General features: G+C 44.2%; 66 protein-coding genes, 1 tRNA gene and 1 pseudogene (2 of these 68 only partly in view). 27 read left to right on the top strand and 41 right to left on the bottom strand.

Going from position 1 to position 55946, the window contains the following annotated elements; all coding sequences use genetic code 11:
• Positions 1-153, top strand: partial view of a formamidase gene (locus tag FKW31_RS02495; protein ID WP_150177500.1) — the final stretch only. It extends 855 nt beyond the left edge of the window; 153 of the gene's 1008 nt are visible here — the last part of the coding sequence; its start codon lies off the left edge, out of view; it ends in the stop codon at positions 151-153.
• Between the two features lie 48 nt (positions 154-201).
• On the opposite strand, the gene FKW31_RS02490 is transcribed toward FKW31_RS02495, so the two are convergent.
• Positions 202-1101, bottom strand: coding sequence for a DNA-binding response regulator (locus FKW31_RS02490; RefSeq protein ID WP_150177498.1), 900 nt, complete (start codon positions 1099-1101; stop codon positions 202-204).
• Positions 1098-4436 (bottom strand): ATP-binding protein, encoded by a 3339-nt coding sequence (locus tag FKW31_RS02485; protein WP_166443367.1) that lies wholly within the window; start codon positions 4434-4436, stop codon positions 1098-1100. Before FKW31_RS02485 ends, FKW31_RS02490 begins: the two co-directional genes overlap by 4 nt.
• 260 nt (positions 4437-4696) lie before the next feature.
• On the opposite strand from FKW31_RS02485, the gene urtA reads away from it, so the two are divergent.
• From urtA to urtE, 5 genes are all read left to right on the top strand, one after another.
• Positions 4697-5911: an urea ABC transporter substrate-binding protein gene (urtA, locus tag FKW31_RS02480; RefSeq protein ID WP_150177572.1), complete on the top strand. Its 1215-nt coding sequence runs from the start codon at positions 4697-4699 to the stop codon at positions 5909-5911.
• Positions 5912-5974: 63 nt separating this feature from the next.
• A complete protein-coding gene (urtB, locus tag FKW31_RS02475) occupies positions 5975-6901 on the top strand; it encodes an urea ABC transporter permease subunit UrtB (RefSeq protein ID WP_150177494.1) in 927 nt (308 codons plus the stop codon).
• An 11-nt stretch (positions 6902-6912) separates the two neighbouring features.
• Positions 6913-8028, top strand: a complete 1116-nt coding sequence (urtC, locus tag FKW31_RS02470; protein WP_063353312.1) for an urea ABC transporter permease subunit UrtC — start codon at positions 6913-6915, stop codon at positions 8026-8028.
• A gap of 13 nt (positions 8029-8041) precedes the next feature.
• Positions 8042-8794, top strand: coding sequence for an urea ABC transporter ATP-binding protein UrtD (gene urtD, locus FKW31_RS02465; RefSeq protein ID WP_150177492.1), 753 nt, complete (start codon positions 8042-8044; stop codon positions 8792-8794).
• Positions 8795-8801: 7 nt separating this feature from the next.
• Positions 8802-9521, top strand: coding sequence for an urea ABC transporter ATP-binding subunit UrtE (gene urtE / locus FKW31_RS02460; RefSeq protein ID WP_370513041.1), 720 nt, complete (start codon positions 8802-8804; stop codon positions 9519-9521).
• Positions 9522-9841: 320 nt separating this feature from the next.
• On the opposite strand, the gene FKW31_RS02455 is transcribed toward urtE, so the two are convergent.
• Positions 9842-10387 (bottom strand): DUF4142 domain-containing protein, encoded by a 546-nt coding sequence (locus FKW31_RS02455; RefSeq protein ID WP_035352481.1) that lies wholly within the window; start codon positions 10385-10387, stop codon positions 9842-9844.
• 414 nt (positions 10388-10801) lie between these two features.
• Here FKW31_RS02455 and FKW31_RS02450 point away from each other — a divergent pair, with 414 nt between their 5' ends.
• Complete coding sequence (locus FKW31_RS02450; RefSeq protein WP_063353314.1) at positions 10802-11296, top strand: hypothetical protein; 495 nt, start codon at positions 10802-10804, stop codon at positions 11294-11296.
• A 99-nt stretch (positions 11297-11395) separates the two neighbouring features.
• Here the strand turns inward: FKW31_RS02450 and FKW31_RS02445 are convergent, their stop codons facing one another.
• Positions 11396-11776 carry a hypothetical protein gene (locus FKW31_RS02445; RefSeq protein ID WP_238332723.1) on the bottom strand — a complete coding sequence of 127 codons (381 nt, stop codon included), beginning with the start codon at positions 11774-11776 and terminating at the stop codon, positions 11396-11398.
• Between the two features lie 256 nt (positions 11777-12032).
• Between FKW31_RS02445 and FKW31_RS16310 the strand changes: the two genes are divergently transcribed.
• Positions 12033-12224, top strand: coding sequence for a hypothetical protein (locus tag FKW31_RS16310; RefSeq protein ID WP_238332722.1), 192 nt, complete (start codon positions 12033-12035; stop codon positions 12222-12224).
• An 824-nt stretch (positions 12225-13048) separates the two neighbouring features.
• Here FKW31_RS16310 and FKW31_RS02435 read toward each other — a convergent pair.
• The 6 genes from FKW31_RS02435 to FKW31_RS02410 form a co-directional block, all read right to left on the bottom strand.
• On the bottom strand, positions 13049-13579 hold the full coding sequence (locus tag FKW31_RS02435) for a recombinase family protein (protein ID WP_150177490.1): 531 nt from the start codon (positions 13577-13579) through the stop codon (positions 13049-13051).
• Complete coding sequence (locus tag FKW31_RS02430) at positions 13576-14058, bottom strand: hypothetical protein (protein WP_150177488.1); 483 nt, start codon at positions 14056-14058, stop codon at positions 13576-13578. The genes FKW31_RS02435 and FKW31_RS02430 overlap by 4 nt, the downstream gene beginning before the upstream one ends.
• Positions 14059-14138: 80 nt before the next feature.
• Positions 14139-14432 carry a hypothetical protein gene (locus tag FKW31_RS02425; protein WP_150177486.1) on the bottom strand — a complete coding sequence of 98 codons (294 nt, stop codon included), beginning with the start codon at positions 14430-14432 and terminating at the stop codon, positions 14139-14141.
• A 22-nt stretch (positions 14433-14454) separates the two neighbouring features.
• On the bottom strand, positions 14455-14697 hold the full coding sequence (locus FKW31_RS02420) for a hypothetical protein (RefSeq protein ID WP_150177484.1): 243 nt from the start codon (positions 14695-14697) through the stop codon (positions 14455-14457).
• 93 nt (positions 14698-14790) lie between these two features.
• Positions 14791-15264, bottom strand: coding sequence for a hypothetical protein (locus FKW31_RS02415; protein WP_150177482.1), 474 nt, complete (start codon positions 15262-15264; stop codon positions 14791-14793).
• Complete coding sequence (locus tag FKW31_RS02410) at positions 15261-15662, bottom strand: hypothetical protein (RefSeq protein ID WP_150177480.1); 402 nt, start codon at positions 15660-15662, stop codon at positions 15261-15263. The genes FKW31_RS02415 and FKW31_RS02410 overlap by 4 nt, the downstream gene beginning before the upstream one ends.
• A gap of 441 nt (positions 15663-16103) precedes the next feature.
• Here FKW31_RS02410 and FKW31_RS02405 point away from each other — a divergent pair, with 441 nt between their 5' ends.
• Positions 16104-16559: a hypothetical protein gene (locus FKW31_RS02405; RefSeq protein WP_202878120.1), complete on the top strand. Its 456-nt coding sequence runs from the start codon at positions 16104-16106 to the stop codon at positions 16557-16559.
• Positions 16522-17058 (top strand): DUF3828 domain-containing protein, encoded by a 537-nt coding sequence (locus FKW31_RS02400; RefSeq protein ID WP_166443365.1) that lies wholly within the window; start codon positions 16522-16524, stop codon positions 17056-17058. Before FKW31_RS02405 ends, FKW31_RS02400 begins: the two co-directional genes overlap by 38 nt.
• A gap of 36 nt (positions 17059-17094) precedes the next feature.
• On the opposite strand, the gene FKW31_RS02395 is transcribed toward FKW31_RS02400, so the two are convergent.
• Positions 17095-17307, bottom strand: coding sequence for a hypothetical protein (locus tag FKW31_RS02395; RefSeq protein ID WP_089178394.1), 213 nt, complete (start codon positions 17305-17307; stop codon positions 17095-17097).
• 536 nt (positions 17308-17843) lie between these two features.
• On the opposite strand from FKW31_RS02395, the gene FKW31_RS02390 reads away from it, so the two are divergent.
• Entirely contained in the window at positions 17844-18536 is a 693-nt protein-coding gene (locus FKW31_RS02390; protein WP_150177476.1) for a hypothetical protein, read from the top strand.
• A gap of 124 nt (positions 18537-18660) precedes the next feature.
• Here the strand turns inward: FKW31_RS02390 and FKW31_RS02385 are convergent, their stop codons facing one another.
• Positions 18661-19383, bottom strand: coding sequence for a hypothetical protein (locus FKW31_RS02385; protein ID WP_150177474.1), 723 nt, complete (start codon positions 19381-19383; stop codon positions 18661-18663).
• 12 nt (positions 19384-19395) lie between these two features.
• Entirely contained in the window at positions 19396-19746 is a 351-nt protein-coding gene (locus tag FKW31_RS02380) for a hypothetical protein (RefSeq protein ID WP_150177472.1), read from the bottom strand.
• Positions 19747-20537: 791 nt separating this feature from the next.
• On the opposite strand from FKW31_RS02380, the gene FKW31_RS15960 reads away from it, so the two are divergent.
• Together FKW31_RS15960 and FKW31_RS02375 are read left to right on the top strand one after the other, a co-directional pair.
• Positions 20538-20693 (top strand): hypothetical protein, encoded by a 156-nt coding sequence (locus FKW31_RS15960; RefSeq protein ID WP_166443364.1) that lies wholly within the window; start codon positions 20538-20540, stop codon positions 20691-20693.
• Between the two features lie 7 nt (positions 20694-20700).
• Positions 20701-20892 (top strand): hypothetical protein, encoded by a 192-nt coding sequence (locus FKW31_RS02375; RefSeq protein ID WP_150177470.1) that lies wholly within the window; start codon positions 20701-20703, stop codon positions 20890-20892.
• Between the two features lie 15 nt (positions 20893-20907).
• Here FKW31_RS02375 and FKW31_RS02370 read toward each other — a convergent pair.
• Positions 20908-21096 (bottom strand): annotated as a pseudogene (locus FKW31_RS02370) (DUF4755 domain-containing protein); the annotation flags it as partial.
• A gap of 229 nt (positions 21097-21325) precedes the next feature.
• Positions 21326-21643, bottom strand: coding sequence for a hypothetical protein (locus FKW31_RS02365; protein ID WP_089178399.1), 318 nt, complete (start codon positions 21641-21643; stop codon positions 21326-21328).
• A gap of 198 nt (positions 21644-21841) precedes the next feature.
• Between FKW31_RS02365 and FKW31_RS16305 the strand changes: the two genes are divergently transcribed.
• Together FKW31_RS16305 and FKW31_RS16300 are read left to right on the top strand one after the other, a co-directional pair.
• Positions 21842-22084, top strand: a complete 243-nt coding sequence (locus FKW31_RS16305) for a recombinase family protein (RefSeq protein ID WP_238332721.1) — start codon at positions 21842-21844, stop codon at positions 22082-22084.
• On the top strand, positions 22081-22416 hold the full coding sequence (locus FKW31_RS16300) for a recombinase family protein (protein ID WP_238332720.1): 336 nt from the start codon (positions 22081-22083) through the stop codon (positions 22414-22416). The genes FKW31_RS16305 and FKW31_RS16300 overlap by 4 nt, the downstream gene beginning before the upstream one ends.
• Before the next feature lie 82 nt (positions 22417-22498).
• Here FKW31_RS16300 and FKW31_RS02355 read toward each other — a convergent pair whose 3' ends face one another.
• The 4 genes from FKW31_RS02355 to FKW31_RS02340 all read right to left on the bottom strand — a co-directional run bounded on the left by FKW31_RS02355 (position 22499) and on the right by FKW31_RS02340 (position 28240).
• Positions 22499-24178 (bottom strand): AIPR family protein, encoded by a 1680-nt coding sequence (locus FKW31_RS02355; protein WP_150177468.1) that lies wholly within the window; start codon positions 24176-24178, stop codon positions 22499-22501.
• A gap of 48 nt (positions 24179-24226) precedes the next feature.
• On the bottom strand, positions 24227-25822 hold the full coding sequence (locus FKW31_RS02350) for a DUF6538 domain-containing protein (RefSeq protein WP_150177466.1): 1596 nt from the start codon (positions 25820-25822) through the stop codon (positions 24227-24229).
• Positions 25823-26038: 216 nt separating this feature from the next.
• The gene (locus FKW31_RS02345; protein WP_150177464.1) at positions 26039-27856 is read right to left on the bottom strand and encodes a relaxase/mobilization nuclease domain-containing protein; all 1818 of its coding nucleotides are present in this window, start codon (positions 27854-27856) and stop codon (positions 26039-26041) included.
• Positions 27857-27889: 33 nt separating this feature from the next.
• Positions 27890-28240, bottom strand: a complete 351-nt coding sequence (locus FKW31_RS02340) for a MobC family plasmid mobilization relaxosome protein (RefSeq protein ID WP_238332718.1) — start codon at positions 28238-28240, stop codon at positions 27890-27892.
• A 278-nt stretch (positions 28241-28518) separates the two neighbouring features.
• Here FKW31_RS02340 and FKW31_RS02335 point away from each other — a divergent pair, with 278 nt between their 5' ends.
• The 3 genes from FKW31_RS02335 (at position 28519) to FKW31_RS02325 (ending at position 29679) form a co-directional block, all read left to right on the top strand.
• On the top strand, positions 28519-28788 hold the full coding sequence (locus FKW31_RS02335; RefSeq protein WP_150177462.1) for a hypothetical protein: 270 nt from the start codon (positions 28519-28521) through the stop codon (positions 28786-28788).
• 217 nt (positions 28789-29005) lie between these two features.
• On the top strand, positions 29006-29359 hold the full coding sequence (locus tag FKW31_RS02330) for a hypothetical protein (RefSeq protein ID WP_150177460.1): 354 nt from the start codon (positions 29006-29008) through the stop codon (positions 29357-29359).
• A 59-nt stretch (positions 29360-29418) separates the two neighbouring features.
• Positions 29419-29679, top strand: coding sequence for a hypothetical protein (locus FKW31_RS02325; RefSeq protein WP_150177458.1), 261 nt, complete (start codon positions 29419-29421; stop codon positions 29677-29679).
• Positions 29680-29713: 34 nt separating this feature from the next.
• Here FKW31_RS02325 and FKW31_RS02320 read toward each other — a convergent pair whose 3' ends face one another.
• The 12 genes from FKW31_RS02320 to FKW31_RS02270 all read right to left on the bottom strand — a co-directional run bounded on the left by FKW31_RS02320 (position 29714) and on the right by FKW31_RS02270 (position 40093).
• Complete coding sequence (locus tag FKW31_RS02320; protein WP_150177456.1) at positions 29714-30265, bottom strand: type 4 pilus major pilin; 552 nt, start codon at positions 30263-30265, stop codon at positions 29714-29716.
• Between the two features lie 17 nt (positions 30266-30282).
• Complete coding sequence (locus FKW31_RS02315; protein WP_150177454.1) at positions 30283-30654, bottom strand: hypothetical protein; 372 nt, start codon at positions 30652-30654, stop codon at positions 30283-30285.
• A 1077-nt stretch (positions 30655-31731) separates the two neighbouring features.
• Positions 31732-32199 carry a hypothetical protein gene (locus FKW31_RS02310; RefSeq protein ID WP_150177452.1) on the bottom strand — a complete coding sequence of 156 codons (468 nt, stop codon included), beginning with the start codon at positions 32197-32199 and terminating at the stop codon, positions 31732-31734.
• Positions 32159-34174 carry a replication endonuclease gene (locus FKW31_RS02305; protein WP_150177450.1) on the bottom strand — a complete coding sequence of 672 codons (2016 nt, stop codon included), beginning with the start codon at positions 34172-34174 and terminating at the stop codon, positions 32159-32161. The genes FKW31_RS02310 and FKW31_RS02305 overlap by 41 nt, the downstream gene beginning before the upstream one ends.
• A gap of 168 nt (positions 34175-34342) precedes the next feature.
• On the bottom strand, positions 34343-35959 hold the full coding sequence (locus FKW31_RS02300) for a tyrosine-type recombinase/integrase (protein ID WP_150177448.1): 1617 nt from the start codon (positions 35957-35959) through the stop codon (positions 34343-34345).
• A 98-nt stretch (positions 35960-36057) separates the two neighbouring features.
• Positions 36058-36141 (bottom strand) — tRNA-Leu (locus FKW31_RS02295).
• A 72-nt stretch (positions 36142-36213) separates the two neighbouring features.
• Complete coding sequence (locus FKW31_RS02290; protein ID WP_150177564.1) at positions 36214-36891, bottom strand: M48 family metallopeptidase; 678 nt, start codon at positions 36889-36891, stop codon at positions 36214-36216.
• 66 nt (positions 36892-36957) lie between these two features.
• Positions 36958-37413, bottom strand: coding sequence for a YcgN family cysteine cluster protein (locus tag FKW31_RS02285; RefSeq protein WP_150177446.1), 456 nt, complete (start codon positions 37411-37413; stop codon positions 36958-36960).
• Positions 37410-37847 (bottom strand): spermidine/putrescine ABC transporter permease, encoded by a 438-nt coding sequence (locus FKW31_RS02280; RefSeq protein ID WP_150177444.1) that lies wholly within the window; start codon positions 37845-37847, stop codon positions 37410-37412. The genes FKW31_RS02285 and FKW31_RS02280 overlap by 4 nt, the downstream gene beginning before the upstream one ends.
• A complete protein-coding gene (locus FKW31_RS16295) occupies positions 37829-38431 on the bottom strand; it encodes an extracellular solute-binding protein (RefSeq protein WP_238332716.1) in 603 nt (200 codons plus the stop codon). Before FKW31_RS16295 ends, FKW31_RS02280 begins: the two co-directional genes overlap by 19 nt.
• On the bottom strand, positions 38358-38942 hold the full coding sequence (locus FKW31_RS16290; protein WP_238332715.1) for a hypothetical protein: 585 nt from the start codon (positions 38940-38942) through the stop codon (positions 38358-38360). Before FKW31_RS16290 ends, FKW31_RS16295 begins: the two co-directional genes overlap by 74 nt.
• A 35-nt stretch (positions 38943-38977) precedes the next feature.
• Positions 38978-40093 (bottom strand): ATP-binding cassette domain-containing protein, encoded by a 1116-nt coding sequence (locus FKW31_RS02270; RefSeq protein ID WP_150177442.1) that lies wholly within the window; start codon positions 40091-40093, stop codon positions 38978-38980.
• 73 nt (positions 40094-40166) lie between these two features.
• Here FKW31_RS02270 and FKW31_RS02265 point away from each other — a divergent pair, with 73 nt between their 5' ends.
• The 7 genes from FKW31_RS02265 (at position 40167) to FKW31_RS02235 (ending at position 44554) form a co-directional block, all read left to right on the top strand.
• Positions 40167-40469 carry a hypothetical protein gene (locus FKW31_RS02265; protein ID WP_003625602.1) on the top strand — a complete coding sequence of 101 codons (303 nt, stop codon included), beginning with the start codon at positions 40167-40169 and terminating at the stop codon, positions 40467-40469.
• 39 nt (positions 40470-40508) lie between these two features.
• Complete coding sequence (locus tag FKW31_RS02260; protein ID WP_006116764.1) at positions 40509-40934, top strand: phage holin family protein; 426 nt, start codon at positions 40509-40511, stop codon at positions 40932-40934.
• A 133-nt stretch (positions 40935-41067) separates the two neighbouring features.
• Positions 41068-41562 carry a MarR family winged helix-turn-helix transcriptional regulator gene (locus FKW31_RS02255; protein ID WP_006116765.1) on the top strand — a complete coding sequence of 165 codons (495 nt, stop codon included), beginning with the start codon at positions 41068-41070 and terminating at the stop codon, positions 41560-41562.
• Positions 41563-41584: 22 nt separating this feature from the next.
• Entirely contained in the window at positions 41585-41779 is a 195-nt protein-coding gene (locus tag FKW31_RS02250; protein WP_019088863.1) for a DUF1656 domain-containing protein, read from the top strand.
• 26 nt (positions 41780-41805) lie between these two features.
• Positions 41806-42717 carry an HlyD family secretion protein gene (locus tag FKW31_RS02245; RefSeq protein WP_003625609.1) on the top strand — a complete coding sequence of 304 codons (912 nt, stop codon included), beginning with the start codon at positions 41806-41808 and terminating at the stop codon, positions 42715-42717.
• 9 nt (positions 42718-42726) lie between these two features.
• Positions 42727-44253, top strand: coding sequence for an efflux transporter outer membrane subunit (locus FKW31_RS02240; protein WP_089178413.1), 1527 nt, complete (start codon positions 42727-42729; stop codon positions 44251-44253).
• Positions 44231-44554, top strand: coding sequence for a hypothetical protein (locus FKW31_RS02235; RefSeq protein ID WP_238332714.1), 324 nt, complete (start codon positions 44231-44233; stop codon positions 44552-44554). Before FKW31_RS02240 ends, FKW31_RS02235 begins: the two co-directional genes overlap by 23 nt.
• A gap of 6 nt (positions 44555-44560) precedes the next feature.
• On the opposite strand, the gene FKW31_RS02230 is transcribed toward FKW31_RS02235, so the two are convergent.
• From FKW31_RS02230 to hpnA, 7 genes are all read right to left on the bottom strand, one after another.
• Positions 44561-45271, bottom strand: a complete 711-nt coding sequence (locus FKW31_RS02230; RefSeq protein WP_150177440.1) for a hypothetical protein — start codon at positions 45269-45271, stop codon at positions 44561-44563.
• A 4-nt stretch (positions 45272-45275) separates the two neighbouring features.
• Positions 45276-47246 (bottom strand): squalene--hopene cyclase, encoded by a 1971-nt coding sequence (gene shc, locus FKW31_RS02225; RefSeq protein WP_150177439.1) that lies wholly within the window; start codon positions 47244-47246, stop codon positions 45276-45278.
• 65 nt (positions 47247-47311) lie between these two features.
• Positions 47312-48610, bottom strand: coding sequence for a hydroxysqualene dehydroxylase HpnE (gene hpnE / locus FKW31_RS02220; protein ID WP_150177437.1), 1299 nt, complete (start codon positions 48608-48610; stop codon positions 47312-47314).
• A gap of 21 nt (positions 48611-48631) precedes the next feature.
• Positions 48632-49510: a presqualene diphosphate synthase HpnD gene (gene hpnD / locus FKW31_RS02215; protein ID WP_035352759.1), complete on the bottom strand. Its 879-nt coding sequence runs from the start codon at positions 49508-49510 to the stop codon at positions 48632-48634.
• 98 nt (positions 49511-49608) lie between these two features.
• Positions 49609-50469 (bottom strand): squalene synthase HpnC, encoded by an 861-nt coding sequence (hpnC, locus tag FKW31_RS02210; RefSeq protein ID WP_150177435.1) that lies wholly within the window; start codon positions 50467-50469, stop codon positions 49609-49611.
• A gap of 112 nt (positions 50470-50581) precedes the next feature.
• Entirely contained in the window at positions 50582-51778 is a 1197-nt protein-coding gene (locus FKW31_RS02205; protein ID WP_150177433.1) for a glycosyltransferase, read from the bottom strand.
• Between the two features lie 10 nt (positions 51779-51788).
• Complete coding sequence (hpnA, locus tag FKW31_RS02200) at positions 51789-52784, bottom strand: hopanoid-associated sugar epimerase (protein WP_150177431.1); 996 nt, start codon at positions 52782-52784, stop codon at positions 51789-51791.
• Between the two features lie 193 nt (positions 52785-52977).
• Here hpnA and FKW31_RS02195 point away from each other — a divergent pair, with 193 nt between their 5' ends.
• Together FKW31_RS02195 and FKW31_RS02190 are read left to right on the top strand one after the other, a co-directional pair.
• Positions 52978-54069, top strand: a complete 1092-nt coding sequence (locus FKW31_RS02195) for a lysylphosphatidylglycerol synthase domain-containing protein (protein WP_063353351.1) — start codon at positions 52978-52980, stop codon at positions 54067-54069.
• Between the two features lie 7 nt (positions 54070-54076).
• Positions 54077-54958, top strand: coding sequence for a prephenate/arogenate dehydrogenase family protein (locus FKW31_RS02190; RefSeq protein WP_193562028.1), 882 nt, complete (start codon positions 54077-54079; stop codon positions 54956-54958).
• Positions 54959-54982: 24 nt separating this feature from the next.
• Here the strand turns inward: FKW31_RS02190 and FKW31_RS02185 are convergent, their stop codons facing one another.
• From FKW31_RS02185 to FKW31_RS02175, 3 genes are all read right to left on the bottom strand, one after another.
• Positions 54983-55663, bottom strand: coding sequence for a hypothetical protein (locus FKW31_RS02185; RefSeq protein WP_150177427.1), 681 nt, complete (start codon positions 55661-55663; stop codon positions 54983-54985).
• A 4-nt stretch (positions 55664-55667) separates the two neighbouring features.
• Entirely contained in the window at positions 55668-55793 is a 126-nt protein-coding gene (gene ykgO, locus FKW31_RS02180; RefSeq protein WP_003625637.1) for a type B 50S ribosomal protein L36, read from the bottom strand.
• A gap of 111 nt (positions 55794-55904) precedes the next feature.
• Positions 55905-55946 carry the final stretch of a hydrogen peroxide-inducible genes activator gene (locus tag FKW31_RS02175; RefSeq protein ID WP_089178421.1) on the bottom strand. Its footprint extends 918 nt past the window's final position, so only the last 42 of its 960 coding nucleotides appear in the window; its start codon lies off the right edge, out of view; it ends in the stop codon at positions 55905-55907.

The following is a 55946-nucleotide window of genomic DNA, read 5'->3' as shown; positions in this document are numbered from 1 at the left end:
GGAAAACCTGGAGGAGAGAAAGAAAATTACCTTACATGGGTAAGAGATCTTGCTGCAGGAGAATATAAGCTTCCATGGGATAATAAGGTTCGTATTCGAGATGGGTGGAAATACTATCCTGATGGCGTAAAACTTGGTCCAATGCCAAAATAGCTTTTGATAATAACCACCTGTTAAATAAGGCAGGTGGTTGTTTTTTATCTACACCAGAAGGGCTTGAAGAACACGTGCGGTTGCAGATGCACGGTTTTCAACCCCTATTTTTACGTAAGCTTGTTCAAGATGTTTATTAACTGTTCTGTGGCTGATAGAAAGTATTTCTGCAATATCCCGATTGGTTTTGCCTTTTGAAATCCAGAATAGAACTTCTGCTTCTCGCGCTGTTAGATTAAGGCGTTTTTGTAATGAAGCAATCTCATTCCCTTCTTTAGAAACAGTTAGACGTATAAGAAATTCTTCCGGTTCTGGTTGTCCCATAAAAATAAGATTTACATTTATATTCTTACTTTTATTTGGATGTTTATAGCATACTTCTGCTATGGTGGGTTCTATTTGGCAATGCTGATGCCAGTGTAAGATATCTTCAGGAAGATATGAGCTCTCTGCGATGAGGGTATCGTCCAGAATCAGGGGAACTTGTGGCGTAAACCATAAGATTTTCCCTTGTTTGTTTACAGCTAGAAAATGGCGCCCGGAAAAATCAATTGCTCGGTAGATAGATCTTGTGGTGCGAGCGTTTTTAAGGTGAGTTTGAACACGAGCTAGAAGTTCAGGCGGTTGTATAGGTTTGATGATATAATCAACGCTGCCAACATCAAAAGCCTGTACAATATGTTTTTGCTCAGAAAGACCAGTCATGAATATGACAGGAATATCACATAGCTCTGGCATCTGTTTCATTTGTGTGCACATTTCAAAACCATTTGTTTCTGGCATAAGAGCATCCAAAAGCACCAGATCAACATCTACATCTAAAAGTATGGAAAGGGCATTCTTGGCAGATTGCGAAACAAGAGTAGTGAAGCCAGAATTTTCCAATATATTCATTATAAGAGAAAGATTTTCTGGGCTGTCATCTACAACAAGAACAATGCCGTTCATGATATTTCCTTATAATCTTCTAGAAATTTTTGCAATTTTTTCATTTGCGATCGGTAAGCCATATCGCGAATAAGCTGAGCATCAACGGAATCATCTATTTTATCAAGAAGACGTATGATTCCGGCAACATGTCCAATTCGAGATAAGCGACGTAATTCTGCGAGATGGTTATCTGGTAATCTATGAAGTGATGTAGACGAGGGTTTTGTTGGCTTTGGAGACGGTTTTATAGCACTGAGTGCTTGGTTTATAAGAATAAGCAGATCTGGAATTGAAACAGGTTTGGAAAGAATGCTATTGCAAAGCCCTTCTCTGTTGTTACCTAAGCGCGTTTGTTCATCAGCAGAAATAACAAAGATAGTAGAATCATGGTTTATACTGTTCCGTAAATGACGTGCTAATTCCCATCCATTCATTTCGGGCATGTTGATATCAATAAGGAAAATATCGATCCGAACATGTTTTGCAATATCAAGGCATTCTTGCGCACTTGCTGCAGAGTAAACTAAAAACCCAAAAGGCTCTAGAACATCATTTATCATTCCGCGATGAATACTATCATCATCAACAACAAAAACAGATGGGCGCTTACTACCTTCATGTATTTGAACATTATATGTAGGCGCCGGGTTTTCCTTTGATTCTGTTTGTGCGAGCATTAGCCGCACGCGGCAAGTTGTGCCCAGTCCAACCTGGCTTTTGATTGTGAGTTCACCTCCTAAAATCTGTACAAGAAGGCGAGTTATAGTTAAACCAAGTCCGGTTCCCTGAATGCTTTGTGAAGCAGGGTGAGAACTGCGCTGGAAGGGTTCGTGAATACGTTCTATGTCAGTTGCGGGTATTCCTATCCCTGTATCTTGTATCTCAAAAGTTGCAATTTCCATGTTCCATCTGACGGAAAATGACACAGATCCGCTTGGTGTAAATTTGATAGCATTGGAAAGAAGATTAATTAAAATTTGTCGGAGTCTTCTTTGATCTGTCATAACGTATTCAGGCAGATCATCTGGAATATGCTCAATAAACAGCAGTTTTTTTTGATTGACCTGAAAACGAAGCATTTCAGTAAGATGTTTTAGAAATTCTCGAAAATTAATTTTTTCGCGCAAAATATCCATACGACCCGCTTCTATTTTTGAAATATCAAATAAACCTTCAATCAGACCACTTAAATGTTCTGTGCTCCGTTGTATAACTTTTAATCCTTCATTTTGTTTTTCAGGCGTGAGCATTTTATTTTCTAGAAGGTAAGCATAACCCATGATGGAGTTGAGAGGTGTACGGATTTCGTGACTAACACCTACCATAAATCGACTTTTTGAAAGATTAGCTGATTCAGCACGTTCTTTAGCTTTTTTTAATTCCTGATCCGTGCGTTTGTGCGCATGTATTTCTCTCATAAGAAGACGTGTTTGAAATCTATTTTCATCTTCTGCGGCACGATAACTGCGTTGGCTGAGCACCAGAAACCATGCAATGACGGTTAAAGGCGCACTGAGCAAAAAGAATGTTTTCCAGAAAATAATGTAAAGCTGGTTGGGTAAAATGTGTGGAATTTTTAAAATGTTTATATAAATGCTGTATAAAATAATTCCCATGCAAAAAATAAGTATCGAAAAAATAATAAAATAACGACCTAAAATACCAGATACTTGGGCAGCAATAAATTTAGGGAATATACTGTAGGTTACTTTTTTTATTTGCCCTGAAAGATGTGCTGTTTCTGCTTTGCATGCATCGCGACAACGGGAGTCCAACGTGCAACACAACGAGCAGATAAACCCCGTATAGACAGGACAGAAGGCTATATCTTCCTGTTCAAAAGAGTTTTTGCAAATCACGCACACACAATGAACTTTGTCGCCTTGAAGAGAGAGGGGAGGGCGTGCCAGATAATAACGTCCTTCGGTCAACCATCCGATAAAAGGCGCCAGACAAAAGGAGGTTGTTAACCCGATAAATGGGGAAAAAGCTGATAATGTGTCACCAAATAACCCCGTGTAACTTGCTGCGGCTATAACAAGGCCGCCTGTCATGCTTCCCATACCTACAGGGTTGATGTCGTAAAGATAGGCGCGGCGAAATTCGATTCCTGCTGGGCTAAAACCAAGTGGTTTATTGATGGTGAGGTCTGATGTAAGTGCACCTATCCACGAGGCTGCAATTGTTGAATGGAGGAACAGCATATGCACAATGGTGCTATATACATCCATTTCCATCAAAAGTAGGCCCAGCCCGACATTGAATACCACCCACACAATGCGCCCGGGGTGGCTATGAGTCATGCGGGAAAAGAAATTGGACCATGCAATAGATCCTGCGTAAGCATTTGTAATATTAATTTTTAGCTGTGACAGCACAATGAACAGAATGGTCAATACGAGCGCAAGGCCATGAACCGATGTTACCTGCTGAAAGGCAAGGAGATACATGGTTGTAGGTTGTTGTGCTTCTACTGGGAGCACGCCATGGATAATAGCAATCCATGCTAGAAACATACCTGCAAGGATTTTCAACCCACCGGGGAATATCCAGCCCGCACCGCATGTAAGGAGTACGCCCCACCATGTCCATTTCTGGTACGTCTGTTTCGGCACGGGAAGAAAGCGCAGAAAATCTACTTGTTCACCTATTTGGGTAATCACAGAAAATATGATCGACAGAGCTCCTCCAATTCCGGCCAATTCCAAAACAGGAAGTTCACGCGTGCCTGCGTAATGTATCCAATTTGTTATAGGTACAGGTTGCTTCCAGGCCATAACCAAGAAAGGGAGTAGCTGAAGAATAAGCCATGGTGCAACAGTCCATCTCTGAAAGCGGCTTATAAGAGTAAAACCTTTTGCAACTATTGGAATGATAACGAGTGCTGAAAATATGTAACCTAGCCAAAGGGGGATATCGAGGCACATTTTGAGTATGTCGGAGAGTATCGCGCCTTCTATGGCAAAAAATATAAAAGTGAATGACGCATAGATAAGAGAGGTAAGAGTTGAACCAATGTAACCGAAGCCAGCACCACGTGTAAGTAGATCAAGATCTATGCCATAGCGTGAGGAATAGTAGCTGATAGGGAGGCTTAATAGGAAAATCAGCGCAATACCCAACAGCAGTGCTAGGCAGGCGTTTGGAAAGCCATATTTTAAAAAAACGATACCTCCAATCATTTCGAGGGCAAGAAAAGAAACACCCCCAAAGGCTGTATTCGCGACACTTAAAGGAGACCATCGCCGTGCTGCTTCGGGCGTGAAGCGCAAGGCATAATCTTCCATTGTTTCATCCGCGACCCAGCGGTTGTAGGTGCGGCGTGATCTGATGATTCGCTGATGTGGGAACATGCGTCTCCCCACGACACTATGAGGGCTTCTGCTAGAGTGTGGACCAAAAATCTGTCGAATGTATAGTAAATAACGATTCCGAAATGAAAAGAGTCTTTTAGACCCATTGTTGTACGTTAATCGACGTATGGCGAACGCGTGCCTACTTTCCGACAGTCAGGTTGTTGTCACGGAGTGTATCGACACTCGCAGCCAAGGTGGTAGGTCTTATGCCTGACAAGAAAATTGATCTTTTGAAGCAACAAGCCAGCCGTCGTCAGATGCTTGCTGGTCTTTCAGCTCTTTCACTCACTCCTCTTCTATCTCGTCTTGCATATGCAGATGTTCCATCGACTGCCGCAGTGAATACGACGGGGCTAGCCGTTACCGATGATACTGTCACAGTTGGAATTCTACATTCTATCACAGGCACCATGGCGCTGAGCGAGATCGGGTCTGTTGAAGCAGAGAAGTTGGCCATTGCGCAGATTAATGAAAGTGGCGGCGTTCTCGGCCGGAAAATCAACTTCATTCAGGAAGACGGTGCCAGTGACTGGCCAACGTTTGCCGAAAAAGCGCGTAAACTTCTTGAAAATGACAAATGTGCATCTGTCTTTGGGTGTTGGACATCTGCATCACGCAAAGCTGTGTTACCTGTATTCGAACAGTACAATGGGCTGCTTTATTACCCGACATTTTATGAAGGACTCGAGCAGTCACGTAACGTGATCTATACCGGACAGGAGGCTACACAGCAAATTCTTGCTGGCCTTGACTGGATCAGTAAGGAGAAGAACGCGAAAACATACTATCTTCTTGGGTCCGATTATATTTGGCCCCGAACAGCGAATAAAATAGCGCGCAAGCATATTGAGAATCACCTTAAGGGATCCCGTGTGGTGGGCGAAGAATACTTTCCGCTGGGGGACTCTCAATTTAACTCCGTCATCAATAAAATTAAGCTCATAAAGCCAGATGTGATCTATGCGATCATTGTCGGTGGTTCAAATGTGGCCTTTTACAAGCAACTTAAGGCCGCTGGGCTAGATCTATCCAAGCACAATCTGATGACCATTTCTGTTACAGAAGATGAAATACTTGGTATTGGGGGCGAAAATATAGCAGGCGCTTACGCATGCATGAAGTACTTCCAGAGCATTGATACTCCTGACAACAAAAAATTTGTTGCGGCTTTCAAAAAAATGTGGGGTGAAAAAAGTGTAATTGGGGATGTTACACAAGCAGCTTATCTGGGGCCATGGCTATGGAAACTTACAGTAGAAAAGGCCGGAACTTTCGATATCAGTAAGGTGATTGATGCATCTCCGGGTATTGAATTCAAAAATGCTCCCGAAGGTTATGTGCGGATTCATAAAAATCATCATCTGTGGAGTAAAACACTGGTTGGTCGTGCCCGTACAGATGGTCAGTTCGATGTGATTTATGAAACACCAGAACTCATGGAGCCAAATCCGTTCCCCGTTGGATATCAATAAACTACGTGGGCACTGACCGTTCATTCGGTTTTTCTTTCTCCCCTCATCAGGAGATACTTGATTATGCTTTCGGGATATTCATTTAATGACCTGGCATCCATTTTTGTTATGCAAAGTTTTGCTGGGCTTATCTTGTTTTCAGTTTTTCTCCTGATGGCATTGGGTCTGGCCATCGTTTTTGGTCAGATGGGTGTGATCAATATGGCTCATGGGGAATTCATGATCCTCGGGGCTTATACAACTTACGTCTGTTCCTATATTTTTGCGCAATGGGCGCCAGCGCTGTTTGGGCTATATTTTTTTGTTGCCGTGGTTCTCGCATTTATTGTTGCTGGTATATCCGGGATGTTTCTGGAATGGTCATTAATACGTTTTCTTTATAAAAGACCGCTGGATACACTTCTTGCTACATGGGGCGTTAGTTTGATTTTGCAGCAAATCTTTCGGTCAACATTTGGTGCCCGTGAAGTAGGGGTAACGCTTCCTGACTGGATGATGGGGTCATGGAATCTCAGTGATACTATTCAGATTCCTATCAATGGTATGATTGTCATTGCGATTACATTTCTAATTACCGGCGCAATCTATGCTCTGCTTTATAAATCAGGCTGGGGTAAGCAGGTACGTGCAGTCATGCAAAATCGAACAATGGCTGGTAATGTCGGCATTAATACCGAACGGGTTGATCGTTTTACTTTCGGTTTAGGTTGTGGAGTTGCTGGTGTTGCGGGTTCGGCTTTTACCATGATTGGATCCACAAGCCCTACGGCAGGCCAGCAATATATTGTGGATACATTTTTGGTTGTTGCATTTGGAGGTACTGAAAGTCTGGGGGGGACAATTGCGTCTTCATTCAGTATTTCTCAAGCACGTTCTATCCTTGAGTTTTTCCTTAATGGTTCCATGGCGCAAGTGTTTGTTCTGCTTACTGTCATAGGCATTCTCATGTTGCGTCCACAGGGTCTATTTGCCCTTAAAGTCCGTCGTTAGGAGAAGGGAATATGTTTTCGCTTCAAAGCCGCAAAGATATCTTATTCCTTTCAATTCTGTCTGTCATCCTCCTGATTGTATTGCCTTTGGGATTAGATGCATTTCGCCTTAATCTTGTCGGCAAATATCTTACGTATACTTTTGTAACCATTGGGCTGGTTGCATGCTGGGGAGATTCAGGAATTCTTAGTCTTGGTCAGGGAATATTTTTTGGGCTTGGTGGATATTGTATGGCCATGTTTCTAAAGCTCCAGGCCTCCACTTTGGAGGCTACGAAAAGCCAGTCTACTCCAGGTATTCCCGATTTTATGGATTGGAACCAGATTACGGCCTTACCTTGGTTCTGGAAGCCGTTCCATAGCCTTTCTTTTTCACTCGTGGCAATTATAGCCGTGCCAGTGCTTCTTGCGATGGTGATCGGTGCAGCGATGTTTAAACGCCGTGTTGGAGGAACATATTTTGCAATTATTACACAGGCTATAGCATCTGTTTTGACCATTCTTATCATAGGTCAGCAGGGATATACCGGTGGAGTCAATGGTATTACAGATCTTCGTACGCTTGATGGTTGGGATATTCGTACTGATCATGCCAAACTTGTTCTTTACTACGCAGGTGTTTTTTTACTTTTGGCTTGTTTGCTTCTGGTGCGTTTTGTGCGGCAAAGCAAGCTCGGCCGTATTTTGCGTGCGATGCGGGATCAGGAAGATAGAGTAAGATTTTCTGGTTATAATGTTGCAAATTTTAAAATATTCATTTTTGCTTTGGCGGCAGCTATGGCTGGTGTTGGTGGTGCTCTCTTTACATTAGAAGTGGGGTTTATGTCTCCCACATTTGTTGGGATTGTACCTTCTATTGAAATGGTAATTTACTGTGCGGTAGGTGGACGTAATTCATTGGTTGGGGCCGTGTATGGCACGCTTTTGGTAAACTGGGCTCGCACGAGCTTTTCGGAATCGCTCCCGGAGCTTTGGACTTTTGCTATGGGTGGCTTGTTTATTGGTATTGTTGTTTTTTTACCTGGAGGCCTTGCCAGTCTTTATGAGAATTATATTGACCCATATGTCCTTCGTATTCTTGGCGGAAACCGCAGTCAGACCTCACATGCTGTAGATGAAACAGCATAAGAAAGAAAGCAAGATGAAAATGCAAAATGAAACATTGCTTTCTGTTGAAAACCTTAGTGTATCTTTCGGTGGGTTTAAAGCGGTTGATAACTTATCGTTTCAGCTTGCAAAAGGGGAAATTCGGGTAATAATTGGGCCTAATGGTGCGGGTAAAACAACGGTTCTAGACCTCATTTGTGGGCGTACAAAAGCCACATCAGGCTCTATTCAGTTCGAAGGGCGGGAGCTCACTCGGCTTAAGGAGTATGATATTGTTCGGGCCGGGGTAGGGCGTAAGTTTCAGACGCCATCTGTCTATGAAGATCTAACGGTTTTTGAAAATTTGGAAATATCATACCCATCCGGAAGAAGTGTTTTTGAGGCACTTTTTTTTAGAAAAGATAAGAAAATTATAAATCGTATAAAAGAAATTTCGGAAATGATTTTTCTTTATAACCATCTTGATCGTAAAGCTGCTGATCTTAGCCATGGCCAGAAACAGTGGCTGGAAATAGGAATGTTGCTTATCCAGAACCCAGCACTTTTGATGCTGGATGAACCTGTCGCAGGTATGACAGTTAATGAACGCGTACGTACAGCAGAGCTACTTCAGCGTATTATACAGTCACGTTCAGTTCTTGTAATTGAGCATGATATGGGGTTTGTAGAAAAAATTGCCCACCGGGTTACTGTTCTTCATCAGGGGCGTATTATTTCAGATGGTTCGATGGAACATGTGAAAAACGACCCAAAAGTTGTGGAGGTGTATCTTGGACACTCAATATAACAATAAAATTACGAATGTTGCTGCGTTGGATAAATCGCTGTTGGATGTTCGAAACTTACATGTGGCTTATGGTGCTAGTGAAGTTCTGCACGGCGTTGATTTACAAGTTGGACATGGTGAAATTGTCGTTCTCATGGGGCGTAATGGTATGGGAAAAACGACGCTTATGAAATCTCTTATTGGCAATTTACCTCTTCGCTCAGGAAGTATCGGGCTTGATGGTAAAGATATTACAAAGTTGCCAGCTTATAAGCGTGTTGAATCTGGTCTGGCCTATGTTCCTCAAGGGCGTATGATATTCCCTGCCATGACAGTAACCGAAAATATTGAGACTGGTTTATTTGTAAGGAATGAAAAGTATGTTCCAGAAGATCTCTATAAAATTTTTCCGGTTTTGCGAGAAATGGGATCACGAAGAGGAGGTAATTTATCTGGCGGACAGCAACAGCAGCTTGCAATAGCACGTGCTTTGGCAACACGTCCTAAAGTTCTTTTGTTGGACGAACCTACAGAAGGAATACAACCATCTATTATATTTGAGATGGCGCAGACGTTGAAACAAATCCGTGATAATAGTGGTTTAAGTATTATGGTGTCTGAACAGGTGCTCAGTTTTGCTTTGGATATTGCAGACCGTATTCTGGTGATTGAAGGGGGCAATATTGTGTATCAGACAACAAAAGAAGATGTTGATGTTGAGAAACTTACACGTTTTCTATCTGTTTAAATTATTTTAAAAATATTTTTGAAATAAAAATAAAATCAGAAATTTTTTCTAAGAATTTTATGAAATTAGGTTGTGTTGAGTATGCATGATAGAAAAGTAATCAACCAAAGATCATTTATCATAATGTTGGACGTCTGAAACAATAGGGTTGTAAGTATATATTGGATAGACGTCTAGGTATGTGGGGTTGGTGTAATGGCTGGGGCACGAATAAATCGCTTTCACAGAAGGTTCCATTTTGACGGTACCTTCTGTGAAGGGCGATTAAAAAATATATATTCTATATAAATATATTTTCGTAATTATATAGAGTAAAATTTTTATTTGATTTGCGACTGATAAGTTTTGATCTTGGTCATGATATCGGTAGCAATTTTGATCAGATCTGTATTTTTGGATGTAGTAATTTCTGTCGTAAGAACTAATTTCATTTTGGCTGTGCTGCTCATGAAATAACGGGAGTAGCTTCGGTCAAACGCTGAGCCATATAAATGTTGCAACCGATCAATAATTTTTTGGTTTTGAGCAGAGGGTTTTGCGGGCAGCGTTAAAGTATGAGTTGTTGCTAATTTGGTGAGTGTGTTATGGTTTTCTGTTAGATCTTTTACGATAGTCGGGCTGAGAAGAGCGATATCGTTGCGAGCCGAATGGGTTTTGGCAAGGTTTGCTAACGCAATATGGGTGAGATCCATTTCATTCAGTTGTTGGACAAAATTTGCGTCAGCAGACGTAAATGGTGCAGCTTGTGCCAAGGCAGGCAAAGGAGGTGCAGGTGGCTGACCGGGGCTGATACAGGCGCTCAGCGCAAAAAGGCCAATAAGAAGTGGCGAATAGGTAAGCGCTTTACAACGAGACAGGGCCAGCATGATCAGAAAATTCTCCTTTGGCCGCACTGGCCGTTTTGTATGACGTTTTTAAATTGTCATACACTGCTTGGGAAAGTCTATGATGATAGGAAGAGATCAAGGAAGCAAGATAGTATTTTCTAACTAGTATTATAAAATAAAGTGACAATAAGAAATATATATTGATAATATTTGTGATTTAATTTATCAAAAAAGAAATGTTCACACTTTATTTAACATCGTGCATTGTATGGAGGAGAGCACAGTAAATTAAAATGGCTACGCTTCTCTGTGGAAGTGTTTAGGTAAAGTGTGAGGATAGTCAAAGAAATGAAGTGTCGTATTGCGGGTTTGTTCGCGGTTGCCTCACTCTCTGTGAGTCTGAGTGGGTGCGGGTATTTTGATTCACGGGCTGCGCATAAAGCACAAATCACAATGATTGGGATGACCTCTTATGATCTGCAAGCCTGTGCGGGTCTGCCAACAGCAACTAAACAGATTAATGATACAACTCAGATTTTTGTTTACACAGGAACGCAGCCACAGCCGAGTTATGGTGGTTCCACCCTTATTCCGATAGGTGATATTGCAACAACAATTGCACAGCTTGGTGGCGGGGGTGGAACGAGTTGTTCTGCGGTGATCCGTCTGGATCATGACCGTGTCTCGGATGTGCATTATACAGGCAATAATGACGAAATGGTTGGAACAGATGGTATCTGTTCCATTATTACACGTGGCTGCGCCCGCCAGCCTGAAGGCACAATGCAAAAATCTGCTGGCGGCATTTGGGGCCCGGTTTCAGCTTTCCATCCGCCGCGTACGCCCCAGCAATCCACAACAGCAACGTACTCTACGCAATCTGGCGGTGTTGTCTTGAATTCTAATAAAAAGTCATCAGATCCAATTATTGTTCCTAGAACACAATAAGGCGCAGGTTTAAAAAGTATTTCTGTTGTATTTTTAGAGGAAGCATATTTTTGTAAATGCTTCCTCTTTATTTTGTTATTTCCGTAATATTATAATATTTTATGGATTTATAGATAATATATTTTGGGAGGCTTGATAATAAGCTTTCGTGGTTACCCAGTGGAGAGCTGTTTCGCCTTCCTTTACGGTCAAAATGCCCTCATCAATTTCCTGCCCTACACTCAAGGATGCCAAGTCTACCTGCAAAAGAAGGTTATAATGCTCCCCCATAGCAACAGGCCCGTATTGAGAATGTGCCTGATAGATGCAGCTAAAGCGTTTGTAGGTTGTGCCTTTTGCAAGTGGATATTTTGAAAAACACCTTGAAACAGAAGCATGCATTGCTCCTTTACCGTGGTCATCTGCACATCCTGATAAGAACATACAGATAAAAGCAACGATAAGGAAATACTTCGGTGTTATGTTTGTGAAAATTTTCATGTTCCAGATAAAGATTTTGTAGAAAATTTTTAAACCACATGGAATGTAACATAAAAATCTAGAGAAATAACTTGTCAAATATTTGTTTGGCTTGAAAATTAATCCTCTCATCTTTGGTCTTGCTACAAGAAACGGTGCGCACATCGTAGTTTTGAAGTGGTAATCTTGAGGAAAGAAGACACCCTTGGCTGATCTTCCTCTTGTGCCGGAAGACGTTCCGAACTTTTGCGTCTGATTGGTGCAGTAATGAGAAGTGATGCCTGCACGTAAACCGTATTCCTCTGGCGTATCAAACGAAGAATGGTCTCTGCTTGTTCCATATCTGCTCCTGATACGCGAGGATGAGGAACTGCGACATCACGCATTGAGCGAACTGTTTAACGGAGTACGTTATGTGATCCGCTACGGAATTACCTATTGCGCCATGCCGAATGATCCTCCACCGTGATCAGCAGTCTACTAGCAATCTGGTCGCTGGATGGAGTCAGGCTGTTTCAAAGCGTTGGTGTCTGATCTGCGAGCTATGCTGCGTATCGCCTTTGGTCGCAGGGCGGAGTTAATGGCTGCTGTTCTCGATAGCTGGGGTTGCGTTCGATATCGGCGAGAAACCTACTGGGGCAGCATGAACCTAGAGAATTGTCCTTGAGGTTGTCAGGTTGCCCGAGGACAAACGTGATTTCGTTCTGCTGCCGCGCTGGGAGCCTCGAATGATTTTTCGCATGCGCTACACGATATGGCAGAGTCGTCAAGAATTATGAGTGTCACTCTTCAACACTCGCAAGTCAGCATACTCAGGAGTGCTGTTATATTTGTTCAAAGTATATAAAACATTCCCTAGCGCGTATCGGGAATGATCTATTGCATCATGCAGGATCATCAGTCATGGCGCATTTTACGCATAAGGAAGAGCTGAAATGTCAGTCCATAGATGAGGGAAGTGCGTGTCTTGGCAAGTTGACGGTCTGTTGTGGCGAGGGAATGCTGGATTTCATTTTTGCTTAGAACAGGGCGCGGGAATGTCGTGCCGGAAATGATAGCCAGAAGGAAGGTAAATAACACGAAAGGCCTCTGACTGAAGACGCGCCTTGGAGTAGGTGCGAGACTCTGGGGGCATCAAAACCCACAAGAATCTTTGTTTGCAATGATGTGTCTGTGGTGCGAACTGCGGGATTCGAAAGTCAAGAATCCCGCAGTCTCCTAAATAAAATACTGATATTAAAGACTTTTATAATCCTAACGTGAAGGGAATTGTAGAAAATCAAGACCTTTCTGTCAGGGGGCTTCCTGCTTCAACGCCTCAAAAATACTGGTCTGGCGTGTGAACTGGTTCTTCTGTTGCATGGCCTGAACACGTCTGACCAATGTGGCTAAAGACACACTCGCAATGGAAGACGCATGTCTGTAGCTTTTTCCAGATGCTAAAAGGTCAAGAGCATGTTGCACCTTTGCAGAACTGGCTTTGGGTCTGCCTATGGGACGACCTGTTTTCGTTCCATATTTCTGAGTATGGTCTATGCCACTTCTAATGCGCTCATTAATGGTCTCACGTTCATTCTGGGCAATAACAGACATCAACAGATAACTGACACGGCTGGACCTGTCTGACATATCCACCTCCTCTGTCAGAACATCCTCCTTGTTGAACAGAGACAGCAAACTGTTTAACTGTGGCCGGTCTTCTGTTGCACCAGAAATGACATCCATAAAAATTCTTTCTTTTGGAATCCCGGCTTCCACCAATCGACTGACCTTCATATCAGTAGACTGGTCTCTGGTGCTGACACGTGCATATCCATAAATCATTGCACACCGCCAAAGACATGCAGGGCTGTCACTCTGTCCGCAAGGAAATAGCGGGCCAGATAATCTCCCAATGCATAATCATCAGGCAAGAAGCTCTTCAGGACTGAAGCACAGCTACAATCAAGGTCACGATTGAAATAGGACAGGCGATTTTTGCTATCCCCCTTTATGATTTCAATGTCCCTTAAAACACCTTCCAGAAAAGCCACTATGAAAACGGATAACTGGTCATCGCTCATCATGTTCCATGTTGCATCACTGATGGGAGCCGGAAGCCCAAAATTCATGGCAATGGGATAAGGCTTGTTTCTGATGGTCACAGACCCACCAAAAAACAGGCTCAGGAACAGTTCCACCAGCAAAAGCAGAATGTTGCTGTCAATGCTGTTGTTCCATTGGTCAAGCCAGTATTGCTGGTCTTTAAAGTTCTGATAAGCCCTGCGATAAAGATACCAGTCTTCCTGTTTTGCCTGTTTCAATCGTGCTTTTATGTCCCTGATATAATCCGGAGTAATCAGAACACTATGAGACAGGCTGATAACGTGGATGATGCCTCTGTTCAGCTTTCCAGTGCAGACAATCTTTTTAATATCTGGCTTTGTGCTGACAGGATTTGAACCTGTTGCTGTGCGATGGTTTCGAGCAACTGCTGTATCTGGTCGATGGGTGAGGGTTTGTCTCCTGTCTGGTTGCTCATCAGGTCGAGTATGTCCTGTGTGTTTCTGTTTGCTCCACAAGCTTCCTGATAGGTCTGCTGGTATAAAGTAATCCTCTTGTCCTGTTCAGAGTTCTGGAATGGTTCTGTCGTTGGTTTTTTCTTTCTTTTGAATATTTGCATAAAATGGGAGGTCATACCCCCTGACATATTCCACAGCTTATTTTGCTGTGATTTTTAGGGGTTTTCCCTCTGCCTTGGAAGCCATGTTGACCAGCCTGTTCAACGCATGAACATTGCCCGTCTGGTCTATGACAACCGGCCCCTTATTCCCCATAGCCAGAGAACAGCCATGAGCCTTTAACTGCTCTCTCAGACTATCTGGATTGTAGCTTTTCCAGCCCTTGAGAACGATGAAAGCCAGTCCAGCCTTATCAATATGGGTGCGTTCCTGTTTGAGCACGTTCCTGGGGTTTTAATCGGGCTTGAGGCTTCTGAATTTCCCAAAGACCTGCATCTCTTAAACGTTGGGCTTGGGCTGTTTTACCGTCTGCTTCTAAAGCCTTGATGACAGCACGATTATGAGCACCTGGTGTGATGGTTTCCCCTGTGCGAAGTTCAGCCAGTCTGTTAATTTTCTAACGTCTGGCATGGTCATGGTCCATGCGAAGACAGGAACCGGATGGAAGGAGCAGGGAATAAACCCTGTGCCTGTGTTCCCTGCCATGTTTGACATGGATTCAGAGAAGGGCTGTTTCTGGAGAGAAAATTCTTTCTCGTAATCCTGCCAGTAGGCTTCCCATTCCTGAGCCGTCCAGTCCTTCGCAGGGTCAGCGTGAACATGGTAGAGAGGCTTGGAGTGGCTGGCATAGCGTCCAATGCTGGTAAGTTCTTTAATCTGGTCTGTAATGCCTTGCTGAACCAGACCACGTGACGCACCGGCAAGGGTGGTATCATTCTGCTTTTTGTCATCGCGGAGATGACGCCAGAGGTTATACCCTCCCTTGCCTCGGGTGGCTCCTTCGATCATCCATGTCTCTCAAGCTTTCTGCGTAGGGTATCGAGATTGAGCACAGCCTGACGCACATCAGGAATAAGCTTCTCGGCCTCATCATGCGCCATGACATGACCATCCTGACGGGTTTTTATGGCATACTGAACCAATGCCCCACACAGTTCAGCCGTGCTTTCTCTGAGCCTGTAGAGTTCCTTGATGTATTCCGGTTTGGGTGGTGTGCGTGGACTATAGGCTTTGACTGTCTTGATCCTCTGATATGTATCAGAGGGAGAAAGAGCACCAGCCAGGCACTCGCGCACAAGACTGTTGGCAGTGATGTCACGCTGTCTGGCATAGTTTATGATGCACGCATATTGCTCATCATCTAGACGAACCAGTAGCGATTTTTTCAGTTTTCTTTTTTCACTCATGCAATGGGTCTCCTGCTTAAGTGGGGGTCAACGGGGGAAAAGCATTTTCCTCCTTGCCAGCTACCAGAAGACGCGAAGCGGATACTCGGTATGCCTGGCTATATTCAAAAGATAACAAAGGGGATGGCAAACAAGATAAGAAAACAGAAAATAAGGAAAAAAGGTATTTTACAGGTATAATGCAGGTGCTTTTTATAAAATGTGTTTCTTGTCTGGAAACTTAAACAGCATTTTGTGTTGATGAAACATTATAAAAATAGGGAAACAGTCAACATAAAACCCTGTTGACTATGCTAGATGTTATAGCTTGACAGTGAGCGCGGTGAAAGCTTTGTATAAGTTACATTGGTTCCATTGTATCCAGTGATGGCCTGATTATATCAGATCACTGATCCTCAGAGACAGAAGCACAATTACCAGAACGTATTGTGCGCCATTTTCATGTCACCCGTCAGAAATCATTCTGACGGGTTTTTGTTGTTTGATGATCCATCAACAGATTTTCTCAAAAAACCAATTATGGAGAAAAATATGCCGTGGGATGTCAATAGGGCAATCCATTACCTTCGAGCGAAGGTTCAGCCAATAAGCCAAGGTTTATGTGCAACTTATACTCGTCAGGCCATCGAAGCTGGAGGTATTCGTTTACTACACACACGTCATGCAAAGGATTATGGATCGTCTCTCAGAGCATCGGGTTTTCGTGAGGTTTCATCAACGGGGCCATTCCGAGCAGGAGATGTTGCTGTTATCCAACCTATCACAGGGCACCCAGATGGACATATGTGCATGTTCGATGGTAATACTTGGATATCAGATTTCAAGCAGAGAACCTTATATCCTGGTCCAGCATATCGCAATGAGAAACCAATCTATAAAATTTACCGGCATCCGTAACGGATATAAAATATTAACCCTCTGTATTTTTACCTTTTTCCCACTCTGGGCATATGCCCAGAGTACAACACCAGCACAGGAAGTTCTGGAATTTTATCAAAAATACATGATAAATTGCGATCATATGTTTAGTAATGGTGTGGAAAAAAACCGTGATGGTTTATTTTGCAACATGAATATTGGAAAATATATTACAAAAGAATTGCACAACAAAATAATTTCGGCTTATAATTCTGGAACTTACAGTAATTTGACTGGAGATAGGAATTATTTCACCCATACTCAGGATTTCGATGCACGATGGGCCTCTTTTATGTCCGTCACAGAAATAAAGGCAGATAGAAATAATTCAGTTATTCGACTTCTTATGAATTTTCCAAAAGGGGCCGGTGAACCGCTTGCAGTGTGCGTCAGGCTACACCGTGAAAGTAGTGTTTGGAAGATTTACCAGGTAGACCCATCTCTGTATACTGACCTGCCTGATTGTAGGGATAACTGAGTAATTTATTGATAGTATAGATTATTTTTTATGTAATTAAGATGTGAGTTTCTCTTCTAGAAATGCGGCGGTTTCCTGATTTTTCTGTTGGTGTGACTTCCTGTGAACAACCTTGCTGACAGCATCCTTGAACGCATAGGCATGTTTTTTGAGTTCTGCGAGGTCTTCAAAATTGTCTTGGATAACGTCCAGCAGGGTTTCAAGATCTTTGAAGATAAGCAGGAAGCTTTGTGACCTGACTTCTGACACACTCTCTGTTCACGGCTTCACTGGTGACACGCCACCATTCCAGCACCTTGGCCTTTTCCTGCGAGGTGTATTTATCCAGAATGGAATGGTGAACTATGGAATAGTAGCAGGGGAAAGAACCAAGGGTTTCCTTGATGGCTCGTTTCTTTTCAGGGTTGTATGTCCAACGGCTGATTTCCCATTTGGGCCTTGCTTTATTGTCTAATAATCGAAATTAGATAATAAAATTCTCCTTATAAAATAAATAGTCAACATATTATAAATGTGACGTTCAAATATAATTATAGATATTAATTTATGCGTTACGCAAATAAGTTATGCAAAAATGTTTTGACGATGAAGGTTGCATAATGTGTTATTATTATAACAAAACTCTTTGAGGAAAACTCACGGAAAATTTTTTATTTGACGTCTTTCTCAAAAATAAAATCAAAGAAATTATCTCTAGGAAAAATTCTTGTATTGCATCGGCTTTTCTTGGCTTTGGTTCCGAAAAAAATATACCTGATTCATCAAGGGTAATTTGCGATATCGGGATGGGTGGAACAAACGCTAATAGTCTTATTGAGATTAGGAAGAAATTGGGGAATGATTTGCGCTGGATATCCGCATTTCATCCAAAGGTGTATCTATCTGATTTGGGATGTATCATTTGCTCTGCAAACCTTTCCAATAATGGAGTAGGCTTTCTGGGACAAAATGGTCTCATCGAAGTTGGTGTATTTCATGAATATGGTTCATCTGTTTATACACAAGCTAAAGATTGGTTTGATAAATGTTTCCATCAAGCATTGCCAGTATCTGATGTTGAAATAGATATTGCTTGCAGGACATGGAGTGCTGATAGGAAAGGAATGCCCGATAGTGATGGTACATTGAAAGGATGGAACGTTATATTGACGTATGAAGAAATTGATGAAAAACTAAAAGATGATGCGAATATTTTTTTAGAAAACAATCATAGTAAATATAGTATTGATATTAATAATGTTGATTTCTTTCAGGACTTGCCGGAGTCACGCATTCTAAGCGGATACTATATAAACGTACATGTTGGCAGTAGAGGAAAAATATATATTACTGCTCTTAGATTTTTGTTTTCAAAAAATTTTGAAACTACCGATGGAAAATCTATAATTTCTTATTTCGAAGCCCTGAAATGGAAAGGACTTCTCTTAAAAAACCTGATGCGAAAATTCTTTCAAAAAATAGTTCAGTTAGGGAAATGATAATTGATAAAGAAGATGAGTGGAGTGAAGCAATTATTACTTTAGAAGATTTTGTAAAAGTAATTGGGAATATATTCTCCTAGAGACATCTGGAAATTTACAGGAGTATTTGAGAAAACTGTTGTCAGCGGTGCGCCGGAAAGGGAATAACCTGAACCGGTTCATCGGTGGTTTTTTCATACTCTGCCACCAGTTTCCCGGCTAACTCGCCGCCAATACAGGTAGCAGAGTTCAGGAACAGCTTCATGTCTTCCCACTGACAGGTTTCCATCCAAGCCGTATCAAGATTAAAGGCTCTACAGCTACTTTTGATCATATAGCTGTCAAAATCCACCCTGTAAGCCCTGATGGTTCTTCCTTCAAGCAGACTGACAATCTCAGGGTAAATCTCCGGCCATGTGGAGACCTTGTTATTATCCATACTCGCACCATACTGGAGCACGTCTTTGGTCATGTGATGGTAGTTGCTGGCTCCTTCTGCAATCGCCACAGAAGGCTTGCAGAAACGATTGAGCATCAGTTGCCCCTTATGGTCTGTAATCGTAATCTGAAGCATCTGGTCATGGGGCCCCTGACCTGTTGTTTCCACGTTCAGCACCAGATGCGTTTTTGCCTGAATTTTCTTCTTTTTTGACATGGGACACTGAGCCAGTTTTCCGGGTCTTTCGATCTGTCTCAACAGGGCTTTTAACGCTTTGTCAGTGTCCAGACTGGTCATGAGACGGGAAAAATCATTGTTCCACCACAGCATGGAAATCTCTGCGGGTTTCAACCCTTCCCATATGTCTCTCAGGATGGTTTTCTGAGCCTGTGAAAATGATTTACGACAATCACCCAATGCGGGCATCAGCATCCTCTCCTAGGTAAAATCCATGCCTTTCTTGGCGATGAAAGGCTGAAGATAAGGTTCAACCAGTTTTTCCAGTAATGTGCGTCTGTAGGCAGTTCTATCTTGAACTGTATCAGGAACCTTTATGAACTCAGGAAACATCCAAAGAATGTCACGCCCCAACTTTACCAGTTTATCAGCAACAGCCGTTCTTGTAGCATTCACCATGACAAAATCACGAATGTAGAAACTGCGACTATATCCGACTTCACGCGTAGAAGAAAAACAACGCAGGTAACGTCCAGCCAAGGGACAGGAACGATTATCCGGGATTCTGATGCCTTCAGAGAGCAGGGAAAAGAAAGTGCTGTAATTTATCATAGTATTACTCTATTCAATAAATCCTTAAATATATCAAATAGTTATAATATTAATGGAAATAATCAATAGGTTTGTTTGTTGTTTCATTTGTATGTTTTGCATAAAATGGTCAACAGGGCTTTCTGTTGACTGGTAAGAGAAAAAACACAGCAAGGTTCAACAGGAAACCTGTGCGACTATGTGTTGAAAAAATCAGACACAGACGAAATGCCCCGGATATCATTTGGGAACAGGTTTTCTGGAATAACCCGTAGGGCAAAGCATCGGACATGCTGTTTCAATGCGAAATAAGCTACGTCAAAAACGGTTTCGTATTCCGAGATATGGTAAGGTTTATCCCACCATGTTCTGCCTTTTGCATCAGGCTGTTTTAATTTCATGACCCATGATGAAAAACAGATTGGCATTGTAAGGCATGAACCTTTTCATCCTCCAATCGTATGGATATCGGTCGAGTGCTACTTCAGGTTTTTTAAATGCTAATCCCATAAAATTCTTCTCCTTTAATCAGGATGAAGAAAAATTACGATAACTACATTTTTTATTTGACTAATTCATTTAAATACTACATAATTAATTTATAAAAACAGTGCTTTTTTGCTCTCGGTGGTTTCGTCTCCATCGCATTTGTTAAAGTCAGATGTTTCTCGCATCTGGCTTTTTTGTTGTCCGGATTTCAGGGCGTCCTTTGTCAAACTAGTTGTTGAGTCATTCCTGGCACCGTTCAGTCTTCCTTGCCTGTGTTCCTGTCATACTGGTTGGACAGGTCTGTTCAACAGGGAAGGAAACATATGGAAGACACTACGAAAACATGGAGCATCAGGGGGATTTCTGCTGATGTCAGGCAAGCTGTCATCACTCAGAGCCAGAAGCAGGGCATGAAAGCCGGAGAGTGGCTGACACTGGCTATTCTGGAAAAAATCAAACAGGACAGAAATGCAAGGTAAAGTCCTAATGGCTTCTACTGGAAAACCTGCTGTAAGTGCAGAGGATGCTTCTGCTGTTCTCGCTTTGCTGGAACGTCTTCAGGGTATGGGAATTGAACCTCCTGAGCACATGAAGAAGCAAGCCATCATGCTGGTCAGGAAGTGCATATCCTCTGTCAGAAAGGGCACATCAGCCAGACAGGAAACTGGAAGTGTCTGACTGATGTGAATTCATTCAGGCCTGGAGTTTCAGGGTGCCATCGTTGACCTGACGGAAGATTTCCATCCATTTGTTTTGGAGAGCTTCATCTGTAGTCGTGAACTGCCAGTTTGGACGATTCACATCTTTGACGGTCACAAAGAAACCACTCACCTTAGCGTTTTCGCGATTTTGTTGAATATTGTGCATACTAACTGAAAAATCTAGATTCGAACCGACAAACTTACTACCAGTTTGTGTTCCATTGCTTCACTGTTGGACATCTTCCTAGTTAAGCTTGACCATTTGTCCCTGTCTGTTGGTCATGAAAAAATCACAGCTATTGAAAGTGATAAAAGTGGGATAAATTACCGCTTTTGACCAACTGAGAGAAACCGCTTGCGTAATTGCATTTGAAAAATAAAAATATATTAAAGGTTTTTATAGGTATCAATTAAATATTTTTGATAGTGGGAATCTCTGCACGTAATAACTTGTCGCACTTCCGTCCGAGTACAAAGCCTTGAAATGTCACTACATATAGCGAATAAAAAATGAAAAATATGGGTATACTAAGCAAAGCAAGGAAAATAGAACCTAAAATAGCATAGACTATGTCACCGATGCTACGCTCCTTCAAAGCTTCCAAAATGCCAACCAAACTGTAAAGCCGAAGAACGGCAAGAGGTGGCTTCACGCAAAGATTTAGAATTAAATCACGTTTACTACCTTTTACAGGAACTCCGTCAAAAGGCTTGTTAATAACAATCATGACAAAACTCCCATGTCAGAGGACAGGGAACAGCACATTTTTCTGGACCTATTAAGCGTCACGCAAGTATACATAATGTAAAAAATTCTTTCAATATAGTATACTGGAAATAAATATTTATTATATTGCAGAATAAGTGAATTTTTATTTATGAAACTTCTGTATCACCAATAGCGTAATTATTGATGGAGAAATAACATGGATTATGGCTATGCCCGCGTATCAACTGATGACCAGACCAATGACCCACAAATCAAGGAACTGGCGCGTTATGGTCTGACTTCCCACACAATCAGGACAGAGAAAATTTCAGGGAGTGTGCTGGCGAACCGGAGACCTGTGCTCTCAGGACTGCTCAAGGCTCTGAGGAAGGTGGATACGCTGACAGTGGTGAAGCTGGACAGGCTTTTGGTCGCAATGCAGTGGATGTCCTGTCTTTGATTGATACGCTTCATGAAAAAGCCATAAGCGTGCGTATTCTCAATCTTGGGGTTGATACGGCCAAACCATCGGGAAGGCTGTTTCTGACCCTTCTGGCTGGCTTTGCGGAGTTTGAGAGGGAGATTATCAGGGAACGCTGTATAGCTGGTCTGGAATCAGCCAGGGCCAATGGTGTGCATCTTGGGAGAAAGAGTTCCCTGACCAAACATCAGAGAACACACGCCCAGAGGCTCAGGGAGGAAGGGAAGTCTGTCAGTGAGGTAGCCCGTATCCTGAACACCTCACGCATGACAGCATGGAGAGCCATGAACCCCGTTCAGGCTGTATCATAAACCGCAGTTCTGATATGAAACCAAGACATGACAGCCAGAGCTTTTCTGCCATGTCCCGGAAACGTGAGGTTTTGATATAATGTTAACTAAAATGTCCCTTGATTACTGTTACTAATTCAGGTCCTTTTGCTACAGTATCGTTACCTCCGAGTTCTAAATATTTTTCAAGGACAAAATTGAAAGTGTTAAAAAACATATTATAATCAATTAAATTTAGATCAATATTGGATATGGTGTCTGTTAGAGTATCGATGGAATTATCTTTTTTATATTTCATGGTTACTGACATTGCTGTGTGATATAGTAGATTGTTGAAATCTTTCCTCTCCAAAGTAACGATATTTTTCATGAGATTTTCTACATGTTTTACAATACGATAACAGTTTAAATACAAGTTCATAGGATAATTTTTATCAAAAATCATTTCGTAACGTTTGTGATCATTAATTAAAGTCGATGGTCTAGCTCTTGCATTGTCCGGTTGTAAAAGAAGTGTCGAAATTACACATTGAGCTAAATAAGAGATGGATATAATTTTTGATACAGGTTTCCCTTCGTTGCGATAGAAATTTTTTCGCCTATCATAAAAAAGACCATTAATTTTGAAATAATCTTCAATATCTCTATGTATACTGTCTGCACTTCTAAGGGATGCAGGTGGGATACTAGTTTGGCTATTTGTTGCTCGAATGATTTTATCTCGAGCATCTTCTTTCTCTTCACATATTACTCTAACTAAAATATTTCTTTTTTCATTTTTTTGATTATCGGTTGTTGAAAAAAAATTATATATTTCATGAGATGTTTGAAGGCCATTAACAATTTGGGGGTTTTCTATGGTTAGAGTTTTTCCTGATAACGTTGCTTTAGAAGATATTACTGTAACCCCATTATTCAGAAACCAAAACTCTTGATCTGCATTCCGTAATGTTTTTTGTATTGCATCATTTACTATGACGGATCCATTATAATCTCGGACATTGGATTCAAATATGCTTCTAGATAAATCGTTTTTATCTGAAATGAAATCATAATATTTTTCTAAATTGACCAAGCATAGATAGCTTCCTGATGATGTTGCTATCGGTGATTCTGATAATTCCATGGAACGTGTTGTATTTTTCACTTTCCTACTTAGTTCGAGTAAATCTGTTGCACTGACAAACTCAAAATTAAATTCTGAACCGGTAAATAATTTTTTTACAGTTGTTTCTAGAACTTGTTTTTTTCCTCTGACTTTTGGATGAACACCTTCTCCTAGCGTTGAATAATAATAATTAAATCTTACTTCTGGGAACGACTGCATGAGATTTAAATATAAATCCTTAAATATAGAAATCTTTTTAATTAAATCAATATTATATCTTAATTTTATTTCTTTATTGGTTTTTATGTCTTGAGATATATTAAATAGATCTCGAGTTGATTCGTTTAAATTAACTACAGCAGATTCTGAGAATTTTTTCGATGTTTTTGATTGTATAATAAATACTTCAATAAGGTTGTTTTTTGAAGTTTTTGAGTAATCTGTATCTTCCTTTATTAACTCTCCGTTGAGGAAGGTAAAAAATGTATCAATGCCACCGTCTCCTCCATTGCCAACACGGCTATATTCTGCGTCTGAGTAACTTATATCTTTATCTTTTAGTATTTGCATTGATGAGTATGTTTCAAAATAATCTTCATATTTTATTTCAGAAGCTTCTGATTGCCGTTTAATTATTGTTTCCATAATTATTTGAGAGTTTGTTAAATCTGACATTTCTGTGCTTTCTGATATAATGTGGATTTATAAACAATAGACAAAAATCTATAATTTTCTAGAGAATATGTCTTCAATATTCCAAAAATCAGGATATTTCACACTTTCCGCAACCCTCTTAAGGTTCACAATATCCACATCATCGAAATAGACTGTGCTTCCGACTGACTTATCGTGGCTTTCACGGCCCAGAAAGTCATCAATCCAGGATTCACGTAACCCACCCTCGCCATGCTCATGAATGTTCCTGAGTTTGGTAGACACGTTATGCCGAAACGAATGGAACACCACGCTCCTGCCAATACCAAGGCGTGATTTGAACTTGCTGAAATCTCTCTGGAAGTGAGCAGAACGCTTGTTGTCTTGCCCCTTAAAATCAATGTCATGGAACAGATAGTGACGTTTCTGGTTCATGGCTCTTTGGGCAAGGTCAAGCAAACCAGCTTGCTGTAAGGCTGTGCAGATGGGAACGACACGCTTCCCGGCTTCTGTCTTCGCACTCCATTCCGTCCAAGGTTTTCCTTTCAGGGCAGGGTGATCCTGCACCAGAATGCAGGGAATACCTTGAATCTCCTGAATGTCCTGCGGTCTTAAACGACAGATTTCTTCCAGTCGCATCCCTGTGTAAGAGGCAATTCCCACAATCATGGACGCTGTCTTGTGGCTGATGGTGCCAAACTGCCAGGGCTGACCCGCAATGGCTTTTAAGTCGTTATCACTCCAGCGCACACGATTGGTTTTGGACTTTGTGTCAAACTGCCAGCCACCTGTGAAAACATTGCGATCCACAAGGTCACGCAGAAGGAAATGCTTCCAAAGTCCCGAAAGCTTGGTGAAATGGTTTTTGACTGATTTCCCGGAAATACGGGCCAGCTTGCGTTTCTTCGCATCGGCCACAAATTCCTGAACTGTCCGGGTGTCGTTACGCTGTTTACCATAACTTTCCGGTAGCTGTTCCATCAGGGCTTTGAAATGCCCAACATCTGCCCCGGTATAATCCCGCATGGGTTTATCCCCACAGACTTCCAGAAAGCGTTTGAAGGTGCGTTCGTAGGATTTGACCACAGTGGATTTGACTGTGGTGTCCTTGCTTTCCAGGAAAATTTTAATTGCTTCTGAAAACAGGGGAGAAGGTTTCTCCTTTGGAGCCAGAAAGGCTTTCATGTCCTTGATCTGGCTTTGAATATCAGTCAGGGCTGGAAGGCTGGCTTTGGTCTTTTTCAGGTCTGTGACAGTGCGTTCCAACAGATGCACACCTCTGCCAGTCAGATTTCTGGCTTTCTCCAGCTTTTCCACCTGTTCCAGACTTTCCATGGAATGTCTGAGTCTCTGATGGTCATATTGCGTCTGTAAGGATGCAATCCTGTGCTGGTAATCCTGAATAAGCAGGTCAAAGAGCTCCTGCACATCTTCAGGCAGTTCATTCCTGATAAAATTTTCGTCTTCGCTGAGTTCTGTTTTGAGGTGCATTACGGAACGGAACAACCTTTCGGTCTCTGCGAAAACTGCACACGCATATGGTTTGGCAACCTCGCGTTTGTTAGTGCCAAGGGAGAGCCATAGCTCCTTTTTGCCCACAATATCACAGATATGTGAAGGAACGGCTCTGCGGAAATGATACCCGGATTGGAGACGAATCAACATACAGACGGCTCATTTTGTAGAAGCCGATTGTAGAAGGTTCGGCTTTTATGGTTATGGAAAGACCATAAAAGTCAATTAAATCAATATGTTATGAGTGGTGCGAACTGCGGGACTCGAAACCACAGTAACACCTATAAAATCTTGTAAACTATTGTTTTATATAGTTTTTACGTCCGTTTCTTCTACAGTAAACTGTAGAAAGTCGCTGTAGAAAAATCAACCAAATTTAGGAGTAAGATTCATGTTTTTCGGCTTATTTTGAACCGCTTGAACATGCTGGTTTAAGCCATTTTCTGGTTCGTCCTGGATGCTCTGTATATACTCCTCCTTCTCTCTCTGATTAGACGCTGTAACAGCTTCTATTGCGGAATACGGGTCACTTGCTTCTTTAGCTTTCATAAATTCTTTGACGCCTTGTTTGTCTAGATCGTCTAAATCCTGATCCAATAAATTCCCTAGACGGTTGTATATACGTCTGGCCTCTTTAGCCTCTGGTCTATCCTGCCATTCCTTGATTTTATCCGTCTTCTCCATAGCTACACGGTTCGCTATAGTATCTATGCCTTCTTCTCGTGTTTTCTCATTCTTCAGCATTTTTTGAGCAAGTTGATTTTCATGATATTGAATAAGTAATTGTTCACGTTCGGATTGCGTTAATAAGTCAACAGATTCAACTCCTTCACATAATCCCAAATAGTGACCAATATTTTTAACAACACAAACAGCTAATAAAAATGCTTTTTCAATAGATTCTTTTAATTCATTTTCTTCTAATTCTTTTGCAGTTTTCTTATTATTATTAAAGAAACTAGAAGTATCTTTTAAATCTTTAATTTTATTTCTAAGTTTAAAGACCTCTTCTTTATTTTCTTTTAATTCATTGAACTGATTTTTAAATTCGTGTTTGATTCTCTGTTTAATAGACATAGAAGACTCCTCTATTAAATCGGGATGTGATGCATTTATTATAGTTAATAATTTTTCTTGTTCTTCTTTAATGACATCTTCAAAACTTTTTTTAGATTCTGGCATGTTTGAACGGTTCTTAGCGGAATCCTGAGAGTCATTTTTATCATCTTTTTCTAACAGAGAACCTAAAACGCCATTATTAACAGCTTCTAAAACATCAACGGGAGCAGATTCAGGCATGTCGGAAAGGTGCAATTTAATAACACTATTTTCTTTTTGCTCAATAATATCTGTTATCTCTTTTTGATTCATTTTTAATATAGAAGCAACAGAACCTATAATAAATTTACTATCCAACGTAGAAATAACTGGTGTTAATTTTCCATCTTTCCTTTTATATTGCCCGTCTATTATTTGCATATTCAAAGGTAATAATTTCTCTTGTAACTCTTGATAATCTGTTATTCCTTCGCATGAGTTTTTAGCTATTCTACATAGCTTTTTAATATCTATGTCCTGCCTTTTTGCTTCCTGCAAAGCCTTATGAGTGTATTTTTGTTTAGGTAATGGCTCTTGTGCCAGCTTACTAGCAATAGCAGAGACTTCGGGATTTAAGTCAGCCGTTGCATATGCAACAGCTTTATTATGTTTTCCGATAACATGACTAAATCCAAACTCATTTTCTAAAGTTCTAGATAATTTCTCATGTCTTTGATAATTCTTTTTATCTGATAAGACTTTACCGTTTTCTAAAATTTCTGGAACAGTAATGTGATAATGCTGATTTGATATGTCTTTATCGTCTGTATCCTTTTCTTTTGTATGACGAACAACAACAGCATCATCAATATTAAATGCAAATTCATCAGCAAGTGCCTGAAGTGTCCTTTTAAATTGCTGATCTGTCATTTTTTCAGTGCTGTTAATAATCCAATGTCTGAGAGCATACTTTGACGGCTTGCCAGCTTTATGACGTGCAGAATCAAACGCATCAACCATGTCTGCGCGGTTCCCTTTGATTAATTCAATAGCTTCATTATCTTCGACTTTATCGAGTAAATGCCTCGTAATATTGGTAGGTCCAGATTTTGTTTTAATGCGTGTTGATTTAATAATTATACTCATTGTTTTAATTCCTTATTTAAATTTTTATAAAAATTATCTCCAAACTTTTTTTAAAGTTTTTCTGAGTTCTTCACGCATGTCCGAAAGGTTCCTATCTATATTATCAATAGTTCCAATTTCACCCGTAGAATTCGCGTGTTTTGCAATTTGATTAAGATTATTGCCAATTGCAGAAAGTTGCCTTTTAATTTCCATCAATTCAGTAGCAATAGTGCTACCGCCGTGCATGATTTCATATAATGCGTTTCTCATTAAATGAGACATTTTAATATTATTCTTCTTACAATACTGTTTAACTTCATCATGATATTGATGAGGTAAACGTATTTTTAACTGTCTCCATAAATTTGGGTGACTGTTATTTTTCTGTTCTAAATCTGACATTTTTAATACTCCCATGTGTTAAAATTCAATGTCTCAAATCTGCCAAAAAATAAGCGGAAGCCTTATTTTTCCAGCGTCTAGATGGTTCGCAAGAACCGTCTAGGCATGGCTGGCTTCGTCAACATTTGTTGGCATGGCTATTATAGCATGAAAGAACACACATAATAATTAGATCACGAAAACCCTTATAAAATAAGAAGAAAAAGGAACCGCGTCTTTTATGTAAAAAGAACCGTTATAATAACTCTAGAACTCATAATAAAAAAGGAGATTGAGTTATGAATGAATATGAAGAATACGATTTAATCGCTCGCAAAGTTCGAAATCAGAATGAATATATACTATTCGTAGAACAAGAAGACTTTTCTGAAGATGTATTTTTAAAACAAGAGAGAAAAACATCTTATTTTGTGTGTGTGTCATCAACTAAACACTTTAATGTTAAAAATGTTATTGAAGTGATTGAGAAAACACGACTAACGAAAGATGTAAAAAAAATATTAGAAGATTATCAAGAAACAAAAATATTATTTGATAGTATGATATAATAGATATTGAGTATTTTTTACTCATTGTTTTTACATAATTTTCCTAAAATTGAATGTCTCTATATCTAAAAAAGGTATAGAGATTTTTTTTATGGTAACGTTTTTCCTTATATTTATTGATAATAAAATTTTTTTATATTTTTTTATATCTAGCTATATTTTGTGATATTATATAAGTATCCCAGAAAATAAGGGATATACAAAAGGAATTTGAACAATGAGTAACATAAAAAAATACATAGTAGTTTTTGATTCAGAAGGTTTTAACGCTGGTATCAAAAATTTGGAGTGTAAAGAAGAAAATCTTAAATCATCTATCAAAGATTTATCTAATGAAGTGAAACAGGATTTAATATCTTCAACTGATGTCGAGTTAAGTGATTTTCATATAGAGTCAGGAATATCACAAGGTGAAGCTGATGAAAATTTTGTAAAATCCATCCTGGATGAAACAAACATTTATATAATTGATACTGAACAATATGATGTTGAAGATTTTGATTATGATACATTAATAGATTTAATTTTTGAGAATGATATTAAAGTATATTCAAAATTTACAGACATCTAAAAATTATAAGTTTTTCTAGATTTCTTTAAAAAATCTGGATTTTACAAGGAATATAAATAATGGAAAAAATATTAGAAAATGGAAATAAGTTAGTTTTATCAGAAAATCAAAGGTTTGGTGGTTCTCCAAAATGGGGGAGGCGTTATGGTATATACGTTGCAGAGATTAAGCCAGAATCTTATTTTTATAGAAGAAATGGTAAGAATGTTATTAAAATTCATTCTGAAAAATCGGCTGTGAAATGGATGGGATCGAATTCAAGCCCGGAATATCGTTATTCTATTTCAGAATCTGAAAGAATTTTTAACTCTATACATTGATAATAAAAAAGCCAGTATTTAACTGGCTTTCTCTTTAATGCTGAATCCTAATGTTTACATAGTTATTATTGCCATTATCGCAATTTTTAATAACTTGAATAGGCGTAAATCCTTCAGTATGATCTTCTTGCATTCCTGTTACTGTTACGCTCTGAGCCACATTTTTATAATCTAATAAACCTAAGCGTTCGCAAGCCGATTGCGGTAAATATAGGAAATTAAAGGCAAGGTAGATATTATCGCCTTGATGGTCTTTTTGATAATTAAACGGTATTACCTCAATATTTCCACCGAATGGCGTTACTATTAATCCGTTTTTTATAAATTTATTCGGTATTAATCCAGATTTCGCAAGTGTTTTTGCATCTATGTTTTTATATGATGATTGAGAATTTGTTAAGCTGTTGCAAGCCTCTATTAATAGGCTAACTTCAGTTATTAACTGCTGTGTTTTTTGCTTTTCAGAAGCCATACTTAATAAAACCATGACTAAGCCAATCAGAATAGCCATTATTCCTAAAACAAATAACGCCTCAATTAATGTTAATCCTTTTCTATACGTCTTTAACTCATTGTTTTTATTCATTTTTCCATATCCTTATTTTAAATTTCTAATGTATTTTTAGGCTTTATTTTTTGTTTTTGATCTTGTGCTAATTTTTCAGATCGTCGTGCTTGATTGTTCTCAAAAATAGCTAAACAACCAGCAAAATATTCCCTCACGTTACTAATTTTAGTATCCAAAAAATGGCGGTTTTCCGCCGTTAAATGCGGATTAGCACGCTCTGCGATACGGCATATAGATGCTGTTGTAGATGGTAGAGTGTCAATTTCATCTTTCAGCGGTAATGTCTTATTATCAACGATAGAAAATAAAACATCTGCACATATCATAGAACTAATGAAATTGCCGTTAATGGCTTCATCTGCTAAAACATTAAAACACTCGTCAACAATATTAATTAAGTCAAACATTTGTAATACTCCTTTTGTATATCTATGATTATTATAATACAAATTTATAAATATTAGGAATTTTGGAAAATCGAAAATGTATATACAGAGATACTCCAAAATAATACTATTTTTTACAGTGAAATTGCGCGGGTTTTTGGTCGATTTTATGAAAAATTGCGCGGGTGAAATTGCAAACACAAAACAGAACTAACGGGAAACCTACCAGGTGTAAGCCTCTCAAGAATGGCGGTTTTCTGCCGTTTTTCGGGTGCTTCTTTGCTGATTTCTGGAATTCTGCAACACTATTGTATGATATTTTTTTTATACAAAGCTGTTACACCTGCGCGGGTTTTTGCTCAAAAATCCCCAAAATTGCGCGGGTAACTTGCACATAGGAGCCGTTTCAGAGGGGTTAAATTTTCTCATGTGCTAATATACAGCACCCCCTTTTAGGATGCTGAAAACGGCTTAAAATAAGTGTATATACAAAATGTTCCCTCAATAGGCAGATGGTAAAATTTCATTTTTCAGGTGATTTATATATACAAAAACATTAAAAAACCGCTGTTTTTACATAAAATCACTCAAAAATTCTAATATCTCACCACAACCTGCTCCAAAAAGTGCAGGTGCGACGAACATCCAAAAAATGAATTTTATGGGGCTGACATCTTTATATTCTTCTTTCATTGTTTTTTATCCTTTTTTTCTGTTTTCATTTTGAAAACCCTTATATTATATCACAAGAAAACAAATAATATGACTGCGGGACACAGTGCGAAAATCTAACGGAAAATAGCTGTGCTCCCTAGCCAAGCGGCAATGAGCGGGCCTAGCGGCCTGAGTGATTTTGATAGGCCGGGCAGGCCGTTAACGGTGTCCATATATTAACTATAGTCTAAAATCTCCATATATCGCCGTATATACGGCTCCATATATCAGCCAGCTACCACCCTACTACGTATATACAGACATCACTGTAACGGCTTTAAAATGGGAAATACAGCTATACCAGATATAGGGGTATGAGTTGACACAAGTGTATTCTGTGAGATTCCTGTTGAAATTGATTTTTTGTATATTTTGGTAATTTTTCTAGCCTGTAAACTGTCTAAGTGCCTGTAATGACAGTAAACTTTGTATATACTCTATAGGAATTTGGTCATCATCATCTAATTCAAAGTCAAGCCTTGGCTTGACTCTTGGATAATTAGAAATAAGTGAAACCAAATTATTATATGTAGTATTTTCTACAACATAATTAATGTCTGTAATGCAATGTTTATAAATATCATCTAGTTTATTTGTATATATGTTTTGAATTTTTAAAGAATCTATAAAATTGAATTCGTCAATAACGTTAAATAATCTTTCGGTTATCTCTTTTCTCATACGATTTTTACGTATTCCTGTCCTATCAATTTCAGGTTTATTAATTTTCACTCTAATATATTTTTCTTCATTATCATCACTAGAATCTACGTTATTAGCTGTTGATAATGGTCTATTATATTGATATTTCTCAATTTTTATAATTTTTTGATTCAATATCGTTTTTTTCATCTATTCCTTTTTTCCAAAAATCTTTGCTGAGTTGTAAATTTTCATAGATATTAAGCCATAAAATCGGCAGTTTACTGCCGTTTTTAGGGTGCATGTTGTATAATCTATCACATATAGATTTAACAGAACGACTTCCCCAAAAGCTGTATCCGCGTAATCCGAAAGCTGATAACTGCGATTTATGTCTTACTGCTTCATCGTCATAAGTCATTTCATCTGCATCGGTAACTTCTAAAGATTTTTTGATATAAGTCATAATGTAGCTTGCTGGTGATGCAGTTTCATCATCATCTTCATTTTTCTCAATTAATTTTAAGTCGTAACGGTGGTTTATTGCATCTTCACCATTTTTGTTAACAGTATCATCTGTCCCATTTGTTAAACGATTTAATATTTTTGAGACAACATCATAAGAATCAATCATTTTAAGATTTTTACGGTCGTGAATTTGTGGGGGAAGAAAAAATAAAAAGTGAGTGTGTGGGCATCCATCTTCATGAAATTCAATAACTTTAAAACCAAACATTCCTTTAAATTCTTTAACTTTTTTCAAGTTGGCTCTAAAAAGACTAATTAAATCAGATAGGTAGTGCTTGGTTTTTTCTGCACTGTTATTCTGATGCTTGTATTGCTTATTTTTTCGGCTTCCATGAGATTTGGGGGCCGGATGAAATTCAGGGGGTAGTGTAATAGTGCCGAAAAACGCTGATAATCCTGCATTTTCTGCTTCTGCTACATATGCAGATGTTATCGCGTAAATGCTTGATAATCTTGCGTTTTTCTTCTTTTTAGTAATGTCATATAAGCTAATTTCTTCACCAGATTCGACGATACGAACCACAGCAGATTGTGCCCAATGCTTTGCTTTTTTCTCATCCTGAATTTTTAAACGTGTGGTATTTCTATGACTGATAGAACCTCTTTTTTCACTCACAAGTCCCAAGGCACTAGCTAAATCTGCCATTCCGCGTCGTCCAACTTTTCTTAAATTTCTGCTTATATTAGAACGACTTACAGCACGTAATCCTGCCTGGATTTCTAATTTATCTATATTTTCACAAATGTTTTTTAAAGGTGATCTGGAATTTCGTTCTATCCATTTTTCTTCTTCAACTCTAACATCTGTTACTTCTTGAATAGTCCTTTCATCACCTGTTATAATTTCTAATGTCCCCAATTTTTGATGTTCTTCTATAATGGGTAAAATTGTATTTTTCGTTTCATCAGCAAAGATTTTGACTGTTCTAAAAGATTTTTGTAAATCGTGAAAACCTTCATTTAAAAAGAATTTATAGGCGTTCAACTGACTAAAGGAACGGCCATATTTTTCATGAGATTTAGGGTAGGGTTTTAAATTCATATTACTGATAAGTTTAGAAAATTTATCAGTCTGAGATTTTACGAAATTATAATTAACACCGCAAAGATTAGCAATTTCATCACCTACCCAGCTTGGTAATTTATTAACTGAATTGATAATATTTATTTCTGATGATTCGCTGATTGCATTAATTTTTTCTAGAATCTCATTAATTTCAAATTCTATGTCTTGTTTAACAATGTTTTTAAATTCTGAAATTGAATCACATAAAACTGTATCTAATTTTAGAAGAACAGCAAACGCAGGCCATTTTGTATATTCAAACGCTGTTAAATTTGGAAAATTGTTTTTTAATTTCCAAGCCCTGGCAGTCAGATTATCAGGATTTTTTTCTAATTTTTCTCTTAAAATTAGAAGATTCCCTTTTTCATCTGAAAGAAAATTATGAATGATTTCAAGAGATTGATAGTCATATAGAGAAATATCAAAATATTCTAAAATTTGAGATAATTTTTCACCGCAGGAATTTGCCAAAAAATCAATAAACGAAAACATGCTAACAGCGTCATTATAAAGAAGATGAAAATCTTCTTTATTAACCCCATACCTTTTTTCTAATTCGTCTTTTTGATAATATTTTACATAATTTTCCATTTTTTTAATCTTTTTTCTTGTAATATCGGAAAATCATGCTATAATATGGTTATCAAGACAATTATGTGATGATCTTCTGATATCCATATATTATAACATAGAATCTTACAGAATACAATACTCTGTAAGATTTTTTTTATGTCATATCAAGAAAATGGCGGTTTTCTGCTATTTTGCTAATTTTCTTATGTCAAAAAATTCGGGATAAGTCATAGAATCCGCAACTTTTTTTAAATTTTCCATCTCAATCTCATCTAGATAACTTTTTACACCGACACTTTTAATGTTTCCTTCGTGTCCCATAAAATCGTTAATCCAAACTTCTGTTATCTTTTTTTCCGCATATTCGGGTAAATTTCTGAGTTTTGTAGATACGTTATGGCGAAAACTATGAAAATCTACGCCTCTTGGAATTTTCTTACGTAGTTTAAAACGTGAAAATGCCTGCTGGAAGGCATCAGAGCGTTTTTTATCTTTTCCAGAAAATCTTAAATCTGAGAATAAATAATATTGTTTTCTAGATTTTTGTGAATTGATGAACTTTAAGAATCCGCAATTAATCAATGTTTCACAAATCGGAACTGCTCTCTCACCAGCTTCTGTTTTAGGATTCCAATATTCCCAGGGTCTATTTTTTCTAGCTTCATGTTCTTGAATGAGTATAACGTGAATTCCTCGAATTTCTACTATATCTTCTATTCTGATGCGACAAATTTCCTCTAATCGCATACCTGTATATGCACCTATCCCGACGATAAACATAAAATACTTACGGGAAATGGTAGGGCTATTCCATTCCGCATTTAACAATATTTCTAATTGTTTGTTATCCCACTTAACTCTTTTAATTTTTTTCTTGCTAGTAAACTGCCAATCACCAGCAAATATATTACGGTCTACTAACTCACGAGACAGATAATAACGCCAGACTGTTGATAATCTTGCAAAATGATTTTTAATAGTTTTGTCAGAAATTCTAACAAGTTTTTGTTTATCAGCTAATTCTGTTAATTCGTAAATAGTTCTTTGATCGTTCCTGTTTTTTCCGTAGTTTTCTGGCATTTTTGCCATTAATTCCCTAAAATTACCTGCATCTTCACCGTTATATTTTCTAATTTCTTTATCGCCATTACATTCTAAAAATCTTCTAAAAGTATTAAGATAGCCTCTTTTATCTGAGTCTTTTAATCTATCTTCACTTTTTTCTAAGTAAACATTTAATGCTGTAGATAATAGTGGAGATTTCTTAAGTTCAGGTGGCTTAGTCCAGCTTTCTGCATTAGTAAACCTGTTGTTGATTTCCTGAATTGCTTTATATGCATCGAAATTTTTATTATCTTTAAGATAGTCTAATACATAATCAAGTTTCGGTTTTGATTCTTCTATAGTTTCTTTTAATTTATTATATCTTTCATAATCTTGCATACGTGTTAACAGAGCCTCGGCTTCTGATATGCGTTGTTGTGCTTTTAATTCTTTAACAAGATTCTCATACGTTTCTATAATTTTAGACAGAATTATTTTGTCGTGATCTGTGTCGAGATTATCAATTAATGATGTTGTTTTATCATAGATATAAGAATTTTCTTTAAGCATAATTCTGTGCCTGACAACTGTAAAAAACTGACTTGTCAAGCCAAAAATAGCACATCCACGAATTTTTGCTATTTCTTTATCGTGAGTTTCTAAAGTGTGCCAAATCTCATTTTTTCCCAAGATTCTACGTAAATCTAAGGGAACCCATCTCCTGAGTTGATACCCCGAGTTTAATTTAATCAGCTTCATCAGCTTACCCAACTGTAGAAAGCCACTGTAGAAGATCAGGGGCTTTGGTTGTGGATAACTTCAGAAAAAACTAATTAAAACAATAATTTAAGATGATATGCGAACTGCGGGACTCGAACCCGCACGCCTTTTACAGGCTGGAGATTTTAAGTCTCCTGCGTCTACCATTCCGCCAAGTTCGCGCAGATGCAATGATGCATCTCTGATGATTGAAAGCGTTTTAGCATGGTCGGAGAGAACTGCAACAGTATGTTTTATCGAGCCGCGTGTAAAATTGGTCCAAAGTGTTGTAGCCAATTTTCGGCTTGCTGTCTGTGAGGGGTGAATGTGTCAACCATTTTCCAGAACTGGGCACTATGGTTCATATGTTGCAGATGGCTTAATTCATGGGCAATCAAATAATGGCGTACAAAAAATGGTGCCATTATTAAACGCCATGACAACATTATACGTCCAGAAGATGAACAACTTCCCCAACGGCTCGATGTGTCACGAATATCTAACCGTGTAGGACGTAATCCAACAGCTTGGGCCACGCAGTGCATTTCTTGAGTAAGAATTTTGGTTGCATGTTGCTTAAGAAAGTCTTCCACGCGTCGCGCAAGAAAAGACGGATCTCCGCTTACAAAAAGGCAATCATTTTCTAGCCACGCACCACCTTTGCGATGAAGGGCATGGCAAATTGTGTAGTATTTATCTTGAATAGGAATATGGGAACCAATAGCAAAATGTGGTGTTTGCACTAATTTTTCAAGGCGTATTGTAATCCATTGCGCTTGTTTATGTACAAAAGCCAAGGCCTGTGTGTAAGGGAACTCTTTAGGCAAAGTAACAAGAATAGCCTGTTCTTTTGCAGAAATTCGTAAGATACAGCGTTTGGCTTTTGTTGAAACGCGCCAAATTATTTTTGCAGAACCATATCCTTGCAGCATAACATGCTCTGGCCAAGATGAATGTTCTTTGCAATTCAAGAAAACATCTTTCCGGGTAAAGGTTTTTTAGAGAGATTCCTCAGCAGGAAGGCCGGGCCAACGAACAATGTAATCTTCCAGTGCCCCTGCGCGTCTTTCACTTATACAGCGTCCTGCAGCAGATTCACCCGCGGTGATAACAGATTGGGCAGTATGCGTTAGCAATGGGTGCCACTGTGGTAGGCCACGCCCTTCCGAAAGACGGCGATATGCACAATCAGGCGGTAACCAATCAAGTTCAGGAATCATCTCTGGTGTTAGAGTAATGCAGTCTTGCACTTTGCGATGGCGTTGCGCGTAATCTGTGCATTGGCATGTTTTAACATCCAAAAGACGGCACGCAACAGATGTGTAATGCAGTTCTTCCGTGTCATCATCACGCAGTTTGTGCAAGCAGCAGCGTCCGCATCCATCACACAGGCTTTCCCATTGCTCTGTGGTCATTTCTGTAAGTGGGGTTGTTTCCCAAAAAGGTGCCGTCATTGTGCAATGCCAAAAAAGAGGGAGAGGAAGAAGCTTACGATTAAAGGTTTCTTAAGAAGAGGCCAGATGATGAGCTGTAGGCATGCGCTTTGGTTTGCCCCCAGTTCACGTGCTGTAGGTCCCCATGCTTCTGGTAGGGTTTCAAGTTTGGCAAGCGGCCATAGTGCAAGCAAAGGTAAGCTTAAGGCACCCTGTAAAAAAGGAGTATAAGGTGTGTTGATGACAACAGGCAAAAAAATACTAAGAACCGATGCTGGAATAAACAACATAAAGAATGAAATATAAAAAATGCGCCCAGCATGTATGGCAAATGCCAGCATGAGCAGAACAAACACAAGAAATATGCTTGTTATACTTATGCAGACAAATCCCCATAAAAAAGAATAAGGCAATGGGATTTGCATCAGAGAAGGAATCACTTGCGGAGTGCCCATTGTTCAAAGTGTTCTGCAATGATGTTTAAATGATTTATCCAGAAGATATCATCAACAACAAGGGGCGCAGCCAAGTGGCGTAAGGTGGTATCCACGGCCATATCTCTCATGGATGGTAGAGATGGCCATGCGTTAGAAAATGCTTGCTGCTGCTGTGCCTGATCAAGCCATGATACAAAACTGAGCGCGGTAGCAGTGGTGGCAGAACTATGTGGCACTCCCCAGCCGTAACGCACCTGTAAGCGTTGTTGCCAACAGATGCCAAAACGCTTGGTATCTCCATCGGCTGTGTTCAGCATTTCCCCGGTAGGCGCAAGCCCCATAAGGGCGCCACCGCTTTTTAAAATCTGCCCGGCTTCTTCCGGGGTGGACCACCAGACAATATAAGGCCGTAGCTGATCCAGTTTCCGGAAGGCCCGTATTAACCCATCTTGAGTGTTGAGTGTGCGGTAAACCATTTCGGATGGTACGCCATCAGCCAGTAGGGCAATTTCTAGCGTGGTGCGTGGGTCACGCCGTAGGCTGCGCCGTCCCGGATGGCGGGCAACGTCCCAAAAGTCCGCCCAGTTGGGGGGGGGTGTCAAAACGTGAGCTATCCCACGCAATAGCGTAATCAATGCTGGTGGAATAATTGGGTTGTGCTGCATCTTCAGGCAAAGGGGCAAGCAGGCCTGCGCTGCCTCCTATCGCCAGACTGCTATTTTCCATCATGACCGCAGCCCAATGTTTGGGGCTGTTTTTTTCCTGTTGTTGGAGAGCGATTAGAGATCCGTCCCATCCAGAGGTGATGATGCGGTGATGTGTCTGACGTGTGTATCCGGCAAAAAGGATTTTTTTCTGTATGTCACAAATCCTGCCCGAGAATGTCAGAACCCGTAAGGCGGCGTCTGCATGCGCAATTGTGTGTTTATGCGCAGGACGCGCCTGAACCATTTGAGGGGCAAGAGAGATTACGCCGCCGCCCAACCCAGCCAGCAGGGCTTTCCGTCGGGAAATGATCCCGGCAGAAGGCGCTTGTTTCTGAGGGTGGGGTGACGGTGTCCCGCTGGAGCGACCGTGCAGGAAAGAAAAAGAAAACAGGGTGACCTCGCGCATATAGTGCCGCCAAATGAAGGCAGATGAGTTTAGCCTTATTTTGCATCCATCGGAAAGGCGATAGCGTTCTGTGGTTGCCAAGCCAATATGGCCTTGTTGCCGGGGCGGAGTTCACGCGGCAAATGGACCAGGGGGCGGTGAGCTATAATTTCCGTGCCATCCAAGGTGCGAAACCGCATGGCAATGGCGTGGCCAATGTGATGGGCGGAAACAAGAGTGCAGGCAATATCTGTTTTATCTTCTATCTCCATGCCACCGGAGCGAGGAAACAGAACGGAAAGGCGGTCAGGCAGAATGCAAATGCTGGCCAGATCATTTTCTTCTAGATTGTAATCGGCCACAGCTTCCACTGTCTCGCCCGATGGCAGGCGCAATTCGGCAATATCATCCTCTATAAGTAATACCTTGCTGCTGATAACATTGGCATCCCCAAACTGTGCTGCCACGCTTAGGCAAGCAGGGCGGTTTAGTAGGGTGGCAACATCTCCTATCTGTAACAGGGTGCCATTTTGCATAACGCCAATCTGATCTGCCGCTATCATACAGTCCTGCTTCTGGCGTGAAAGCAGCAGAATGCTCAGTCCTATGGCATGGCGTAACCGATCCAAAAATGTGATTGCACGCCGGATGGTGGGGTGGTCCATGTTTTCGAAAGGCTGATTCAGAACCACAACATCGGGCTGCATGATCAGGGCGCGCGCTAGCTGCGTCCGAAATATCTGTTCTGCATTGAGTATGCGGGCCGGTTGGGCACGCAGGGCTTCCAAGCCAGTCAGGGCCAGTATTTCAGCCCCGCGATGTGCGATTTCAGACTTGTGAAACGTGCTACTGGCGCGCAGGGGCAGGAGAATATTGTCCAGAACGGAAATGTGCGGAAACAAGGGCGCGTGCGGGCCTATTGTTGCCAGTTTTTTATGGTCAGATGTGTTTAAGTTATATGGTGTGCCGTTAATTTCTATCTGCCCAACCGTAAAGGGGCGTCTGCCAGCCAATGTTTCTGCCAAACAGGTTAGATCCGCATTGTCTTGCCCGATTCCCAGTATGGCTGTGCAACTTCCCGCCGGTAGAGAAAGCGTGAGGGGTTCTGCGTTGTGAAAGAACGCTAGATTGTGAACCGCCAGTGCTGTGGATGAGCCATGCGTGGTATGCATGCAACTATGTCCCTTTCCGTGGGTTAGAAGTAAAGTGCACTATATTTCAGGCAGGTAAACGGAGGTTTCTTTCATGTCTTCAGATAAAATCAAAGAAGTAAAAGCAGCAGGTGAAGCCGCAGCCGACACGGCGCGGGACGAATTGGAAGCCGTAAAAGCGCATCTTGAACGCCTTGTGACCCAGCATCTGGTGCCAGCGCTGGGCCGTGCAGGGGATAAAGCCGGCACGCTGAAGGAGCAGGCGGTTGCCAATGCGCGCGAACTGGCCGATCATGCACAAAGCGATCTTGCTAAGCGTAATCGTGGTCAGTCTTCCTGGTTGTCCATTGCCATTTCCGGCGTGGTGGGCTTTATCCTTGGGCGTCTGTCACGCTGACGCTTGTGCGTCATCTGAACAAAGGTAGCCTCGGAGCCCATGCGTATCTTTGATCTTGGTAAATCCGCCCTGAATGCTCAGTCTAACCTGATGCAACAGATGGCCATACGATACGGCAAGCAAGCCGTATTGTTGGCAATGGCGGCAGTATTTGGACTATTTGCCCTGATTACAGGGCATGGGCTCCTTTGGGTGCTTCTGGTTTTTGTCGGGCATTTTGGCCCGGTAGGTGCGGCGTTTACAGTATTCGGGCTGGATGTGTTTGTGGCTCTGGTTTGTGTGCTGTTTGGCCGTCGTTCTTACCTGACAGTGCAGGAAGTGGAAGCCCGCATTGCCCGTGACCGCAATATCACCATGATGCGCGACTCCATGACCATGGCAGCCGTAACGGCAACCGTTGCAACAGCCATGGGCCGTGGTGGATCTCGCAAAGTGTGGGACGTTGTGCGGCGGAAAAAGGACTGAAATCGTCCAGTCTGGACGAAACCATAGGTTCCATTCCAAATTTGCATTGGCGCGCAGGATTTTTTCTGTAAATGATGGCGCTGTCTTTCGTGAGTGTGCAAATTGTTTGCACGCTCACTAGTGTGGGTAGGGAATGGAACCGAATCATCATCCCGTTATGGCCAATGAGCCCCGCCGTTTCTTTGGATATCGGCTGGCGCGTCTTGCTGCTGTGTGGCGGCGGGAGATTGATGCCGATCTGCGGGCCTTCGGCCTGACAGACGCCACATGGCGGCCCATTTATTATCTCAACTTCTCCAAAACACCCATGCGCCAGACAGATCTGGCCCGCTCCCTCTCCTTGGAAGCCCCTTCACTGGTGCGGCTTTTGGATGTGCTGGAAAAGCGTGGCTACGTGGTGCGTGAAACGGATGAAGAAGATCGCCGCTCCAAACTGGTAAGTATTACGGAAGAAGGGCGCAGTGTTGCTGCTCTTGTTAGCCGTGTGGCGGATGAAGTGACAGCCCGCCTAACGGAAGATGTTTCCACCACGGAGCTGGAAGAATGCTGCGGCGTTCTTGACCGGGTTGAGCAAGCCGCCCAAAACCACCGGGATACCATTGGTGGTGATAAAAGAGGCATGCGGTAATGCCAGTTTCCAGAACAGTGTCATGCTAGCTGAATTCAATATATTTGGTGTTTTTATTGCACCTATTGTCGTGTACGCCCTGGCGGCGCTGCCGATTACAATGTTTGTTCGCTTCGTGTTGTGGTGGAGCGGCCTTCTGGGCTGGTTCTGGCATATCGCGTTGTTCGAAGTATCGTTATACGTCAGTATTCTTTGCCTGCTGATCCTCTACGTCTGACCCGAAAAGGCTTTTGAGTCTCCGCAATGCCCCTTCTGCGCACCCTGATACGAGTTGTTCTGACCCTTGCGGTCGTCTCACTGGCCATCGTTCTGGGGATTACCCTGTGGAACGTGTATATGATTGCACCCTGGACCCGCGATGGCCGTGTGCGTGTTTACGTTGTGGACGTGGCCCCCGAAGTTTCTGGCACAGTGGTGCAGATTCCCATCGTGGATAACCAGTTTGTGCATAAGGGTGACCCGCTGTTTGTGCTTGATCCGGTGCGTTTCCGTCTTGCTATTCGTGAGGCACAGGCCCGGCTTGATGGCGCATTGGAAGATTTGAAGCTGAAACGCAATGATGCCCGCCGTCGTATGGGCTTGGGTGGCATTGTGTCGGCCGAAGAACAGGAGGTCTTTAACTCCAATGTGGCCACACAGATTGCATCTGTGGATGCAGCGCGTGCCGCTTTGGATGTGGCCAAACTGAACCTGCAGCGTTCGGTTCTGTATTCTCCGGTAAATGGTTACATCACCAACCTGAACCTGCGGGTGGGCGATTACGCCTCTGCCGGGCAGGCACGTATGGCCGTTATCGATTCCGACTCCTACTGGGTTTACGGGTATTTCGAAGAAACAAAGATGTGGGGCGTACACGTGGGTGATGAAGCCCGCGTTAAGCTGATGGGCTATAAGCCTATCCTTACAGGCCATGTTGTCAGCATTGCGCGCGGTATTAACGATACCAACGGCACACCAGATAAGCTGGGGCTGCAGGATGTGAACCCAATCTTTACCTGGGTGCGTCTGGCACAGCGTATTCCTGTTCGTATTCACATTGACCACGTGCCCGATAGTGTCACGCTGGCAGCAGGTATGACGGCAACTGTGAGCGTAGGCCCTGAACCCAGAGGCCGCCGCGGAAAGTTGACGACCTGGCTGCAAGATCATCTGTAAGCGCAGGACATGAGACAGAACATGAAGGGTCGTCGTCGCCTTGGGCTGTTTCTGGCAACATCCATGTTGTTGTCAGCCTGTACCGTAGGGCCAAATTATCAGCCAGACCGCATGAAGGTTCCGGCAGCGTTCAAGGAGACGGAGGAAGAGCATCCGGCTACGCCTGAAGAGATCGAACGCACCAACAAGGAAATGACAGAGTGGTGGTCTTTGTTCAAAGATCCCATTCTCACGCGCTTGGTGGATGATGCCATTAAGGGCAACTACGATCTGCAGATTGCCGGACAGCGTATTCTGGCCGAACGGGCCATTCGTGATCGGTCTGCCGCACAGTGGTATCCACAAATGGATGCTAATATGGGCGGTGGTGATGTGCGCTATTCCATCAACATCGATAACTGGCCACTGCGTCCGGGTAATCCGGCTAACCGCCCAGAAGCTTCTATGTTGACATATGGTGTGATGGCATCGTGGGAGCTGGATATGTTCGGGCGTATCCGCCGTGATGTGGAAGCGCATGAACATCAGGTTGAAGCCAATATTGAAGGCCGCCGCGCGTTGCTGATGGGTCTGCTATCCGAGCTTGCGTCCGACTATATGTTGCTGCGCGTTACGCAGCTTCAGATCAAGATCGCCACGGATAACATTCGCGTTGCTAAGGATGCGCTGGACCTAACCAACAAGCTGTATCTGGAAGGTGTGGGTAACACCTTGCAGATTGCACAGGCACAGGCCGAAATGGATGCGCAGATTGCTGCGCGTGAACCGCTAAAAACACGTGTTTCGCAGGTAACACACGCCATTGCCGTGCTGCTGGGTAAAATGCCGGGTGAACTGGAAGAGGAATTGAAGATTCCGCGGCCTCTGCCAATTGTTCCGGAATTTCCTGCTACACTGCCGTCTATCGTTATTGCCAACCGCCCGGATATCCGTATGGCAGAGCGGCAATATGCTGTAGCCACGGCTCAGATTGGTGTGGCTGTTGCCAATCTCTATCCACACTTTGTGGTGCCGCTTACATTCAACCCGAATGCATCGGCCATGTATCAGGCGTTTCAGGCAAATGCCATGAGCTGGCAGTTCCTGCTGATGGCCAGCATGCCATTGATGCACGGCGGCAAGATGACGGCAGAAGTTCGTGCAGCACAGGCTGCGGCAGAAGCTGCGCGTCTCACGTATCGTCAGACTGTTTTGCAGGGCTTCAAGGAAGTAGAAGATGCCATGGCGGCATGGCATGATGATATTGAATATGCCGAACAGCTGCATAAAGCCGCAGAAGATAGCGCAACTGCCAGTGAGCGTGCGCGTAAGCTCTACGGTGCTGGTTTGGTAGGGTTTCTGGAAGTGCTGACAACCGAACGCACCACCTTGAATGCCCAGAACATGGAGGCTCTTGCTAAGTTGGAGCGTCTGCGTGATGCGGTAAATCTATACACGGCTCTGGGTGCCGGGTGGAAAGGTGTTGCTCTTACCAACACCACTTTGCCCGTTTCTCTTGAAACGCAGAACTTCCTTGCCCGCGCCTTCAAACAATAAGTCGCAGCAGGGCGGGTTAGCATCGCCTTACGTCAAGCGTATTCTGCTGGTTGCCCTATTGATGACCGGTGGCTTTACGCTGATGTGTTTTACGGGGTGGTGGGCTGTGGCGTACAGCCATCCGCAAGATAGCTGGGGTATGCTGGTTTTTCGGTGGTTGTTTCCTGTTATAGGTGCAGCGATGGTTGGAGGTAGCTTTGTGCTTCTCAACCGTCCTGTAGGCAATGTATGGGAAGAATTTGCAGCATCCTCAGATGATGAGGATGCAGATGGAATCGTATCCAATATGGATGGGCGCTAGGCAGAATTAGTTGCCTGCAAGTCGTTTAAAGGCAGGGGTTTGCGCTTGTGTCGTTAGAAACGAGATCATGGCTTTACGTGCCAAAGCTGCATCTTGCCCAAGGTGAATAAGCCCACCAATCTGCGTTGGGTGGCGCACGATATCACACATTAACTTACCGATTTGCAGGCCCCCTTCAGGGGAAAGAACAGAGCCTGCAATGGGGGGCAGGGAACGGTTTGCCGGATCGCAGACAACCCGTAGTACAGCAAAAGGCAGCCCGGCTTCTTCTGCTGCTTTTGCAAGAAAACCGCTTTCCATATCTAATGCAGGGCAATGAGACTGTGCAAAAAGCTGCGCCTTATGAGCTGCATCCATTACCACGGTATCACTATGCAGCAGCGTTCCGCCCTGCACACCCGCCTGATCTCCACCTAAAATATGGCGTAAAGTGGCATCGCATACGGCGTTTGTGCCCCAGCAGGAAACCTTTTCTGGAATAACAATGCTGCCAGCAGATAATGCCGGGTTCAGCCCCGCAGCCAAGCCAAAGGAGAGCAGACAATCAGCCCCGCTGGCAACCAATCTGGCAGCTTCGCGCTTTGCTCCGGTATGTGTCGCGCCACTAGCGGCAATGGCAGCATGCGGGAAAATAGAGCGGATAAGGCGTGCTTCCGCTTTTAACCCCACCAGAATGCCGGGGCGAGAGGGCGAAGGCTGGGCAGAGGCTGATGTCATTGATTTAGAACCCAAAGGAAACGCGGCGGGTATTGCTGCTTTCAAGATTGCGATAGCGGGCTAATGCCATAAGCGGGAAGAACTGCTTGTAGCCGTGGTAACGCAGGTAAAATACCTTGGGGAAGCCAACAGCATTATAGGGGTCTTCATGCCATTCCCCGTTCGCATCCTGCTGGTCGGCCAGCCATGCAATGCCGCGCGTTACGGCTGGATCATCCCGCCGACCTGCGGCCATCAGGCCCAGAACAGCCCATGCTGTTTGTGATGGCAGGCTTTCACCATACGTGCCGTGTGGGCCGCCTTCATAAGATTCGCAACCCTCGCCCCAGCCGCCATCTGTTTGCTGGACAGAGCGGAGCCATTCCACAGCTTTCACCACGGCTGGGTCATCGTGGGAAATGCCAGCAGCATTTAAGGCGCACAGCGCAGACCATGTGCCGTAAATGTAGTTTGTGCCCCACCGCCCAAACCAGGAACCGTCTTTTTCCTGCTCCTTGCGCAGATATTCCAGTCCACGCTTGATAACGGGCTCATCTTCTGGGTTTTTCAATTGGGCCAGAAAGGAAATACAGCGTGCGGTGACATCTGCTGTGGGTGGGTCGAGCAATGCACCATGATCGGCAAAAGGAATGTGGTTGAGAACATTCTTGTTGTTGTCGATATCAAAAGCACCCCAGCCACCATCTGTGCTTTGCATGCCCACAATCCATGCGCGTGCACGCGCAATGGCTTCAGCATTTGCCGGGTCGCCCTCACGGTGCAACAGCATACCCACTACGGCTGTATCATCCACATCGGGGTAATAGTCGTTCCCGTATTGGAAAGCCCAGCCACCGGGGGCCAGATCGGGGTTACGAACGGCCCAATCCCCCTTTACATTCAGGATCTGCTTACTGCGGAGCCATGCAGAGGTTTTTTTCAACTCGCCAAGCGTTTTTTCTGGCGCAACTCCATTGGGGCCAGAGGCTGCCTCAATCATGGCATGGCCAGAAAGCCCGGTGTCCCAAATAGGGGAAACGCAGGGCTGACAGTAGGCTTCATCGTCTTTTTCAACGATAAGGGCCTGCACGGCTTCCCATGCCGTTTTTGCACGCGGGTCTTTATCCGGTACGCCCATGGCCCGATACATCATCACCACGTTGGCCATGGCAGGGTAAATAGCCCCCAAGCCATCTTTGCCATTTAAGCGAGGTTCGATAAAATCAAGGGCGGCTTGAATGGCTTTTTTGTGCGTTTTTTCGGGAATAAACGGTACGATGGGCCGCAAAACGCTATCCAGCCCTTTAAAAACATATCCCCATGCCGAGCGATAAGGGCTTCGAATCCAGTCCTGCACTTTTTCTGGCGGAGTAACAAACAACTCACGCACATGGATCTGGCGTGGATTTGCCGCCACAGGGCGGAGGGCTGCCAGCACCAGAAGCGGCGCAATAACTGTGCGGGACCAGTAAGACATGTTCCACACGGAAAAGAATGCCTTGGCAGGCAGCAGCATCAACTCTACGGGCATAATCGGAGTTGCACGCCACGGCACTTCACCAAACAAAGCAAGCTGGGAGCGTGTAAACACGTTTGAGCGTTCCGCCCCACCATGATCCAGAATGGCTTCTCGTGCACGCTGCATATGGGGGGCATTTATATCATCCCCCACGGCTTTGAGCGCAAAGTAAGCTTTTACAGTGGCGGAAAGGTCAAACTTGCCATTGTGGTAAAGGGGCCAGCCCCCGTGCTCTTCACTTTGGATACGGCGCAGGTAGATGGCAATTTTCTGCTCCAGCGCATCGTCAATCCTGTCCATGAAGTGTTCGAGCAGGATATATTCGGCAGGAATGGTGGCATCGGCTTCCAGCTCATAAACCCAATGCCCATCATTTTGCTGGGCCTGACTGAGAGCGGTATGCGCACTTAGAACCGCACGATCCAGAACATCTGAAGAAAGGCGTGATTCGGAAAGAGCACTCCCATCGGCGGCCATGTCAGAAAATCCTTTCTGCTTGCAAGCGTAAAGCTGTTTAGAGCGCAGTGCGTTTTACGGGGATATTACCGAGGGTGCTTGAGGCCCAAAGTATGAACAGCTTGCACGCCAGACCGCATGGCCCCCTCAAGGGTTGCGGGCAAGCCGGTGTTTGTCCAGTCTCCGGCCAGAGCCAGATTTACCAAAGGTGTAGCAGGGCCACAGCGTAGGCGGTTTTGTTCAGGTGTGGCTGCAAAGGTTGCGCGTTTTTCCCACACAACACGTTGGGCCGCCGGTGTGGCCGGAAGAGGTTGCTCCAGCACGGCATCACAAGCCTGGCAGACTTCCTGCCAGATGGTGCGGGCCAGATCATCCTGATTCTGGTCTGCATAGCGGTTGGCGGCGCTTACGGTAACAGACAGAATGTTTTCGCGCAGGAAAACCCATTCCGTTACGCCGCCAATAACGCCCATAAACCCACATTGCGCAAAAGAGCCTTGTGGAATGGGGCGTTCATCCAGCTTGAAATGCAGGTTTAGAATGCTTTCAAATTCCGTTGGGGCGGTTATGCCAGCAATCTTGTTGGCTAAGAGACTCTGCGCCACAGGAGCAGGTACAGCCATGATGATGGAATCATCAGGCCCCAAGGTAATGTCTTCTTCGGGTGTATGCAGGGTTGTAATGCGGCCGCGCGCTTCTTCCACACCGGTAATACGGCTTTGGGTGCGCACTTCTACATTCATGTCCTGCAAATGCTTCAGGGCCGGATCCACCAAGGTTTCGGAAAGGCCAACCTTGGCAAACCACGGCATACAGGCCGTCCCCCCCAAGGAAAGAGATTCGCGAATAACAGCACCCAGCAATGCGGCGCTTCCGGTATCGGTAAGCGTATTAAGGGCGGAAATAGCAAACGGCTCTAAAAGCCGCCGGGCGAAGGCACCGGGCAATAGGCAATCTGCAACTGTTTCGTTTTCACCTGCGTTCATCAAGCGGTACAGGCTGCGCAAATCAGGCAGGCGCATATCCGGCACACGCCGATGTGGCTGAAATACCCACCACGGCATACGCCCGCGGGAAAGGTTTAATGTCCAGCGCGCATCTTCGGCCAGATCTACAAAGGGGAAAAGTGGCGCGTGGGGGCCGGTTAAGGTGTCCAGCGCGCCGGTAAGCCCCAGATAACGGAAAACAGTTTTGTTGGCAGAAAGCAGCAGATGGTTACCGTTATCAATGCGGCAACCAAGCTGACGATCCATATAAGAGCGCGCCCGTCCGCCACAGGCGCGGCCTGCTTCGTGCACGATAATGCGTGGGCGAGAGCCCGCCGCTTCTACCGCAGCGGCCAAACCGGCCATGCCCGCACCAATAATATGCAAAGTGCCTGTCATCACCGTTTCCTTATCGTGCGATCAGGGAAGATAAGAGCAGGCGAGCGCGTAAACCTTGCCTACGGTGGAGCTTTCGGGCCGCTGGCGCAGTACATCAGGCCCCCATCCACGTTTGCGCAGGTTTTTCAGCACCGTTTCATAGCTGGCACCCATAATGCGGGCTGGCAGCATGGTGCGGGGGCGGCAAAGCTTCATGGTGGCAAATGCCGTTGTGAAGTGATCCTGCGCACGAGCAGCTATAATTTTGGTAACTTCCTGTAAGCCGGGGGCGGTAAGTGCCTTTACCGGATCATGAGGCACGTTAAACCGATCTAGCAGATCGGATGGCAGATACAGGCGGCCACGTGCGGCATCTTCGGGCAGATCACGCAGGATGTTGGTTAACTGCAGGGCGCGGCCCAGATGATAGGCAACCTTATTGCCTTCATCAGAGCACTCACCAAAGATACGCACAGACAAACGGCCAACGGCTGCGGCTACGCGATCACAGTAAAGATCCAGCGTTTTTTCATCCGGCGCTACAATCGGGGTGGCGGTATCCATCAGCATGCCATCAATGATGGCATCAAAATCTGCCTGTTGCAGCGCAAAGAACGGAATGGCGGCTAGCAGAACGCGTTCCAGCGGTTCGTGCGGGGTTTCAAGCCTGTCCTGATACAGGTGGGCAATCTTTTTGTGCCATTCCTCCAATGCCTGTGTGCGTTCTGCCAACGGGGCCAGGCCATCGGCAATATCGTCCACCACACGGCAGAAAGCGTAAATGGCATACATGCCGTAGCGGCGCATGGGGGGCAGGATACGCATGCCAGCGGCAAAGGAAGTTCCCGCCTGTTTGACCGTACTTTCCACCCAGGCAAGATCAGCAGGATCACACCCAAGGGGGGTCGGCTCGTCATGCATCTGGATGTCTGGGGTTGTCACGCGCTTCTCACTTGTTGTTCGATTGTCAAAGTTATTTGGTCAGGCTCTTTTTACAGAAGTTCTGCCATTCGGAAAGGTCATGCCCATGCCCGCAGGGCCGCAATGGCTGCATGCATGCCGTCTGCCCGACGCAAGGCCACACGCCTTGCCAGTGGGTCTTCACGCCGCAGGCGGCGGGTAAGGCAGTGTGCCAGTTCTACAATAGCAGCACATTCCATACGGAATCGGCGGTCACGGATATGGGCAGCTAAGGCGGAAGCCTGCTGGTTGAGGGCATCTACCCCGTCCAGCATGGTGTTGAAAACACGCCGCAGAGCAGGAGAGGTGCTACCAGCCAGCAGATCCTGCTGCGATGTGCCGCAACGTTGCATCATATCTGCGGGGATGTAGCAGCGCTTCAGGCGCTTGAGATCACCAGAGCAATCCTGAAGGTGGTTTAGAATCTGTAGTGATGTGCACAGTGCATCGGAGGGCGCAAAGGCGGCGGAAGATTCTTCGTGCAGGCCAATCAGATAACGGCCCACAGGGTTGGCGGAATACCGGCAGTATTGCAGCAGATCATCCCATGTCTGATAGACATGCCCGCGCGAATCGTTGCGGAAGGCAATCAGCAGATCCGTTGCCGTTTCAAACGGAACATGCGTTTGCAGAAGAGACCGGCGCAACGTTGCTGCACTTTGGGCATCGGGCCGGTTGATCGGGTCCCGCTTGCCGAGCAAAACCTCTTCCATTGCATTCAGGCGTGTAATCTTGTCATCGGGGGCAAGGGTTTCACTATCTGCAATGTCATCAATAACACGCGCGTAATCGTAGTAGGCATGCACGTGCGGGCGCAGCTTTTTGCTGATTAGTAGGGAACCGACGGGAAAGTTTTCATCCGAAGCTCCCTTGCCGGATGAAACGTCTGCTGTTCCCCATACGCTGGTTGTGTTGGTCATGCCTGGCTCAATATGATTGCGCGATAAGGGCAGCCCCGTGATTTACATGAGGCTGCCGGGAATGCCTATCCCTTAACTGCGGCCCTGCCCAGAGGGAGGCTTCAGATATATTTCAGGCGCGCCGGCTTTTTTGTTCTAGCGTGCGCCCATCATTGGGTATGGCTTCGGTATAGGCGCGGTCTTTCCAGACCACACCTTTACCCCGGTGGTGGTTAAGGGCGGACCCGATAGTGGCGGCTGTATAAAACAGCGCAATAAACGGCAACGCCAATGCCCATAAAGGCGAAAGGCGAAAGCGCCGCAGCGTAGGTATAAAGGAGCAGAGAGAGATGGCAAACGTGGCTGCTCCAACCCATTGTGCAGGCCCATGCGCCAGAAAAGCAAGTGCAGCAGGGGCAAGCCACACCAAAATCATGGCTAATACGGTTAACACCAATAGCGCGGGTGAAAAGCGTAACTGCACGTAAGCCGTGCGCGCAATCATACGCCAGATATCGCCAGCCGTTGGATAGGGACGAACAGATTTGGCCAAGCAGGAATGGCCTAGATACAAGTGGCCGCCAGCTTGTTTGACGCAGCTTGCCAGTGTGCAATCATCTATCAGGGCGCCACGCAGGGCTTCAATGCCGCCAATCTGGCGGAGCATATCGCGGCGCAGTAAAATGGTGCCCCCAGCGGCTCCGGCCGTTTTATCTTTGGGGTTATTCACCTTGGCGAACGGATAAAGCAGGGCAAAAAAGAATACAAAAGCTGGCACCAAAGCGCGCTCAGCAAGGCTTTCGCACTGAAGTTCCACCATTTCGGAAACCATGTGCAAACGGTCTGTTTGCGCCTTGGCCACCAAGGTAGAAACATGTGCTGGAGCATGCAGAATATCTGCATCTGTAAACAGTATGTAACCGCTGCCATCTGCACATTGGCGCTCCGCCTCTGCCACCCCTTGGGCAACGGCCCATAATTTACCGCTCCAGCCAGCAGAAGGCTCAGCCCCATCTACAACGGTCAGGCGGTTGAGAGGGTCGGGCAAAGTCCGTGCGAGATCCCCTGTGCTATCCGTACTGCGATCATTTACCAAAATAACGGAAAGGCGGCCCATGTAATCCTGCGCCAGCAAAGAAGAGAGGGCTGGCTGAATGGATTCAGCTTCATCCCGAGCAGGTACAACCACCGTAACATCCGGCGCAATATCCATGCGCGTCCGGCCTGCGTCTGCGGGTTGCAGAATGGGGCCAGCCTGCCAGAACTTTCCATGAAAAAATATCAGCCCAATCCAGATAATGGCGCATAAGATAGCCAGAGCCAGTATCACTGCTGCTCTCCTATTTCAGCATGCCATTATTGCGGAACCAGGTAATGGCATCTTCCACCGCCTTGCGTGCCGGACGCGGGTTATACCCTAGTGCATGCTTGGCTTTATCGGATGAGAAGAACATTTTTTTGCGGGACATGGCCAACATCTCACGCGTTACACGTGGGTTGATGCCAAAGGAGCGGGAAAGCCATTCGGACACAATTGCCACAGGCCAGATGACTTCCTGCGGCAGCCTGATTTTTGGCGGCGGCACGTGGGCAATTTCTGAAACCATAGCGAACAGATCGCCCAGCAGGTAGTTTTCTCCGCCCAGAATATATTTTTCGCCAACGGTGCCACGTTCCAGCGCTAGCGCATGGCCTTCAGCCACGTCATCTACATGTACAATATTCACGCCTGTATCTACATAGGCGGGCATGCGGCCTGCGGCACAATCCAGAATCATCTGCCCGGTGGGGGTGGGTTTGATGTCTCGCGGGCCAACGGGTGTGGAAGGGTTTACGATAACCGCCGGTAGCCCCTGATCACGCACTAATTGCAGCACTTCCTGCTCGGCCCGGTATTTAGAGCGCTTGTAAATGCCAATAACGGCATGTTCCTGTACGGGGGTGTTTTCATCGGCAATGGAACCATCACCAATCAGGCCCAATGCCGCAACAGAGGAACAATACACAATTTTTTCAACACCAGCCGCTTTTGCGGCCAGCATAAGCTGGCGGGTGCCCTCTACGTTTGCTGTCATCATAGGGGCAGGGTCTGGCACCCATAGCCGGTAATCGGCAGCAACGTGGAATACGTAGCGGCACCCTTCTACCGCACGCGCAAAGGTTTCTGGGCGAGAAAGATCACCGTCCACCAAATCGGCAGGAATATCCGCAATATTGCGTCTATCGCTGCCTTCGCGCACCATTAGCCGCAGGGAATGCCCCCGTTCCAGCAAAGTGCGGGCTACGGCGGAACCAACAAAGCCTGTTGCGCCGGTTACGAGGGTATGGGCAGTCATGAGAATATACGCTCCCCCAGAGGTACGATACGTAAATAAAAGTGGTAAGGACGTTAATCCCGAACGGCAGGTCTGTTTCTTTATCCTGCTGTCCGAGGTGGCGCCAGACCCCGTGGTGGTGTAAGGGGACGAACCAATCACACACACACACTGATGCGCCGTTTGCTTTTTACCACATGGCAAAGGGCCTTGGGTGTGCTGGACAAACAGAGCTGGGGCCTTGAAGAAGCTTACGGTTTTTCTTACTTTTCTCGGGCTTGTGGCCGTTACGGCAGCAATGGCATGGAGCGGTTTCGATTCCGTTTTGCATGCCGTTATGCGTATAGGTCTGGGCGGCTTTCTTGTAATGGTATGCTGCCAGTTGCTGGTAGATGGCGTTCTGGGGCTGGCTTGGCATGCCGCTTTTCCCGAACTGGGCTATTTTAGGCTGCTATCCGCCCGCATGGTGCGCGATGCCGCAGCAACGTGCCTGCCTTTTTCCCAGCTCGGTGGCATTGTTATCGGGATTCGGGCCACATGCTCGTCGCATGGCTTTTATAAAGGCGATAAGCGGGAAGTGGCGTTGCCAGAGGCAGCTTGCGCCAATCTGGTAGATATCACCACGGAAGTGATGGGGCAGGTAGCGTTTGTGCTGCTGGCCGTTGCTTTTTTGGTGGCGCATCAGCGTTCCAGCCCGTTTGTTGTGCCCGTAGTGTGCGGTGCGGTGTTCCTGATTGCAGGCACAGCCGGGTTTATCTGGACCCAGCGGCATGGTGGTAATCTATTCCGCAAATTTGGTGGAACATTTACCCGCAGCCTTGCCTCCCAATGGCACGAAAACCTGACTCAAGGCGCTGATGATCTGCAAGAGCAGATGGAAGCGGCATGGAGCCGCCCGTGGCATATCTGCCGCTCTGCGCTGTACCATTTTATAGGGTGGCTGGGCAGCGCAGCTATGCTTTGGCTAACGGCGCGTTTTCTGGGTGCACATCTTTCCTTCCCCAATGCCGTTGCTGTGGAAGGTGTAACCTGCGCCATTATGTCTTTAGGATTTCTGGTGCCCGGTAGTTTGGGTGTGCAGGAAGGCGCCTATATGGCGCTGGGCCATGCTTTTGGTATCGATCCTTCTGTCTCACTTGGGCTTTCTTTGCTGCGGCGTGGGCGTGAGATCATCATCGGTATTCCTGTTCTGTTGGCATGGCAGTTCATGGAAATGCACGGTTTACGGAACAATAATAAAACTGATGAGGACAAGGCAGCGTATCCTCCCGCTTCTTCAGTGGTGAAGGATACTCACCTTGGCTGAGGATACTGTGCCTGTTTTTGATACGCTGGCTGTTATTGGGCCAGGGCTTATCGGATCTTCCGTGTTGCGGCGTGCGCAGGCGGAGGGAAATCTGGTTCGCAAACTTATAGCAGTGGATCAGAGCCCGGATGTGTGTGCCCGTGTGGCAGAGCTAGGTATTGCGGATGAGGTGACAACAGATGCCGCAGCCGCAGCCGCGCAGGCTGATTGCGTGATGCTGTGTGTGCCAGTAGGCGCTATGGGCGCAGTAGCTGCACAGGTTGTTCCGGCCATGAAGCCCGGCGCAATATTGACAGATGTGGGCTCTACCAAGGTGTCTGTGATTGAGGCTATCAGGCCTTCACTACGGGCAGATGTGCCATATGTGCCCACGCATCCTATGGCAGGCACAGAGTTTTCTGGCCCAGATGCCGGGCTGGCAGATTTATTTGAGAATCGCTGGTGCCTGATGACGCCGTTAGACTGCACTACGGCAGAGGCGTTGGAAAAAATGCGCACCTTGTGGGAACGCTGCGGTGCCCGCTTGCGGGAAATTACACCCGCGCATCATGATCGTGTTTGCGCCATTGTTAGCCATTTGCCGCATTTGCTGGCCTTTACCATTTGCGGCACGGCAGATGATCTGGCGAGTGAAACCCGGTCTGAGGTGTTGGATTTTGCTGCATCCGGCTTCCGGGATTTTACACGTATTGCAGCTTCAGACCCCATTATGTGGCGGGATATTTTTCTTTCCAACCGTGAAGCTCTGCTGGAAATGCTGGGTCGGTTTATGGAAGATGCGCAGGCTATGGCGCGCGCTATCCGATGGGAAGATTCCGATTACATTGTGGATCGGATTGAACGGGGCCGCAAAATTCGCAAAAGTCTGATCGAGAACAAACAGGCCTAAAGGCCAGACCTGCGTGCTTAAAAATCAGGTCGGCTGCCCGTAGGCCTTGATGTGTAGCGCATCCAGCCGTTTGTGGTTGCGGTCTGTCATGGGGCTGAGTTCTAGCACTTTCTGCCAGGCTTTCAGGGCGGCTATGCCATCATTACGGTGTTCTTCAACACTGGTCAGAAGGCTCCAGCTTTCCGCATCTAGCGGATCGCGCTGCAAGGCTTCGCCTATATCAGCGATGGCTCCTTTAAGATCTCCCGCCACAAGGCGCATTTGGGCGCGTGTGCGCCACAGAATGGCTTGGTCGGGCTGTAGGGCCAGTGCATCGCCTATGTCTTCCACCGCATCATCTGGTTTATCGGTTGTCAGATCTTTTTCTGCCCGACGAACCAACAGTTGTGTGGTGGGGGAAAGCTTGGCCGAACGGAGGGCCTCCAGTTGTTCTTGCAGGGTGTGCGCTTCCTCTGGTGTTTTAGCGTGAGCCAATGCCGTGGAAAGCTGCTTTATTTGTTCTGCAATGCTGCTGGAATGCTGTGATGCGGCATGTGCTGGTGGGGTGGCTGGTGGTGTGGTGGTTTGCGTCCATCCTGTAGCCGGAAGGCCCATATGCATTGCGCAGATGCTGGCAAACAAAAACCCGCTCCTCCGACAAGCGGAAGAACGGGTTTTACGCATGACATGCGTGTTCAACCAGCCAAAAAGGGCCGGATGATGCATGAGATTAGCCCTGACGAGCTTTCATGCGAGGGTTCTTCTTGTTGATAACATAAACCCGGCCGCGACGACGCACTACACGGCAGTCTTTATCGCGCACTTTGGCCGACTTCAGGCTGTTTCTGATTTTCATGGCCCGTTTTCTCCGCCGATGCTGATGGACGTACAAAATAAGTTGGCTCGGCACATACCGGGTGCGTGCGTGAGAGTCAATATTTCTCGCATTTCTGGGCGCATTTTCTCATCATTCAGGTGGATTTTCTGCTTTGCGCGAGGGTGTTGCAGG

This window comes from Acetobacter sp. DmW_136, assembly GCF_008690365.1.
Taxonomy (GTDB): Bacteria; Pseudomonadota; Alphaproteobacteria; order Acetobacterales; family Acetobacteraceae; genus Acetobacter; species Acetobacter oryzifermentans.
This window is presented reverse-complemented; position numbering and strand designations above follow the sequence as displayed.

Coding starts and splice junctions, on each gene's coding strand:
- urtD (WP_150177492.1), top strand. CDS start 8,042: ATGAAAATGCAAAATGAAACATTGCTTTCTGTTGAAAACCTTAGTGTA.
- FKW31_RS16310 (WP_238332722.1), top strand. CDS start 12,033: ATGCCTGCACGTAAACCGTATTCCTCTGGCGTATCAAACGAAGAATGG.
- urtC (WP_063353312.1), top strand. CDS start 6,913: ATGTTTTCGCTTCAAAGCCGCAAAGATATCTTATTCCTTTCAATTCTG.
- FKW31_RS02455 (WP_035352481.1), bottom strand. CDS start 10,387: ATGCTGGCCCTGTCTCGTTGTAAAGCGCTTACCTATTCGCCACTTCTT.
- FKW31_RS02410 (WP_150177480.1), bottom strand. CDS start 15,662: ATGAGTGAAAAAAGAAAACTGAAAAAATCGCTACTGGTTCGTCTAGAT.
- hpnC (WP_150177435.1), bottom strand. CDS start 50,469: ATGACCAACACAACCAGCGTATGGGGAACAGCAGACGTTTCATCCGGC.
- shc (WP_150177439.1), bottom strand. CDS start 47,246: ATGGCCGCCGATGGGAGTGCTCTTTCCGAATCACGCCTTTCTTCAGAT.
- FKW31_RS02265 (WP_003625602.1), top strand. CDS start 40,167: ATGTCTTCAGATAAAATCAAAGAAGTAAAAGCAGCAGGTGAAGCCGCA.
- FKW31_RS02390 (WP_150177476.1), top strand. CDS start 17,844: ATGGGTGGAACAAACGCTAATAGTCTTATTGAGATTAGGAAGAAATTG.
- FKW31_RS02185 (WP_150177427.1), bottom strand. CDS start 55,663: ATGCATCATCCGGCCCTTTTTGGCTGGTTGAACACGCATGTCATGCGT.
- FKW31_RS02270 (WP_150177442.1), bottom strand. CDS start 40,093: ATGCATACCACGCATGGCTCATCCACAGCACTGGCGGTTCACAATCTA.
- FKW31_RS16305 (WP_238332721.1), top strand. CDS start 21,842: ATGGATTATGGCTATGCCCGCGTATCAACTGATGACCAGACCAATGAC.
- FKW31_RS02310 (WP_150177452.1), bottom strand. CDS start 32,199: ATGAAAAAAACGATATTGAATCAAAAAATTATAAAAATTGAGAAATAT.
- hpnA (WP_150177431.1), bottom strand. CDS start 52,784: ATGACTGCCCATACCCTCGTAACCGGCGCAACAGGCTTTGTTGGTTCC.
- ykgO (WP_003625637.1), bottom strand. CDS start 55,793: ATGAAAATCAGAAACAGCCTGAAGTCGGCCAAAGTGCGCGATAAAGAC.
- FKW31_RS02260 (WP_006116764.1), top strand. CDS start 40,509: ATGCGTATCTTTGATCTTGGTAAATCCGCCCTGAATGCTCAGTCTAAC.
- FKW31_RS02345 (WP_150177464.1), bottom strand. CDS start 27,856: ATGAGTATAATTATTAAATCAACACGCATTAAAACAAAATCTGGACCT.
- FKW31_RS02300 (WP_150177448.1), bottom strand. CDS start 35,959: ATGAAGCTGATTAAATTAAACTCGGGGTATCAACTCAGGAGATGGGTT.
- FKW31_RS02405 (WP_202878120.1), top strand. CDS start 16,104: ATGTCACCCGTCAGAAATCATTCTGACGGGTTTTTGTTGTTTGATGAT.
- FKW31_RS02305 (WP_150177450.1), bottom strand. CDS start 34,174: ATGGAAAATTATGTAAAATATTATCAAAAAGACGAATTAGAAAAAAGG.
- FKW31_RS02250 (WP_019088863.1), top strand. CDS start 41,585: ATGCTAGCTGAATTCAATATATTTGGTGTTTTTATTGCACCTATTGTC.
- FKW31_RS16290 (WP_238332715.1), bottom strand. CDS start 38,942: ATGCGCGAGGTCACCCTGTTTTCTTTTTCTTTCCTGCACGGTCGCTCC.
- FKW31_RS02280 (WP_150177444.1), bottom strand. CDS start 37,847: ATGGGCACTCCGCAAGTGATTCCTTCTCTGATGCAAATCCCATTGCCT.
- FKW31_RS02350 (WP_150177466.1), bottom strand. CDS start 25,822: ATGTTGATTCGTCTCCAATCCGGGTATCATTTCCGCAGAGCCGTTCCT.
- FKW31_RS02415 (WP_150177482.1), bottom strand. CDS start 15,264: ATGATCGAAGGAGCCACCCGAGGCAAGGGAGGGTATAACCTCTGGCGT.
- FKW31_RS02290 (WP_150177564.1), bottom strand. CDS start 36,891: ATGCTGCAAGGATATGGTTCTGCAAAAATAATTTGGCGCGTTTCAACA.
- FKW31_RS02230 (WP_150177440.1), bottom strand. CDS start 45,271: ATGACATCAGCCTCTGCCCAGCCTTCGCCCTCTCGCCCCGGCATTCTG.
- FKW31_RS02450 (WP_063353314.1), top strand. CDS start 10,802: ATGATTGGGATGACCTCTTATGATCTGCAAGCCTGTGCGGGTCTGCCA.
- FKW31_RS02490 (WP_150177498.1), bottom strand. CDS start 1,101: ATGAACGGCATTGTTCTTGTTGTAGATGACAGCCCAGAAAATCTTTCT.
- FKW31_RS02375 (WP_150177470.1), top strand. CDS start 20,701: ATGGCTTCTACTGGAAAACCTGCTGTAAGTGCAGAGGATGCTTCTGCT.
- FKW31_RS02330 (WP_150177460.1), top strand. CDS start 29,006: ATGAGTAACATAAAAAAATACATAGTAGTTTTTGATTCAGAAGGTTTT.
- urtB (WP_150177494.1), top strand. CDS start 5,975: ATGCTTTCGGGATATTCATTTAATGACCTGGCATCCATTTTTGTTATG.
- FKW31_RS02425 (WP_150177486.1), bottom strand. CDS start 14,432: ATGACCTCCCATTTTATGCAAATATTCAAAAGAAAGAAAAAACCAACG.
- hpnD (WP_035352759.1), bottom strand. CDS start 49,510: ATGCATGACGAGCCGACCCCCCTTGGGTGTGATCCTGCTGATCTTGCC.
- FKW31_RS02240 (WP_089178413.1), top strand. CDS start 42,727: ATGAGACAGAACATGAAGGGTCGTCGTCGCCTTGGGCTGTTTCTGGCA.
- urtA (WP_150177572.1), top strand. CDS start 4,697: ATGCTTGCTGGTCTTTCAGCTCTTTCACTCACTCCTCTTCTATCTCGT.
- FKW31_RS02315 (WP_150177454.1), bottom strand. CDS start 30,654: ATGTTTGACTTAATTAATATTGTTGACGAGTGTTTTAATGTTTTAGCA.
- FKW31_RS02245 (WP_003625609.1), top strand. CDS start 41,806: ATGCCCCTTCTGCGCACCCTGATACGAGTTGTTCTGACCCTTGCGGTC.
- FKW31_RS02340 (WP_238332718.1), bottom strand. CDS start 28,240: ATGTCAGATTTAGAACAGAAAAATAACAGTCACCCAAATTTATGGAGA.
- FKW31_RS02385 (WP_150177474.1), bottom strand. CDS start 19,383: ATGCCCGCATTGGGTGATTGTCGTAAATCATTTTCACAGGCTCAGAAA.
- FKW31_RS02445 (WP_238332723.1), bottom strand. CDS start 11,776: ATGAAAATTTTCACAAACATAACACCGAAGTATTTCCTTATCGTTGCT.
- FKW31_RS02400 (WP_166443365.1), top strand. CDS start 16,522: ATGAGAAACCAATCTATAAAATTTACCGGCATCCGTAACGGATATAAA.
- FKW31_RS02380 (WP_150177472.1), bottom strand. CDS start 19,746: ATGATAAATTACAGCACTTTCTTTTCCCTGCTCTCTGAAGGCATCAGA.
- FKW31_RS02435 (WP_150177490.1), bottom strand. CDS start 13,579: ATGATTTATGGATATGCACGTGTCAGCACCAGAGACCAGTCTACTGAT.
- FKW31_RS02255 (WP_006116765.1), top strand. CDS start 41,068: ATGGAACCGAATCATCATCCCGTTATGGCCAATGAGCCCCGCCGTTTC.
- FKW31_RS02355 (WP_150177468.1), bottom strand. CDS start 24,178: ATGTCAGATTTAACAAACTCTCAAATAATTATGGAAACAATAATTAAA.
- FKW31_RS02285 (WP_150177446.1), bottom strand. CDS start 37,413: ATGACGGCACCTTTTTGGGAAACAACCCCACTTACAGAAATGACCACA.
- hpnE (WP_150177437.1), bottom strand. CDS start 48,610: ATGACAGGCACTTTGCATATTATTGGTGCGGGCATGGCCGGTTTGGCC.
- FKW31_RS02320 (WP_150177456.1), bottom strand. CDS start 30,265: ATGAATAAAAACAATGAGTTAAAGACGTATAGAAAAGGATTAACATTA.
- FKW31_RS02325 (WP_150177458.1), top strand. CDS start 29,419: ATGGAAAAAATATTAGAAAATGGAAATAAGTTAGTTTTATCAGAAAAT.
- FKW31_RS15960 (WP_166443364.1), top strand. CDS start 20,538: ATGGAAGACACTACGAAAACATGGAGCATCAGGGGGATTTCTGCTGAT.
- FKW31_RS02485 (WP_166443367.1), bottom strand. CDS start 4,436: ATGTTCCCACATCAGCGAATCATCAGATCACGCCGCACCTACAACCGC.
- FKW31_RS02335 (WP_150177462.1), top strand. CDS start 28,519: ATGAATGAATATGAAGAATACGATTTAATCGCTCGCAAAGTTCGAAAT.
- FKW31_RS02365 (WP_089178399.1), bottom strand. CDS start 21,643: ATGATTGTTATTAACAAGCCTTTTGACGGAGTTCCTGTAAAAGGTAGT.